General features: G+C 64.6%; 53 protein-coding genes and 2 pseudogenes (2 of these 55 only partly in view). 9 read left to right on the top strand and 46 right to left on the bottom strand.

Annotated elements, in window-relative coordinates; genetic code table 11:
- The 3 genes from ALC15_RS15190 to ALC15_RS15180 form a co-directional block, all read left to right on the top strand.
- On the top strand, window positions 1-1,139 hold the 3' portion of the coding sequence (locus tag ALC15_RS15190; protein WP_050627924.1) for a Tm-1-like ATP-binding domain-containing protein. Its footprint begins 124 nt before the window's first position; only the last 1,139 of its 1,263 coding nucleotides appear in the window; its start codon lies off the left edge, out of view; its stop codon occupies window positions 1,137-1,139.
- Window positions 1,136-1,801, top strand: a complete 666-nt coding sequence (locus ALC15_RS15185; protein ID WP_050627923.1) for an HAD family hydrolase — start codon at window positions 1,136-1,138, stop codon at window positions 1,799-1,801. Before ALC15_RS15190 ends, ALC15_RS15185 begins: the two co-directional genes overlap by 4 nt.
- Window positions 1,802-1,915: 114 nt before the next feature.
- Window positions 1,916-3,268, top strand: coding sequence for an aminotransferase class III-fold pyridoxal phosphate-dependent enzyme (locus ALC15_RS15180; RefSeq protein ID WP_050627922.1), 1,353 nt, complete (start codon window positions 1,916-1,918; stop codon window positions 3,266-3,268).
- Here the strand turns inward: ALC15_RS15180 and ALC15_RS15175 are convergent.
- The gene (locus ALC15_RS15175; protein WP_095733973.1) at window positions 3,254-3,580 is read right to left on the bottom strand and encodes a hypothetical protein; all 327 of its coding nucleotides are present in this window, start codon (window positions 3,578-3,580) and stop codon (window positions 3,254-3,256) included. The two genes, ALC15_RS15180 and ALC15_RS15175, sit on opposite strands and share 15 nt — an antisense overlap.
- Before the next feature lie 444 nt (window positions 3,581-4,024).
- Here ALC15_RS15175 and ALC15_RS15170 point away from each other — a divergent pair, with 444 nt between their 5' ends.
- The gene (locus ALC15_RS15170; RefSeq protein ID WP_210168591.1) at window positions 4,025-5,437 is read left to right on the top strand and encodes a glycoside hydrolase family 71/99 protein; all 1,413 of its coding nucleotides are present in this window, start codon (window positions 4,025-4,027) and stop codon (window positions 5,435-5,437) included.
- 33 nt (window positions 5,438-5,470) lie between these two features.
- Window positions 5,471-6,211, top strand: a complete 741-nt coding sequence (locus tag ALC15_RS15165; protein ID WP_050627919.1) for a class I SAM-dependent methyltransferase — start codon at window positions 5,471-5,473, stop codon at window positions 6,209-6,211.
- Window positions 6,212-6,298: 87 nt separating this feature from the next.
- Here the strand turns inward: ALC15_RS15165 and ALC15_RS15160 are convergent, their stop codons facing one another.
- From ALC15_RS15160 to ALC15_RS15105, 12 genes are all read right to left on the bottom strand, one after another.
- A complete protein-coding gene (locus ALC15_RS15160; RefSeq protein ID WP_094193902.1) occupies window positions 6,299-8,305 on the bottom strand; it encodes a copper amine oxidase in 2,007 nt (668 codons plus the stop codon).
- Between the two features lie 65 nt (window positions 8,306-8,370).
- Window positions 8,371-9,390 (bottom strand): branched-chain amino acid ABC transporter permease, encoded by a 1,020-nt coding sequence (locus tag ALC15_RS15155; protein ID WP_244486094.1) that lies wholly within the window; start codon window positions 9,388-9,390, stop codon window positions 8,371-8,373.
- Window positions 9,391-9,395: 5 nt separating this feature from the next.
- Window positions 9,396-10,262, bottom strand: a complete 867-nt coding sequence (locus tag ALC15_RS15150; protein ID WP_050627916.1) for a branched-chain amino acid ABC transporter permease — start codon at window positions 10,260-10,262, stop codon at window positions 9,396-9,398.
- Window positions 10,263-10,280: 18 nt separating this feature from the next.
- On the bottom strand, window positions 10,281-10,979 hold the full coding sequence (locus ALC15_RS15145; protein WP_050627915.1) for an ABC transporter ATP-binding protein: 699 nt from the start codon (window positions 10,977-10,979) through the stop codon (window positions 10,281-10,283).
- A complete protein-coding gene (locus ALC15_RS15140; RefSeq protein WP_050627914.1) occupies window positions 10,966-11,697 on the bottom strand; it encodes an ABC transporter ATP-binding protein in 732 nt (243 codons plus the stop codon). The genes ALC15_RS15145 and ALC15_RS15140 overlap by 14 nt, the downstream gene beginning before the upstream one ends.
- 1 nt (window position 11,698) lies before the next feature.
- Window positions 11,699-13,012, bottom strand: coding sequence for an ABC transporter substrate-binding protein (locus tag ALC15_RS15135; RefSeq protein ID WP_050627913.1), 1,314 nt, complete (start codon window positions 13,010-13,012; stop codon window positions 11,699-11,701).
- A 41-nt stretch (window positions 13,013-13,053) separates the two neighbouring features.
- Window positions 13,054-14,142 carry a CobW family GTP-binding protein gene (locus tag ALC15_RS15130; RefSeq protein WP_050627912.1) on the bottom strand — a complete coding sequence of 363 codons (1,089 nt, stop codon included), beginning with the start codon at window positions 14,140-14,142 and terminating at the stop codon, window positions 13,054-13,056.
- Window positions 14,139-15,809 (bottom strand): amidohydrolase, encoded by a 1,671-nt coding sequence (locus ALC15_RS15125; RefSeq protein ID WP_050627911.1) that lies wholly within the window; start codon window positions 15,807-15,809, stop codon window positions 14,139-14,141. Before ALC15_RS15125 ends, ALC15_RS15130 begins: the two co-directional genes overlap by 4 nt.
- A gap of 415 nt (window positions 15,810-16,224) precedes the next feature.
- The gene (locus ALC15_RS15120) at window positions 16,225-17,049 is read right to left on the bottom strand and encodes a SphA family protein (protein ID WP_094193901.1); all 825 of its coding nucleotides are present in this window, start codon (window positions 17,047-17,049) and stop codon (window positions 16,225-16,227) included.
- 148 nt (window positions 17,050-17,197) lie between these two features.
- Window positions 17,198-18,307, bottom strand: a complete 1,110-nt coding sequence (locus ALC15_RS15115) for a helix-turn-helix domain-containing protein (RefSeq protein ID WP_157860910.1) — start codon at window positions 18,305-18,307, stop codon at window positions 17,198-17,200.
- Window positions 18,285-19,862: a gamma-glutamyltransferase family protein gene (locus ALC15_RS15110; protein WP_050627908.1), complete on the bottom strand. Its 1,578-nt coding sequence runs from the start codon at window positions 19,860-19,862 to the stop codon at window positions 18,285-18,287. The genes ALC15_RS15115 and ALC15_RS15110 overlap by 23 nt, the downstream gene beginning before the upstream one ends.
- 338 nt (window positions 19,863-20,200) lie before the next feature.
- Window positions 20,201-20,875 (bottom strand): helix-turn-helix transcriptional regulator, encoded by a 675-nt coding sequence (locus ALC15_RS15105; RefSeq protein ID WP_050627907.1) that lies wholly within the window; start codon window positions 20,873-20,875, stop codon window positions 20,201-20,203.
- A 136-nt stretch (window positions 20,876-21,011) separates the two neighbouring features.
- Between ALC15_RS15105 and ALC15_RS15100 the strand changes: the two genes are divergently transcribed.
- Entirely contained in the window at window positions 21,012-22,298 is a 1,287-nt protein-coding gene (locus ALC15_RS15100; RefSeq protein ID WP_094193899.1) for a serine hydrolase domain-containing protein, read from the top strand.
- 13 nt (window positions 22,299-22,311) lie between these two features.
- Here the strand turns inward: ALC15_RS15100 and ALC15_RS15095 are convergent, their stop codons facing one another.
- The 9 genes and pseudogenes from ALC15_RS15095 to ALC15_RS15055 all read right to left on the bottom strand — a co-directional run bounded on the left by ALC15_RS15095 (window position 22,312) and on the right by ALC15_RS15055 (window position 31,782).
- Complete coding sequence (locus tag ALC15_RS15095) at window positions 22,312-23,715, bottom strand: amidase (RefSeq protein WP_050627906.1); 1,404 nt, start codon at window positions 23,713-23,715, stop codon at window positions 22,312-22,314.
- 81 nt (window positions 23,716-23,796) lie between these two features.
- Entirely contained in the window at window positions 23,797-24,558 is a 762-nt protein-coding gene (locus tag ALC15_RS15090) for an SDR family NAD(P)-dependent oxidoreductase (RefSeq protein ID WP_050627905.1), read from the bottom strand.
- Window positions 24,559-24,621: 63 nt separating this feature from the next.
- Window positions 24,622-25,332, bottom strand: coding sequence for an ABC transporter ATP-binding protein (locus ALC15_RS15085; RefSeq protein WP_094193898.1), 711 nt, complete (start codon window positions 25,330-25,332; stop codon window positions 24,622-24,624).
- Window positions 25,322-26,041, bottom strand: a complete 720-nt coding sequence (locus ALC15_RS15080; protein WP_050627904.1) for an ABC transporter ATP-binding protein — start codon at window positions 26,039-26,041, stop codon at window positions 25,322-25,324. The genes ALC15_RS15085 and ALC15_RS15080 overlap by 11 nt, the downstream gene beginning before the upstream one ends.
- 3 nt (window positions 26,042-26,044) lie before the next feature.
- On the bottom strand, window positions 26,045-27,118 hold the full coding sequence (locus ALC15_RS15075) for a branched-chain amino acid ABC transporter permease (protein ID WP_050627903.1): 1,074 nt from the start codon (window positions 27,116-27,118) through the stop codon (window positions 26,045-26,047).
- Window positions 27,119-27,131: 13 nt separating this feature from the next.
- Window positions 27,132-27,998: an ABC transporter permease subunit gene (locus ALC15_RS15070; RefSeq protein ID WP_050627902.1), complete on the bottom strand. Its 867-nt coding sequence runs from the start codon at window positions 27,996-27,998 to the stop codon at window positions 27,132-27,134.
- A 95-nt stretch (window positions 27,999-28,093) separates the two neighbouring features.
- A complete protein-coding gene (locus ALC15_RS15065) occupies window positions 28,094-29,308 on the bottom strand; it encodes an urea ABC transporter substrate-binding protein (RefSeq protein ID WP_050627901.1) in 1,215 nt (404 codons plus the stop codon).
- A gap of 60 nt (window positions 29,309-29,368) precedes the next feature.
- Window positions 29,369-30,364 carry an acetamidase/formamidase family protein gene (locus tag ALC15_RS15060; RefSeq protein WP_050627900.1) on the bottom strand — a complete coding sequence of 332 codons (996 nt, stop codon included), beginning with the start codon at window positions 30,362-30,364 and terminating at the stop codon, window positions 29,369-29,371.
- 18 nt (window positions 30,365-30,382) lie between these two features.
- Window positions 30,383-31,782: pseudogene (locus ALC15_RS15055) on the bottom strand (amidase).
- Between the two features lie 431 nt (window positions 31,783-32,213).
- Here ALC15_RS15055 and ALC15_RS15050 point away from each other — a divergent pair.
- Together ALC15_RS15050 and ALC15_RS15045 are read left to right on the top strand one after the other, a co-directional pair.
- Complete coding sequence (locus ALC15_RS15050) at window positions 32,214-33,377, top strand: transporter substrate-binding domain-containing protein (protein ID WP_050627899.1); 1,164 nt, start codon at window positions 32,214-32,216, stop codon at window positions 33,375-33,377.
- Window positions 33,374-33,961: an ANTAR domain-containing response regulator gene (locus tag ALC15_RS15045; RefSeq protein ID WP_050627898.1), complete on the top strand. Its 588-nt coding sequence runs from the start codon at window positions 33,374-33,376 to the stop codon at window positions 33,959-33,961. The genes ALC15_RS15050 and ALC15_RS15045 overlap by 4 nt, the downstream gene beginning before the upstream one ends.
- 280 nt (window positions 33,962-34,241) lie before the next feature.
- On the opposite strand, the gene ALC15_RS15040 is transcribed toward ALC15_RS15045, so the two are convergent.
- The 22 genes and pseudogenes from ALC15_RS15040 to ALC15_RS14935 all read right to left on the bottom strand — a co-directional run bounded on the left by ALC15_RS15040 (window position 34,242) and on the right by ALC15_RS14935 (window position 55,175).
- On the bottom strand, window positions 34,242-34,487 hold the full coding sequence (locus ALC15_RS15040; RefSeq protein WP_050627897.1) for a hypothetical protein: 246 nt from the start codon (window positions 34,485-34,487) through the stop codon (window positions 34,242-34,244).
- 89 nt (window positions 34,488-34,576) lie between these two features.
- Window positions 34,577-35,563 (bottom strand): nitric oxide reductase activation protein NorD, encoded by a 987-nt coding sequence (locus tag ALC15_RS15035; protein ID WP_050627896.1) that lies wholly within the window; start codon window positions 35,561-35,563, stop codon window positions 34,577-34,579.
- A complete protein-coding gene (locus tag ALC15_RS44150; protein WP_050627895.1) occupies window positions 35,476-36,864 on the bottom strand; it encodes a hypothetical protein in 1,389 nt (462 codons plus the stop codon). The genes ALC15_RS15035 and ALC15_RS44150 overlap by 88 nt, the downstream gene beginning before the upstream one ends.
- A 14-nt stretch (window positions 36,865-36,878) precedes the next feature.
- Window positions 36,879-37,691: a CbbQ/NirQ/NorQ/GpvN family protein gene (locus tag ALC15_RS15025; protein ID WP_283806270.1), complete on the bottom strand. Its 813-nt coding sequence runs from the start codon at window positions 37,689-37,691 to the stop codon at window positions 36,879-36,881.
- 49 nt (window positions 37,692-37,740) lie between these two features.
- Window positions 37,741-38,760 carry an alpha/beta fold hydrolase gene (locus ALC15_RS15020; RefSeq protein WP_050627893.1) on the bottom strand — a complete coding sequence of 340 codons (1,020 nt, stop codon included), beginning with the start codon at window positions 38,758-38,760 and terminating at the stop codon, window positions 37,741-37,743.
- Between the two features lie 34 nt (window positions 38,761-38,794).
- A complete protein-coding gene (locus ALC15_RS15015; protein WP_050627892.1) occupies window positions 38,795-40,129 on the bottom strand; it encodes a purine-cytosine permease family protein in 1,335 nt (444 codons plus the stop codon).
- Window positions 40,130-40,208: 79 nt separating this feature from the next.
- A complete protein-coding gene (locus tag ALC15_RS15010; RefSeq protein WP_016845713.1) occupies window positions 40,209-41,246 on the bottom strand; it encodes an aliphatic amidase in 1,038 nt (345 codons plus the stop codon).
- Window positions 41,247-41,279: 33 nt separating this feature from the next.
- Window positions 41,280-41,971, bottom strand: a pseudogene (urtE, locus tag ALC15_RS15005) (urea ABC transporter ATP-binding subunit UrtE).
- Window positions 41,964-42,716: an urea ABC transporter ATP-binding protein UrtD gene (gene urtD, locus ALC15_RS15000; protein ID WP_050627891.1), complete on the bottom strand. Its 753-nt coding sequence runs from the start codon at window positions 42,714-42,716 to the stop codon at window positions 41,964-41,966. The pseudogene urtE and the gene urtD overlap by 8 nt, the downstream one beginning before the upstream one ends.
- Window positions 42,713-42,916: a hypothetical protein gene (locus tag ALC15_RS46220; protein WP_050627890.1), complete on the bottom strand. Its 204-nt coding sequence runs from the start codon at window positions 42,914-42,916 to the stop codon at window positions 42,713-42,715. Before ALC15_RS46220 ends, urtD begins: the two co-directional genes overlap by 4 nt.
- A complete protein-coding gene (locus ALC15_RS14990; RefSeq protein WP_050627889.1) occupies window positions 42,862-43,851 on the bottom strand; it encodes an ABC transporter permease subunit in 990 nt (329 codons plus the stop codon). Before ALC15_RS14990 ends, ALC15_RS46220 begins: the two co-directional genes overlap by 55 nt.
- 16 nt (window positions 43,852-43,867) lie before the next feature.
- Window positions 43,868-44,737: an urea ABC transporter permease subunit UrtB gene (gene urtB / locus ALC15_RS14985; RefSeq protein ID WP_050627888.1), complete on the bottom strand. Its 870-nt coding sequence runs from the start codon at window positions 44,735-44,737 to the stop codon at window positions 43,868-43,870.
- Between the two features lie 125 nt (window positions 44,738-44,862).
- Window positions 44,863-46,113, bottom strand: a complete 1,251-nt coding sequence (locus ALC15_RS14980; RefSeq protein WP_050627887.1) for a transporter substrate-binding domain-containing protein — start codon at window positions 46,111-46,113, stop codon at window positions 44,863-44,865.
- 128 nt (window positions 46,114-46,241) lie between these two features.
- Window positions 46,242-46,883, bottom strand: a complete 642-nt coding sequence (locus ALC15_RS14975; protein ID WP_050627886.1) for an ANTAR domain-containing response regulator — start codon at window positions 46,881-46,883, stop codon at window positions 46,242-46,244.
- Window positions 46,880-48,034, bottom strand: coding sequence for a transporter substrate-binding domain-containing protein (locus ALC15_RS14970; RefSeq protein WP_050627943.1), 1,155 nt, complete (start codon window positions 48,032-48,034; stop codon window positions 46,880-46,882). The genes ALC15_RS14975 and ALC15_RS14970 overlap by 4 nt, the downstream gene beginning before the upstream one ends.
- Before the next feature lie 272 nt (window positions 48,035-48,306).
- Entirely contained in the window at window positions 48,307-48,756 is a 450-nt protein-coding gene (locus ALC15_RS14965) for a Zn-ribbon domain-containing OB-fold protein (RefSeq protein WP_050627885.1), read from the bottom strand.
- Window positions 48,753-49,949: a thiolase C-terminal domain-containing protein gene (locus ALC15_RS14960; RefSeq protein ID WP_050627884.1), complete on the bottom strand. Its 1,197-nt coding sequence runs from the start codon at window positions 49,947-49,949 to the stop codon at window positions 48,753-48,755. The genes ALC15_RS14965 and ALC15_RS14960 overlap by 4 nt, the downstream gene beginning before the upstream one ends.
- Window positions 49,946-51,241: a CaiB/BaiF CoA transferase family protein gene (locus ALC15_RS14955; protein WP_050627883.1), complete on the bottom strand. Its 1,296-nt coding sequence runs from the start codon at window positions 51,239-51,241 to the stop codon at window positions 49,946-49,948. The genes ALC15_RS14960 and ALC15_RS14955 overlap by 4 nt, the downstream gene beginning before the upstream one ends.
- Window positions 51,242-51,295: 54 nt before the next feature.
- The gene (locus tag ALC15_RS14950) at window positions 51,296-52,519 is read right to left on the bottom strand and encodes an ABC transporter substrate-binding protein (RefSeq protein WP_050627882.1); all 1,224 of its coding nucleotides are present in this window, start codon (window positions 52,517-52,519) and stop codon (window positions 51,296-51,298) included.
- A 29-nt stretch (window positions 52,520-52,548) separates the two neighbouring features.
- Window positions 52,549-53,520, bottom strand: coding sequence for a PDR/VanB family oxidoreductase (locus ALC15_RS14945; RefSeq protein WP_244486093.1), 972 nt, complete (start codon window positions 53,518-53,520; stop codon window positions 52,549-52,551).
- Window positions 53,517-54,836, bottom strand: coding sequence for a Rieske 2Fe-2S domain-containing protein (locus ALC15_RS14940; protein WP_050627880.1), 1,320 nt, complete (start codon window positions 54,834-54,836; stop codon window positions 53,517-53,519). The genes ALC15_RS14945 and ALC15_RS14940 overlap by 4 nt, the downstream gene beginning before the upstream one ends.
- Window positions 54,837-54,848: 12 nt before the next feature.
- A complete protein-coding gene (locus ALC15_RS14935) occupies window positions 54,849-55,175 on the bottom strand; it encodes a hypothetical protein (protein ID WP_050627879.1) in 327 nt (108 codons plus the stop codon).
- 166 nt (window positions 55,176-55,341) lie between these two features.
- Between ALC15_RS14935 and ALC15_RS14930 the strand changes: the two genes are divergently transcribed.
- Window positions 55,342-55,860 (top strand): MarR family winged helix-turn-helix transcriptional regulator, encoded by a 519-nt coding sequence (locus ALC15_RS14930; protein WP_244486092.1) that lies wholly within the window; start codon window positions 55,342-55,344, stop codon window positions 55,858-55,860.
- Between the two features lie 8 nt (window positions 55,861-55,868).
- On the opposite strand, the gene ALC15_RS14925 is transcribed toward ALC15_RS14930, so the two are convergent.
- Complete coding sequence (locus ALC15_RS14925; RefSeq protein WP_050627877.1) at window positions 55,869-57,062, bottom strand: CaiB/BaiF CoA transferase family protein; 1,194 nt, start codon at window positions 57,060-57,062, stop codon at window positions 55,869-55,871.
- A 10-nt stretch (window positions 57,063-57,072) separates the two neighbouring features.
- A protein-coding gene (locus ALC15_RS14920; RefSeq protein WP_050627876.1) for an acyl-CoA dehydrogenase family protein crosses the window boundary here: on the bottom strand, window positions 57,073-57,515 show its 3' portion. Its footprint extends 1,792 nt past the window's final position; only the last 443 of its 2,235 coding nucleotides appear in the window; its start codon lies beyond the right edge, outside the window; the stop codon is at window positions 57,073-57,075.

Here is a 57,515-nt window from a genome sequence, read left to right as displayed (position 1 = left end):
GCGTGCTCGGCGATCCGCCGTACCAGCCCGCACATGACAAGCACGCGGTGGCTGCTGCCGCGCAGACCACCATCGACGCCATCGCATCGAGCGGCGACGAAAACTCCGCGATGTCGCTGATGGCGGTTGGCGCCGCCAATCTTGCGCGCGAGCTCGCGGCGCGCGAGGCCATCGACGGCGTAATCGCGATCGGCGGCACGATGGGCACCGACCTCGCGCTCGACGTCGCACAGGCGCTGCCGCTCGGCCTGCCGAAGTTGATCGTCTCGACGGTTGCGTTCTCGCATCTGATCCCGCCCGAGCGCGTCGCCGCCAACCTGATGATGATCCTGTGGGCCGGTGGCCTCTATGGCCTCAACGGCACCTGCACCGCGGTGCTGTCGCAGGCCTGCGGCGCGATCGTCGGCGCGGCCAGGAGTGCGATCAAGCCGCGCAAGGACCGGCCGGTGGTTGCGATCACCTCGCTCGGCAAGAGCTGCCTGCGCTACATGGTCGAGCTCAAGCCGCAGCTCGAGCGGCGCGGCTACGAGGTGGTCGTCTTCCACACCACCGGCATGGGTGGCCGCGCGATGGAGTCGATCGCGGCCCAAGGCGGTTTCGCCGCCGTGCTGGACCTCAGCCTGCAGGAAGTCGCCAACCAGCTTACCGGCTCGGTGGTCAATTCCGGCGCCGATAGGCTGGAGAACGCGGGCAGAGCCGGCATTCCGCAGATCGTCGCCCCCGGCGCGATCGACATGGTGGATTTCCCGGCGTGGCTGCCGGTTCCGGACGAATTGTCGGATCGTCCGTTCCACGCGCATAACCGGCTGCTTGCCTCGGCGACGTCGCGACCGGTCGAGCGCCGCAGGATCGCGAAGGGGATTGCGGAGAAACTGTCCCACGCCAACGCACCGGTCGCCTTCGTGCTGCCCGCCGGCGGCATCCAGCAATGGGACCGCGAAGGCGAGGCCCTGCACGACCCTGACGCCCTCGCCGCCTTTGTCGACGCCATGCGGTCGGCGATCCAGCCACCGGTCGAACTGCACGAGATCAAGGACCACATCAACAGCACGGCATTCAATGAAACCGTGCTCGGCATCTTCGACCGCTGGGTTGCCGCCGGCATTGTCCGCCCCGGCCACTCGACGGCTGCCGCATGATGCGGCCGCACGCCCAGGCGCTGGTGCTCGATTTCGGCGGCGTGATCTCGAAGACCCTGTTCGAGACCCACGATTTGACCGAGCGCACGCTCGGTCTCGCACCCTGCACGCTGAAATGGCTTGGACCGTTCGCCCCCGACAGCGATCCGCTGTGGACGTCGATGCAGCGCGGCGAGATTTCCGAACGCGACTACTGGCTGACCCGCAGCCGCGAGGTCGGCCGGATGCTCGGCGAGGACTGGCGCGACATGGAGACCTTCGTGAAGCGCGCACGCGGCGCCGACCCTGATACCGTGATCCGGCCCGAGGCGACGCGCGCGATCAATCTCGCCGCTGACGCCGGGGTCCGGCTCGCGATCCTCTCGAACGAGCTCGACCTGTTCTACGGTGCCGATTTCCGCACCCGGCTTTCGATCCTGAAGCGCTTCGATACCATCGCCGACGCGACCCATACCGGGATCCTGAAACCCGACCCGCTCGCGTATCAAAGCGTGCTGGACGAACTGGCGCTGGAGGCAGACAATTGCGTCTTCGTCGACGACCAGCGCCGCAACATCGCGGGCGCCGTTACGTGCAACATGCGCACGGTGCTGTTTGATGTGCGCAACCCGGCCGCGTCTTACAGCGAGGCGCTGCGGCACTTCGGGCTGCAGTTCGAGTAAAGCGTTTTCGAGCGAAGTGGGTACCGGTTCGCGTGAAGAAAACGCGTCAAAATGAGAATCTGGAGCCTCCGTTCCATCGGGACGGAAAGGCCCCTAGCCGGACAGAGAGCAATCATGCGCGACAGAAACTTCCTGGTTGAGAACAACGCCAAGCCGATCTGGCACCCGATGGCCCACCCCGCCGAGATGCGGGCGCAGCCGCCGCGGATCGTGATGAAGGGCGAAGGCGTTCATGTCACCGACATCGACGGCAAGACCGTGATCGACGCGGTCGGCGGGTTGTGGAACGTCAACCTCGGCTACAGCTGCGATCCGATCAAGCAGGCGATCACGGAGCAGCTCAGCGCGCTGCCGTACTACTCGGGCTTCCGCGGCACCTCATCCGGTCCCTCGATCGAGCTGGCCTACGAGCTTACCGAATGGTTCAAGCCGGAAGGCATGGTGCGCGCCTTCTTCACCTCAGGCGGATCGGACTCGGTCGAGACCGCGCTGCGGCTCGCGCGACAATACTGGAAAATCAAGGGCCAGGCCGACCGCACCAAATTCCTGGCCCTGAAGAAGGGCTATCACGGCACCCATTTCGGCGGCGCGTCCGTCAACGGCAACGCCAATTTCCGCCGCAACTATGAGCCGATGCTGCCCGGCGTATTCCACATCCCGGCGCCGTCGACCTATCGCAACCCCTTCAACGAGACCGATCCCGCAAAACTCGCGCAGCTCTGCGCGGCAGCGATGGAGGAGGAGATCGTATTTCAGGGCGCCGACACCATCGCTGCCTTCATCATGGAACCGGTGCTGGGAGCCGGCGGCGTGATCGTACCGCCGGACAGTTTCATGAAGCTCGTGCGCGAGATCTGCGACCGTCACGGTATCCTGATGATCGCGGACGAGGTCGTCACCGGGTTCGGCCGCACCGGCGCATGGTCGGGCTCGCGGCTGTGGGGCGTGAAGCCCGACATGATGACGATGGCGAAGGCGATCACCTCGGGCTATTTCCCGCTCGGCGCGACGCTGATCGGCGAAGCCGTTGCGGAAGCCTTCGAGTCTGATGCGACGACGTTCGGTTCGATCGGCCATGGCTATACCTATTCGGGCCATCCGGTCGGCTGCGCTGCAGGTATCGCGGCGCTCACCGAGACCCGCCGCCTCAAGCTCGACGAGAATGCCGCCGCGCGCGGCAACGACCTTGCGCAGGCGTTGGCCGCGCTCAAGGCGAAGCATGCGCTGGTCGGCGACGTCAGGGGCAAGGGCCTGATGGCCGCGCTTGAGCTGGTCGCCGATCGCGACAGCAAGAAGCCCGCGGACAAGAAGACCATGGCGAAGGTTGCGGATGCCGCCTATGAGGCCGGCGTGATGCTGCGCGTCTCCGGCAACAACCTGATCCTGTCCCCGCCCCTCATCCTCACCTCGCTGGACGTCAAGGCGATCGCCGAAGGAATCGACGCCGGCCTCTCAGCGGCCGGCTGATGACAATGTGCTGACGCAGGCCATGGCGCGCTCGAACGGCGCGCCATCGGCTTTGTCGCGGTCGAGGCAGTCGGCCAGCGAGGCCGCCGACATCCTCTGATCAGTGCAGAAGATCCGCATGAAGTCGGCCGCGAGCGCAACCTTGCCCGGAGAGGACTGCCGCTCCCAGTCGTCGCTGCTTAGATAGAGCAAGGACGCAGTGTCCGTACCGCCTTCAGCCGAAGCTGGCACACCGCGCGCTGCCTGCCCGATCGCCAACGACAGCAGCAGCACGCGGGCCGTTGTACCGATGCAATGCACGCGACCGCGCATTTGATGCCCTGGCATTCGCCGTCGAGGTTGACCGCGCTGCAACGCTGAAGCTTCCGCGTAACCGTGTCAACTGGCGATCAAGCTCGACCTGGCATCGACGCCCAATTCTGTCCCACTTTGCGTAAGTCTTATCTTGACGGCAGCGGAGAGATTCAGCGAACGGCGCGCGAGGCGCGTCAAGTTCCACTGATCGCGCTCCGGCGGCTGTCGCATGCCCTGATCATTGACAACGGGAGTTCCATTTCAAGGTGAGATGTATCGCTTGCATGATACTTGCAAGCAAGAATCCGGCCCGACGGAACATAACCTTAGGTTGCAATGTCACGCCGAAGTCACGCCACATGCAGAACATGACGATTGCAACCTGCCGCCACATAAGCGCCCTCAGTTGCTCCTTGAATGGATGCGAACCGCATGATTGTGGCTTGGGACTAAGGGACAGCGATGATGCCGATAGCCGTACAACGGTTGACACGACTATTTATTGTGCTTGCGACGGCGCTCTTCTCGTTCCCTGTCACGGCTCAGGTGAGCAAAGGCAATCCGTCCACCGCAGTGTCAGCGTCATCAGCCAAGGTCACGCTGGGTGCTATCAGGTGGGACAACTGGAGTCTCGACAGTCCCTATGGACAGGTCCTGGCCGACCCCGGATTGCGGGAGCGCGCGCCATATTACACGGAGCGTCTGCCGAACGGGCAATTGGGCTTTCCCGGAAACACCGAACGGGCGCTCAATGCGGACGTCCATTATGCGAAGTCCGCAGGCCTGGATTACTTCATCTTCGGCTACTACCTGGAGAGTTACGCCTGGGGACGCGATCCAAAGCGTGCCGTGGCGCTCAATCGCGCCATGGAGAATTTCGTTCGCCTGCCCAACAAGCTCGGCGTCAAATACGCGCTGAATTTCAACCTGTCATTTCCTTCCCGCGACGTGCCGATGGTCAGCGATGCGATCAGCAAGGCCGTGCGCGGGCCCGACTACATGCGGACGAACGACGGCTCGGCGCCGGTGTTCTTCCTGGTGAATTCCATGACTCCATGGCTGAAGGGCCTCGGTGGCGAGGACAGCGCAAAGGCAGCCCTCAAAGACATCAAGGATCGCGTCAAGGCCGCGACGGGCCAAAATCTCTATCTGGTCGCCTTGCTCTTCAACTTGCCAGAAACAGGACCCGTCGCTCACAGGATCGGATTTGATGCGACCAGCACATATGCCACCGCCCTTGGGTCGAATGGAAAGTCCCTGCCCTATGCGAGTTGCGCCGCCCTCGCGCAGAGCGCATGGCGCGCGGAAACCAAGGGTGGCATGGGAGGCTTCCTGCCAACCGTTACGCTCGGGTGGGATTACCGTCCGGCGTTGCGCGATCCGCAGGAAATGAAAACGCGCAAGCCGAATCCTGATTGGTGTCAGCCTGCCACCGATGAGGAATGGACGCGGCAGATCCGCGGTGCGATCAGCGAGGCGTCCAGCAATCCGCGCAACGGTCGCTTCCAGAGCGTCGTGATTTATGCCTGGAACGAAAGTTCGGAAGGTGGCTGGATTCAGCCGACGTTGTCAGAAGGCGTACGACGGCTCAAGGTGATAGCCAGTGCGACGGGGCGGCATCCGGCAATTCCGCCCTTCAAGCTCGCATGGCCGACCCGGATTGACCCGAAGGCCTGCGCCGTTGGTTCGTCATCCATCTCAACTACAACGGCAAGCGCCGGATGCAAATCGGCCGATGACTCGATGACGACTGCGTGGCCATGTCCGCCGGGCATGCAGGTTGCCAGCGAAGAATTGCGCGAAGGGCCTTCAGAAGAAGGCGAGAAAACGCCGCTCATCTGGCGAGAGAGGCTCTGCTCACCGCAGGGCAAATGACAACGACGATCCTAATAGCGACAGGGGGTTCCAATGGATGAAGTCTGGAGTGATGAGAACAACTTCGTGATCAACAACATGAAGTTCAATCTAATTAGACAGAACTTCAACGATGCCAGGACGACGAAAGATACCGTAGCGATCATCAAGAACCGCGGGATGATCGATCGGTACAAGAGCCTCATTCGCGAGAACGGCGTAACCAACATCCTGGAATTTGGCATCTTCGAAGGCGGCTCGGCTTTGCTGCTTGCCGCAATCGAGGAACGCATCAAGTTCGTCGGCATCGACATCAGACCTGCGAGCCCGGCGGTCCTCGGCCTGATACGAGACCACGGTCTGACGGACCGCGTAAAGCTTTACTACAATACGTCGCAAGGCGACGCCGCCCGTGTCCAGGAGATCATCAGGAAGGAATTCCCCGGACAACGGATCGATATGATCATCGACGACGCCTCTCATCAATACGAGCTCTCCCGGGCGAGCTTTGAGGCGTCATTCCACTATCTCAAGAGCGAGGGTCTCTATCTGATCGAGGATTGGGCCTGGGCTCATTGGGAGGAGCCGTATCAGACGCAGCTATGGACTGACATGCCGGCACTCACCAACCTGATTTTCGAGCTCGTCATGCTCTGCGGCAGCCGGCCGGACATCATATCGGAGATGAGCGTTCAAAAGGCGATCGCGATTTTTCGCAAAGGCAGCCAGGAAGTCGGCAACTTCAGCCTGTCAAAGCTCTACCGTCATCGCAACAGATGGACCCCCGCGCTTTAGAGATCGCGTCTCGCACGCATCTCACGTGCACCCGACCTTGGTGATCCTTCAAAGGGATCGCCAAGGCGGGCAACGCGCGGGCTCTCGTCATTTCGTTTCCCTGGCCGTGGTGACAGGCGGCACGTCGAGCGCCGGATTGCGGTCGAAGAAATTGAACGGACGCAGCCGGAAGCCATGCCACAGGCCGGGCATCACGGGCCAATCCTCGGCGCGCGGCACGTGGCGGAAGCCGACGGTGTACCACAGCACAAGGTCGCGATCCTCGATCGGCCGCTTCGCTGCGGTCCATTTCGGCAGGCCATCGACGTCAGGGTTTTCGTTCGGATACGTGCCGGCGGCGTAGCGCTCGTCCTTGGCGTAGGCCGAGGTCCACAGCGTGTAGGCGCTGAAGCCGGCGCGCAACTGGATCGGATCGTCCTTGGCGAGCAGCGAGACGTCGGAATGGCCGGGCATCAGCTGATAGCTGGTGCGGTAGCCCTGTTTGTTGGTCTTGCCCGTGCTCTCGATCCGAAACTGCGCCGCGCCCAGCGGCGTCGTCACCGGGCCCTCGGTCGCGACCGGCTTGGTGTCGACCTGCCACAAGCTCTTGCGCTGGCCCTGCTCCAGCCGCCGGACGCTGAAGCGATCCTCGACCAGCCGGTTCGCGGTGCCGTCGACGTCCATGTCGATTCGGAATGTCATGTAGTGATCGTGATTGACCGCCAGCAGCCGCTCGTCGACCAGCGTTCCATAAGCGGTATCCTGCGCGGCGGTGGGGTCGCTCAAATTCCGGCTTGCCACCCCTTTGGTCGCATCGATGCCGTAGGCGCCGAGCCGCACATCGATGTTGCCGGCGCGGTCGAACACATAGTCGACCAGATAGTCGTAATTGCCGACCACCGGCGCCATCCGCACCACGAGCTCGTTGTTCGGCCTCACCTCGGCAGTGTTGTTGATCAGCTCGCTGTGCCGCCAGATCGGATCGCCGGTCGGCCGCTCGAAGATGCAGACCGCGCCCTTGGAGACGACCGGATTGCCCTTGGTGTCCGAGATGGTCAGATCGAGATAATGCGCACCTTCGGGACAATCGATGCCGCGCTGCAATTCGCTGGAGAGCACGCCGAAGCCATACTCGCCGATATCCATGTAGGCGCGGAACGACCAGGTCGGCGCCGGATCCATATAGGGCACGAACATCTCGCTCGCCGACATCTGGTAGGCGATGTCGCGGAACGTGCCGTGGTCATCGTAGCGGATCAGCGACAGCACCGCGCCGACACGCGGCTCGAGGCGGACGTGGAACGACCAATTGTCCCAGCGGACCTGGCCGCCCTCCACCTTCACATTGCTGCCCTCAGGCGCGGTGATTTCGATCGGCTTCGGCGGCTTGCGGTATTTTCCGGAGTCGGCATAGGCGTGCGACGGCGACTGCGCCGGGGGCGGCACCACACCGAGATCGGTCACCGACAGCACCGTCCGGCTCTTGAGATCGACCTGGGCCACCAAATTCTCGATCGGCTTGCCCCAGAGATTGTTGCCAGCGCCCGTGGTGTCGACGCAGGGAACGTTGAGCAGGCGGCGGCCTTTCAGCGCCGGGTCGCTCACCGGCCCGACGGTCAGCGGCAGGCACAGCACGTTCTTGAAGTCGGTGATGCCGCGCTTGGCCATCGCGGCGATCCAGCGCGGGTCCTGCTTCGGCAGATCGCCGGCGGACATCAATTCGTCGATGGTCAGCGCGGCCTCGTGATCGCTGACCTCGTCCCAGCCGACGAGACTGCGCGCGGCGAGGTCGACATGCGCCTCGTAGAGATGCCCGCCGCTCAGCAGGGTCGCGTGCGCCCGGCGTACGAAGGGCTGTCCGGGCTTCCACGCCCGCACCTCGTCCTTGGGGTCCTCCTCGACCGTCATCGAGACGACGCGCGCCGCATCGTCGAGCTTGCCGGCGCTGCGGAGGATTTCGGAGACCGAACGGATCTCATCCGTCGTCAGCCCATCCATCGGGTGCGTCGCGGCCGCCTGCGGCCACATCCTCCGCTCGGCCTGTGCCGGCGTCGCCAGTGTCGCTGCGACCAGGCCTGCCAATGCCCATCCGCCATGCCGCGATATCAGAGCCATCACGCCCTCCACTCAAAACCAGAACGGTCAGAATACAAGCTATGGTGACGGCGTGAAGCCCTGCCTCATCCGGTAACCCGTTCCGACACACCCGGCGGGATGGTCGCGGTGGCCGGGCGCGGCGCGGCGCGATGGACATCGAGCAGCCGCACGCCGAGCCGATCTCGCAAGGCCGGCCAGATGCCGCGCGGCGCCACGATCATCACGACCACGGCGAGGATGCCGAGCCCAACCAGATACCAGCCGCCGGACAGGCCGAGCGGGCCGGTCATCAATTCGCGCAGGCCGAAGAAGATGATGACGCCCAGAATCGGACCTTCGAGCGTGCCGATGCCGCCGATGATCACGATGAACATCATGTAGACCGACCAGTTGACGTCGAACGCCGCCAGCGGCGCGATGAACAGGTTGCCCATGAAGCTGAGCGCACCGGCCAGCCCGCATCCCGCCGCCGACAGCACAAAGGCGATGAAGCGGTTGTGGCGGACGTCGACGCCGACGCTCATCGCGGCAAGATCGTTGTCGCGGACACTCATCAGCCCGAGCCCGAAGCTCGAGGTCATCATCTTGTACAACGCGGCGATGGTGACAAGCGTCAGGCCGCCCGCGAGCCAGAACATCGTCGGCTCGAACCAATCGAAATCGATCAGCTTGCTGGTCGCGAGCGGCACGCCCGAGGTGCCGCCGACCGCCTGCGATTTCATCGTGAAGGCGCCGATGATCTCGGCAAACACCCACATCGCGATCGAAAAATAGGCATCGCGCAACCTGAACAGCGGAAACGCGATGATCGCGGCGACGGCCGCGGCCACCAGCGGCGCCACCGGCAGCACCCAGATCGGGGTCACCTCGAGCCAGCCCGAGGTCAGAAACAGCGCGTAGGCGCCGAAGGCGATGAACACCTGGTGGCCGAGCGAGACCAGCCCGGCATAGCCGGCCAGCAGATTCCACATCTGTGCCATCGTCAGCAGCAGCAGGCACTCGGTCGCGAGCCGCAGGAAGCCTTCGTTCAGCACGAAGGGCGCACCGGCGATCACAGCGATGAGCACGATGCAGCAGGCCAGGAGAAGTGTCCGTGTCGGCATCGGCTTCACACCCTGCTCGACACAAGACCCGACGGGCGGATCAACAGCATGATGAAGAACAACAGATGCGCATAGAGCAGCCCGGCATTCGGATCGATCTTCAGCCCGATCAACTGCGCCATGCCGAGCGCGATGCCGCCGAGCAGCGCGCCCCAGAACGAGCCGAGCCCGCCGAGCACCACGACCTCGAAGGCGATCAGGAGCCGCTCGGCGCCCGAGAACGGCGTGAAGCTCGAGCGCACCGCGAGCAGGACGCCGCCGATCGCGCCGAGTGCGAGCGACAGGCCCATGACATAGTTATAGACCCGGTCCGGCTTGACCCCGGACAGCCGGACGATGTCGCGGCGGTCGGCGGTGGCGCGCACGATGCGGCCGAATTCGGTGTGGCGCAGCACGAGTTGCAGCGCCATGAACAGAAGTGCCGCGAGCACAAGCGTCAGCAACGGCATGATTCCGATGTTGAGGCCGGCAATCTCGAGGCTGGCGCGCGAGAGCTCGCCGACCTGCAGGCTGCGCACGTCGGCGCCGAACACCTCGACCATCACGTTGCGCAGGATCACCGAGACGCCGAAGGTCAGCAGCAATGGCGACAGCGGATCGGGCGACGTCACCACCCGGTTGACGATGACAGCCTGGTACAGCCATCCGACCGCAAAGGACAGCGCGATCACCGGGATCAGCATCAGCAATGGCGGCACCTGCGGAAACAGGCTGGAGAGCAGCACGGCGCAGAACGCGCTCAGCACCATGAATTCGCCATGCGCGATGTTGACGACTCGCATTACGCCGAACACCAGCGCGAGCCCGATGCCGAGCAGTGCATACAGCCCGCCCAGCAAGGCTCCGTTGATCAATGTCTCAACCCAGATCATGTTCGTTGCCAACCCTGGCTAGTTTCCGAAATAGGCGTGCGTCAGCTGCTCCGGCTGCAACCCCTGCGCCGGGCCGGTCAGCGACACCCGCCCCTTCAACAGGCAATAGATCCGCTCGGAGGTCGCAAGCGCGCGCTTGACGTCCTGCTCGACCAGCACCACCGCGGTGCCCTCGCGGCGGATGTCGGCAAACGAGCGATAGATCTGCTCGACCACGACGGGCGCGAGCCCGAGCGAAATCTCGTCGCACAGCAGGAGGCGCGGGTTCGACATCAGTGCGCGGCCGATCGCTGCCATCTGCTGCTGGCCGCCGGAGAGCTGACCGGGAAATATCCGCCGCCGCTCTTCCAGGATCGGGAACAGGTCGAACACCCGCCGCAGGGTCCAGCTGCCCTTGCGCCGGTTCACCGTGCCCATCAAGAGGTTCTCCTCGATGGTCAGCGAGTCGAACAGCAGGCGTCCCTCGGGCACCATGATCAGCCCGAGCCGCGACACCTGCTCGGCCGGCATCTGCGAGATGTCGATGCCGTCGAAAAGTACCGCCCCGCGCCGCTCCTCGTTGAGCCCGACGAGCGCCTTCAGAAAGGTGGACTTGCCTGCACCGTTGGCGCCGACCAGCGCCACCGCCTCGCCGTCCGCCACGGTGAAGTTCATGTCGAACACGGCCTGGAGATCGCCGTAGAATATCTCGAGGCCGTTCACATCAAGCAACGCCATCGGCCTTCAATCCCATGTAGATCTCGCGCACCACGGCGCTGTCCATCACCTCGGCCGGCGGCCCTTCGAGCACCTTGCGGCCGAAATCGAGCACCAGGATGCGATCTGACACCGCACGCAGCGCATGCGGAATGTGCTCGATCCAGATCATGGCGTGATCGGCCTTGACCGACTTGATGATCGCGACCAGCCGCTCGACCTCGGGCTCAGTCAGCCCGGCGGCGATTTCGTCGAGCAGGATCAGCTTCGGCTTCGAGGCCAGCGCCTTGGCGAATTCCAGCCGCTTGCGGTCGATCAGCGGCAAGGCGCCGGCGAGCTTGTCGGCCTTGGCCTCGAGCCCGGTCCGCTGCAACACCTCCATCGTCCAGCTCGATGCCGCCTCGCCATAGAGGCCCGCGCCGTAGGACGCGGCGACCAGCGCGTTCTCGTAGACCGACAGATGCGGGAACGGCTGCGGGATCTGGAACGCGCGCCCGAGCCCCATTCGTGCCCGTTGGTGCGGCGGCAGCTCCGTTATGTCGTTGTCGTCGAGCATGATCGAACCGCCGTCGGCCGTGAGCAGGCCGACGATCAGGTTCAACAGCGAGCTCTTGCCGGCGCCGTTCGGGCCGATCACGCCGAGGCATTCGCCGCGCGCCAGCTCGAAGCTGACGGCGTCGGCGACCACGATCTCGCCGAAGCGTTTCGACAGCCCACTGACGCGCAGAAGCGGTACCATCTCAGGCGAGCTTCGATAGCAGCTGGAGATCGGCCTGCTTCGGGATGAACGGGGCGGTGCCGTTGTGCACGATCAAGAGCTCGTATTTCGACTTGCCGCCCTTGGACTTGCGCCACTGCCCGCCCGACAGCGAGGTCACCGCGACGTTCTTGATCGGGCTGTCCTTGAACTTGACCCGGCCGACCACGGTCTCCATGTCGAGCCCGGCAATCGCATCGCGCAGCGAGTTCTTGTCCTTGGGATCGCTGTTCTGCAATGCCGCGAGTCCGACCTCCCACAGCGCGTGGGCATAGCCGATCGGCTGGGTCCACTGCTTGCCGGTGGTCTTCTCCCACTCGGCAGCAAGTTCGGCAGCGCTCTGCCCGGTCAGCGACGACTTGAACGGATAGGCCGGCGTCCACCACACCTCGGTCGACATGCCGTCGCCCCGATCGCCGAGCGCGTTCACCGCGGCCGGGAACAGGAAGGCTGCCGCCACCGTGCAGATCTGCGGCTTGAAACCGGCCTGCGCCGCCTGGTTCCACAGCGTCACCCAGTGATTGCTGAAGGTGAAGCCGGAGACGATGTCGACGCCGTTGTTCTTGAACAGCGCGATCTGGTTGGTGAAGTCGTCGGTCGCGATCTGGAATTTGCCCGCCGAGAATTCCTGATAGCCGGCCGCCGAGATACCCGCCGGCAGCCCGAGCTTCGGATCGGAGAATGCCTGGCCCGGCGGATTGTCGATGTAGAGCGTGCCGACCTTCTTGTTGGTCTCGACCGACTGCCACATGCCGAGGAAGTTCCTGGCGACGTCGTCGGCGCCCCAGAAGAAGTGATAGCTGTAGGGAAAGCCCTTGTCCGGCGTCGACTTGCGCGGGAACATCCAGCCCTGCCACGGCACCTGGGTCGAGATCGTCGGAATGCCGCGGGCGTCGGCGAGCTCCTGCACCGGCGGCTGGGCGTCGCCGTCCTCGATCAGGATCAGGTCGCACTTTTCACGCAGCACCAGTTCACTCGCGATCACCGACGAGCGGTTCGGATCGGATTGATTATCCTTGAACACCAGCTCGACCTGATAGGTCTTGCCGCCGATCTTCAGGCCGTCTTTCAGCCGCGCCTTGATGCGCTCGTGAATCCAGGGATCGGGCTCGGCGAACTGCGCGCGGACGCCGGAGAGGCACCCGACCCAACCGATCTTGATGGTGTTGCCGGCGGCGCGCGCGACGTTCACCAGCGGCACGTTCATCGCCGACGCGAGTCCGGTGGCACCGGCCGCCTTCAGCAGCGTGCGCCGGTCGAGCCGGCCGGATGCTGTCGTCTTTGAATTCTCAGTCATGTCCCTCTCCCCTGAAACAATTGTCTGAACTACGCCTCGCCTCAAGCCGCAGATCGTTGAATCGCCACACGGCTCACCGCGGCAAACTTGCACAAGGTGTTTTCGATGATTTGGCGCGGGATGCCGCGCACGATGAAGACGAGCCGCGAGCGCCGGTCCGCCGACGGCCAGCCGGCAAGCGTGATCGGCGGATGGAACACATGCTGCACACCATGCACCACCATGGGCGCATCCGGCTGCTCGGCGACATGCACGATCGCTTTGAAGCGCAGCAGATCCTCGCCTTTCAGTGCCGCGACATAATCGAGCCAGCGCGCGAACGCCTCGCGCCGGATCGGCTCGTCGATGATCAGGCTGTAGGAAGACACGCCGGCATCATGCGTGTGATGGCTGTGATGACCGCAATCTGCTCCATCGCAATCGTGATCCGCGTGTTGATGCGGCGCATTCGCCGCCTGCGCTGCCACATCGAACCAGCGCACCACGTCGGCGGAACGGGCCGCCGGATCGAACAGCCCGGCATCGAGGACCTTCGCCGGCTCGACCATTCCATCACGGACCTGGTGGCGCACGGCGACCGGATTGATCGCCGCGAGTTGCGCGTCGAGCCGCGCCAGTGTGTCATCGGCGGCAAGATCCGTCTTGGTCACCAGCAGCCGGTCGGCGACCGCGATCTGCCTGACGGCCTCGCCATGCGTTGCAAGGGTGTGTACGCCGTTGACGGCGTCGACGGTCGCGACCACGCCGTCGATCCGGTAGCGGCCGACGACATCGGGCGCCGTCATCAGCGTGTGCAGCACCGGCACGGGATCGGCGAGCCCGGTGGTCTCGACCAGCACGCGGTGGAACGGCGGGATCGTGCCGGCGGCGCGGCGCGCGGCGAGATCGGCCAGCGTCTCGATCAGATCCTCGCGCACCGAGCAGCAGATGCAGCCATTGTCGAGCAGCGCCAGCCGGTCCTCGCTGCTCTCGACCAGGAGATGGTCCAGCGCCACCTCGCCGAACTCGTTGATGATGGCGACGACGCCATTGAGCTCCTTCTGGCGCAGCAGATGGTTCAGCACCGTGGTCTTGCCGCTGCCGAGGAAGCCGGTCAGCACCGTGACCGGGATCTGATCCACAGCACTCATCTTGCACTCCGCTCGTAGACCTTGCGGCCTTCGAAGAAGGTCATCTCGACCCGCGTGTCGGCCAGTTGGTCCGGCGGGATCTCGAAGATCATCTGGTCGAGCACGATCAGATCGGCCGACTTGCCGACCTCGATCGAGCCGATCGACTGGCCGAGGCCGGCCGCGCGCGCCGCGTCGATCGTGTAGATGTCGATCACGGTCGCAAGGTCGAGCGCCTGCTCTGCCCACAGCGACTTGCCGGGAAAGTCCCCGGTCGGATTCCGCCGTGTCACCATGCCCTCGATGCCCTGCCAGGGATCCGGGATCGGGATGACAGGCCAGTCCGAGCCGCCGGCCATCAGCGCGCCGGCCTCTTTGAGGTCCTTGTTCGGCCAGAAGCGCTGCGCGCGCTCCTCGCCCATCGCGGCCTTGTGCGCCTCGAGGAAGATGGTCGGATACCAGATGATCGGCGACAGGTCGGCCGCGACGCCGAGCTCGGCGAAGCGCTTGATGTCGTCGGGCGCGATGTAGCTCGCATGCGCGATCTGGTGCACCAGATGCGTCGGACCGTTGAAGCTGCGCACCACATCGATCGCGTCGAGCGCCTGCGTCACCGCGGCATCGCCGGCGCAATGGATCTTGGCGGCCAGGCCGAGCTTCTCGCAGCGCCCGAGCCAGCGGATCAGGTCCGGCACGGTCAGCATGGTGGCGCCGCGGAAGCAGCAGCCCCGCACGGGATCGGCGACATACGGCTCGTGGAACGCCGCGGTCTTGGCGCCCGGCACGCCGTCGAGGAACACCTTCACATAATCAGGCTTCACATGCGCGCCGCGATACTGCTCGCGCAGCGCAAACAGCTCCTCGCCGGCCTTGCCGAACATGAAGCCCGGCTCGACCACCGGCATCGCGCAGACCGCCCAGGCGGTGAGTTCGCCGCGGTCGTCGAGCCCCTTCAGCGCCGCCATGATCGGCTGCATGCTGGCGGCATCGATGAAGGCGGTGACGCCATAGGTGTTCAGGACCGAAATCGAGCGCGCCACCGCCGCACGGTCCATCTCGGCCGTATAGTGACCGGAGGCTGCAAGCGCCCGCTCCACCAGGCCCGAGGCGGCCTCGATCATGATCCCGGTCAGCGTTCCGGTCTTGAGGTCGCGGCCAATCTCGCCGTCGGTCGGATCAGGTGTGTCGGCCTGCACGCCGGCAAGCCGCAGTGCCGCCGAGCTGGCCCAGCGATTGTGATAGGTGTCGTCGCGCAGCACGACGGGATGACCGGAGCACGCCGCATCGAGCAGCGCGCAGGACTCCGCGGTGTTCATCTCGTTCAGCAGATTGTTGCCGAACTGCCCGCCGACGATCCAGGCGCCGGGCGCTGCCGCCGAGGCGGCTTTGTGCAGGGTCTCGGCGATCCTTGGAATGCTGTCGGCGTTGGAGAAGCGCAGCTCGTAGAGATCGGCCTGCCCGCCCATCATGATGTGGTTGTGGATGTCGACGATCCCCGGCATCGCCATCCGGCCGCCGAGATCGACGGTTGCCGTCCCGTCGCCGATGAGCGACGCGACGTCACGCTCCTCGCCGACCGCGATGAACCGGCCGGCCTTGACCGCCGCGCATGCCGCCCACGGCTGCGCCCGGTTCGACGTGTAGATCCGGCCGTTGCGGAAGACCGTGTCGGCGAAAGTCCTGTTCATGCGGATCAACTTCTCGATTGGGAAAGCCTGGAGCGCTCACTGTGCGGTGCACAGCGGCCGAACCGCGCACGACGCCAGCGTGACGCCAAACGTTCGGCATGTCGGCATTTGGAACAATCCACCGTCCGGTGGATGCTACGGCGGAGGCGGAGTCGGAAGGCCGAAACGGGCAGCCGTCGGGGAGCCGCACCATCGACGCGGCCCCCATTTTCTCCGTCGCGCGCTGTACGCCGGCGCCTGCGTTACTTGGTGAACATCGGGCGCTTGGGCGTCGCCGGCTCGTCCGGCGCCCACAGCCGGAAGCTCAGATTGGCGAACACCGAATAGCCCTTGGTAACTGACGCAGTATCGATTCCGGGCAGGCCGGCAGTGCCGCCGGAGGCGTTCGAGGAGAACTCGTGCGTCGCCCAGACCGTCAGCGCGGCCGGCCCGAAATTGTAGCCGACCAGGCGCCGCCGGCCCAGATGTTGTACCGGTCGACGTTGATCGCGCCGTTGTAGAACGCGCTCGACGTATCGCCGGTCACCTGTCCTGCGTAATAGGCGATCGGCCCGAAGGTCCAGTTGCCGATCGTCTTGGCGGCGGTGAATTCGGCGTGGAAGACGTCGCCGGAGCGATAGCCGGTGATCGAATTCCTGGTGTTGATCTCGTGGTACAGATTGGCCGTGAGATTCCAGCCGTCCTTCAGATAGGACACGACCAGCTCGGGCTGGAAGGTCCACCAGGGATTGCCGACATTGTTGAGGCCGGACGGACCGCTGATCGACCCGTTCGGCACGTATATGCCAAGGCCGGTCTTGACGAAGAAACCGCTGTCGCCGAGCTTCCAGCTCAACTCCCCCGGCACGATGAAGGTGTTGTGCATACCCGCCTGCTGGACGTTAATCGGGCCGCCGACATCGGCCATGATCCAGGGCTGCACGATGACCGCATCATACGTCGCGCCGAGGAAGGTCCAGCCCGGCACCCACAAGAGACCGGATGCTTCGACGGCGGCATGGACCGGCGTGGACGCACCACCGACGTTGGGCGCCCCGGGACCGACGATGTTCGCCTGATAGGTGAAGACCTGATTGAAGCTGTAAAGGCCGGGCGGCGGCGTGCCGGCCGTGCCTCCGCCCAACGTGATGCCCGGTTTCTGCGCCCAGCCGGGAGAACCAAACTCATACGCGTTGGCCGATGTTGTAGCCGCACCCGCCACGATCAGCGCAGCAGCAGCGATTGTCCGATATGTTGTCATGTACCCCCCTGTCCCCAACCGCGCTGCACTGCATTTCGATCGACGATCGATCGTGCGGGCTCCGCGCGGAGCGGGCGAAATCTAGAAAGGGGATTTCAAGCGGCGTTATCCGGAATCGGCAGAAGCAACTGCCGCGCAGTGAAAATTCCTAGCGTGAGGCGGATGTCACACGCTGCACGGTGTGCGAGGGCAGCTCGCCGAACAGTTGCCGGTAGTTTTCGGTGAAGCGGCTCCAGTGCCAGAAGCCCCACCGCGCCGCGACGTCGCCGATCGAGACCGGCTGGCCCGTCGCGGCAACGGCACGCAGCTCGCGGCGCACCGCGTTCAGCCGGAGCGTGCGCAGATACTGCAACGGCGTCAGACCGAGCGCGTCCTGAAAGCAACCTTGCAAGGTCCTGCGGCTGACGCCGACATGACGGCAGAGTTCGGCGATGCGCGGCGGATCCTCGACCCGCTCGAACACATATTCGCGGATGCGGTCGACCGTCTTCTTTTGTGCGGTGCAGCCGCGAACGTCGACCCAGTCGTTCTGCGACAGGATGTCGGCGAGCGCGCCGACAAGGGTGTCCTGAAGCGAACGGCGCACGTGCTCGAACCCGAGCGCCGGTCCCAGCCGCTCGCCCTGGTCGCAGAGCTGGCGAAGGCCATGCTGAAGGCCGGCCAGGCCGGGCCCGCTGAAGAAATGCTGCTGCCCGCGAAGGCCCGCGATGAAGTCGGCCGCGCGGGTCTCGCCGAGCGCCTCCAGGCACCGCGACAGCCGATTGCGCGCGACCACAACCGATACGACGTCGACCCGCGTCGAGGTCAGCAACGGCAGCAGATTGGCGCCATCGCTGAGCAACAGATGCGGAAACACCAGCGGACGGCCGTTGTAATATCCGGGGTTGGATACGGCGAGCGGCAGGCTGAAGACCAGCGCATCCGGCCAGGCAGATCCCTGCTTGAGCAAGGCCTGCGTCGTCGTCTCCCGGACGATCTCGAGACCGCGGAGGCGGATCATCACCAGCCGCCCGGTAAACCTTCCGGGCGACACCTGCTCCATTCGCATGTTCCAGCCGCTGATGCGACCGGCATGGTCGTTCGCATCGACCGACTCGACGATCGACACGCCGGCCATCTCGGCCGCGGCGCGCTTGTCGCTCATGATGCACTCCCCCAGCATCCAGCTTGGAGAGCGCGCGGCGCGGTAACAATCAACCGTTCGAACGATACCGTCGAGGTAACCTGGTTTGTGGCTAGAAACCGAGCGCCAGCCCATCCTTGCGATGATCGGAGGCGCCGAGCAGGACACCGCGCGCATGGTCGATGCGGATCGCCTGGCAGCCGCCGATCGGGTCCTCCGAGAATCGCGCATCGTGGCCGCGGGCGCGAAGGTCGTCACGGATATCCGGAGAGATCGTCGTCTCCAGCGACAGCGCGCCGTCGAACGCAAAGGAGCGCGGCGCCTCGGCCGCCGCCTGGATGTCCATCTTCAGATCGAAGATGTTCGACAGCAGATTGGCATGGCCCGTGGCCTGGTAGTGCCCGCCCATCACCCCGAACGACATCACGGTCTTGCCGTCCTTGCGCAGGAGGCCCGGGATGATCGTGTGCATCGGGCGCTTGCGCGGTCCGAGCGAGTTGAGATGTCCGGGCCTGGCACGAAAGCTCCAGCCGCGGTTGTGCAGCAGGATGCCCGATTTCGGCGCGTAGATGCCGCTGCCAAACGGATAGAACAGCGAGTTGATCAGCGAGACGGCGTTGAGATCGCGATCGACCACCGTGACATAGACGGTGTCGCGGTGCTCGATATCGTCCCACGTTGCGGGCACGGAAGCGCTGTCCATATCGATCTTGCTGCGGATCCTGCCGATATAGTCTTCGGCCAGGAATGCAGCCGGATCGACCTTGCTGGTCGCCGGATCGCAGAAGAAGGCGTCACGCGCGCGGTAGGCGGCCTTGGTCGCTTCGGCGAGCAGATGAATGCGATCGGCCTGCGCAAGGGCGCCGACATCGAAGCCGGCGAGCGTGCGCAGGATCATCAGCGCGGCGAGGCCCTGCCCGTTCGGCGGACACTCGACCACGTCATGGTCATGGTAGCGCGCCGAGATCGGCTGGACGTAATCGGAGGTCTGCGCGGCGAAATCCTCGCTGCTGTGCGCCCCGCCGAGGCCACGCAAGATGCCCGTCATTTCATCGGCGGCTTCGCCCGCATAGAAGGCGTCGCGCCCGTGCTGCGCGATCCGGCGCAGGGTGCGGCCGAGCGCAGGTTGGGCACGGATGTCGCCGACGTCAGGCACCTTGCTGCCGGGAAGGAACTGCGCCGCCGCGTTGGCGTCGATCTCGATCCGCGCCCGGAAGCGGCGCCAGTCTTCCGCGACGCGCGGCGTGACGCAGAAGCCCTGCTCGGCAGCCAGAATCGCCGGCCGGAAGATCTCCTCCAGCGACTTGCTGCCGTGATCGGCGACCAGCCGGCACCAGGCGTCGATCGCGCCGGGCACGGTCACCGCCTCCGGCGCGGTCGGCGGAATGTCGCGCGCCCCGCTTGCGGAGTATTTCTCGACGTCGGTGGCTGCCGGTGTGCGGCCGGAGCCGTTCAGTGCGATCGGCTCGCCGGCTTTTGGCGAATAGAGTGCAAAGCAGTCGCCGCCGATCCCGGTCATCTGCGGCTCGACCACACCCTGCACCGCGACCGCGGCCACCGCGGCATCGACGGCATTGCCGCCGGCCTTCAGCATCTCGACCGCGGCAAGCGTCGCCTGCGGGTGCGAGGTCGCGGCCATGCCGCGCTCCGCAACCGCCACCGAACGGCCGATGGCCATGAAATCACGCATGTCGCTATCCTCTGATGCTGCGAGCGGCAGCCGCTCGCCAACATTGTCGAAAACGACACCGGTCCTTGGGGAAATTTCGTCTCGTGCGTGCTGTAGCGGCAATCCACCTAACGGTGGATCAAGCAGGCAAGTCATTTCGCGAGAATATGGGACCTGTGACTTAGAGGCCGCGCCACTCACTCGGTGTCGTCCTGGCGAAAGCCAGGACCCATTACCCCAAATGGCAATTGCTGTGCGACGCTGAAGCCACACCCCCGCTCACAATCAACGGCGGTGGTTATGGGTCCTGGCTTACACCAGGACGACGCCTGAAAGGCAGCCGGAGCGCGACCCGCGCCCTAATGCGGCCGCGACATCATCGCCACCACGGCAGACCGGGTCTCGACGCCGAGCTTCTCGAAGATATGGATCAGATGCGTCTTCACCGTCGCGAGACCGATGTTGAGGCATTCGCCGATCTCGCGATTGGTCCGGCCGCAGCATAGCAGCTCGACCACTTCCATCTCGCGCGAGGTCAGTCCGTAACGCGCCGGCTCGTCGGGATTCGACGACAGGCGGCCGGTCAGGTTGAATTCGAGATAGTCGTGGATCTTCTCGGCAATGTGCATGCTGCCGTCGGGAATCGCGCAGCCCGGCGCCCAGAGCACGCTCATGCCGGCGACGATGCGGTCGTTGCGGCGGAAGAAGAACTCGATCATGTCGGCAACGCCGCATTGTCCGGCGAAGGCGCGGTAGGTCGCCGCCTCCTGGGACGCGCATTGGTCGAGGGCCGTGCTTAGCCGGGCAATCGGCCGGTTGCTCGCCGAGCGCGGATGCAGCGGATCGAGCCGGTTCATGCCGGCAAGATACTGGTCGTGGAAGCTCGGCGGAACGTTGCTGGAGAGCACAAAGCGGTTGAGAGTCAAATTGCCGTCGACTTCGTAGAACGCGGTCGCGGAACCCTCGAGAATTCCTCGCGCGAACTGAATGGCCTGCGTGGTTGCCGGATCCGGTCGGCCCAGAAGCGCGATCATGACCTACCTCCCGATGTTTCCCGATGGCGAACGTCTGCGCGTCGCATGCCCGGCACGCTGGGGCAGACGCAGGGCGTAGTCAAGCAATTTGCGGGCCAAGCGCACATCCTGGAAACGGTTACGCCGGAGTAACCTGATGCCCCTCTCCACCATCCGGTTGATTGCGGACGGCGCGACCCATGCGGAACCTTCGCACCTCCCCACGCATCATTGGATCAAGAATGAATTCGCGTCACATCATGGCCGATTTCCCGTCGCGCCCGACGAACAGGTCACGCTCGCCAACTGGCGCCAACATCCCTTCAACGAGTGGGCATTCCGCAATGTCCGCGAGCTGCTGCCCACCGCGAACATCGCGCGCGCATCGGCGCCCGCGCCGTTGTCCTTTGCGCCGCGCCATCTCGACGACGTCAGCTTCGCCGACCCGCGCGGCGAGACGGTGGGCGTCGGCCACGCGCTGCGCGCCAGCCACACCGACGGCATCGTGGTGTCGCACCGCGGACAAGTCGTGTTCGAATGGTACACCCACGGCCTGACACCGGACACGCCGCATTTGATCTTCTCCGTCAGCAAGTCGGTCGCCGGAACGCTGGGCGGCATCCTAGCCGATCACGGCAAGCTCGACCCCGACGCCCCGGTGACGCGCTACATCCCGGAGATGGAGGGATCGGTCTATGGCGGCAGCTGCACTGTGCGCCACCTGCTCGACATGAGCGTCGGCATCCGCTTCGAAGAAGACTACATGGCGCGCGACGGCGACATCATGAACTACCGCCGCTCGACCGGCTGGGAGCCGCCGGATCCCGCGATTCCGCCGAGCAACCTGCGCGACTATCTGCGCACGCTGCGGCCGAACGGCGCGCCGCACGGCCAGACCTTCCACTACGTCTCGACCAACACCGACGTGCTCGGCTGGGTCTATGAGCGCGCCTGCGGCATGTCCTATGCAAAGATCCTCTCGCAGTATCTGTGGCAGCCGATGGGCGCCGAGCACGACGGCTACATCACGGTCGATTCGCGCGGCGCGGCGCGGGTCGCCGGCGGCATCTGCGCGACGGTGCGCGACCTCGCCCGCTTCGGCGAGATGATGCGCAACCACGGCATCAGCAACGGACGGCAGGTGGTGCCGGGCTGGTGGCTCGACGACATCAGGCGGAACGGCAATGCAGAGGCCTGGTCGCGCGGCGACCTGACCAAGGTGTTTCCGAACGGCAATTACCGCAACAAATGGTACACGCTCGACCGGGGCGAAACGCCGTTTGCGGCCGTTGGCATCCACGGCCAGTGGATCTACATCGATCCGGTCAACGAGACCGTGATCGCGCGCGTGTCCTCGCAGCCGCTGCCGATGGATCTCGATCTTGACCACATGTGGATGCGCGGCTATCGCGCGATCGCGGCAAGGCTTGCCGGCACGGCGTGACCGACTGACAGCACTATTCGATCGGCGGCCGCCGCGTATGCCAGTCCGTTATCGACTGATACGCGGCGCCGGCGCGGACCAGCACGTCTTCGGACAGATGCGGGCCGACCAGTTGCATGCTCAGCGGCATCTGGTCGGACGCCATGCCCATCGGCAAGGTGATGGTCGGGCTGCCCGAGAAGTCGAACACCGCCGTGAAGCGCAGGATGCTCAGCAGCACGTTGGGGTCGGCGCCGTATTCACTCATCTTGGTGAGAGTCGGGATCGGCACCGGCATCGTGGGGATCAACAGGAGATCGATATCCTCGAACATCGCGGCAAGGCTGCCTGCGAACTTCAGCCGCTCGTGATGGATCGCAGCAATATCGACCCCGCTCATCGCCCTGCCCTGCTCGATCAACTGAGCGAGGTCGGGGCCGTATTCCGACTTCCGCGACGGATAAGTGTCCAGATGCGCCTCCGCCGTCTCCACCGAGCACATCGCAATCCACTGGCTGACGAGCTTCTGATAGGACGGGAAATGCACCTCGCGGATCTCGGCGCCGAGATCGGCCAGCGTACGCTCGGCTTGCACCAGGGCGCTCACGACCTGGCGATCAATACCCTCCTGGGTGTAGCGGCGATCGACGCCGATCCTCAAACCCCGGATGCTCTCGCCAACGCCGGCCAGATAGTTCGGCACCGGCGCCCCCAACGCGGTCGGATCGTTGGCGTCGGCACCGGCGATGACGCCGAGCATCGCCGCGGCATCCGCAGCACTCCGGCACATCGGTCCGACGTGATCGAGCGAGTCAGCCAACGGGAAGACGCCGTAGCGGCTGACGCGGCCCCAGGTCGGCTTGACGCCGGTCAGGCCGCAAGTCGCCGACGGAAACCTGATCGAGCCGCCGGTGTCGCTGCCGATCGAGCCGTAGCAGAGCCCCGCTGATGTCGCGACGCCCGAGCCGCTCGACGACGAGCCGACCCAATAGTTCACATTCCACGGATTGAGCGGAGCCTCGACGGCCGGATGGTGGCTGGTATAGGCGCCCTCCGTCATCTTGAGCTTGCCGAGCGTCACCGCGCCGGCGACTTCGAGCCGGTCCACGATCGTGGCGTTGAAGGACGGCACGAACTTCGCGTGGATCGTGGTGCCGCCCGCGGTCGGTGCAAACGACGTGTAGCAGAGGTCCTTTAGCCCGATCGGAACGCCATGCAGCGGGCCGCGCCAGATACCCCTGGCGATCTCGGCGTCGCGCTGCTTCGCCTGCGCCATGGCCCGCTCCGCAAGCACGAGCGCGTAGCCGTGAAACTGTCCATCCAGCTTCGCGATCCGGCCGAGGATCGCCTCCGTGATCTCCGAGGATTTTGTCTCGCCTCGGCGGATGAGCCCGGAGATCTCGGTGATCGACTTGTAGTGCAATGGATCCGCTGACATCTGACGCCCTGCTGTTTTCGGAGAATGCCTGTCCGGACCGCCACTCTGGGCGGCGGTCTCGTCACTGACGGCGTGCTGCGCCTAGAACTGGACGCCGCGCGTCAACGCTCCGTCCACCACGAGGTTGGTGCCGGTGATGAAGCTTGCCGCCTTGCTCGCCAGGAACACGGCGGCATTGGCCATCTCCTGCGGCGTGCCCATGCGGCCGGTCGGGTTGAGCGCCAGCGCGGATTTGTACAGTTCGGGATTGCCGTCCTTGATCATGTTCCAGACGCCGCCCTCGAAATAGGTGTTGCCCGGCGACACCGAGTTGGCGCGGATGCCCTTGGCGGCAAGCTGGTAGGCCAGGCCCTGCGTGTAGTGGATGATCGCGGCCTTGAACGTCCCGTAGGGACCGCTGGCAAAATCGACCTCGCGTCCGGAGACACTGGAGATGGTGACGATCGCGGCCGCCTTGCTCTTCTCCAGATGCGGCATCGCCGCGTTGACGAGCCGCACCGTCCCCATCATGTCGGTGGAGAATTCCTTCTCCCAGCTCTCCTCGTCCTGCCCGATCGAGAGCGCGCTGACATTGGCGACCACGACATCGATGCCGCCGAGCTTGGACGCCATGTCGGCGACCCAGGCTTTCAGTGCCGGTCCGTTCGAGACATCGACGGCTGAGCCAAACGCCGCAACGCCCTTGGCCTTGATCGCGGTGACCGCGGCATCGACGTCAGCCTGATTGCGTGCGCAGATGCCGACATTGGCGCCCTCGGCCGCGAATGTGTCAGCGATTGCCCTACCGATGCCCTTGGTGCTGCCGGTGACGAGAACCTTTGCTCCCTTGAGTCCCAGATCCATATCCATTCCCTCCGTTATTATCGATTATGGAACACGCACTTCCGAACCAGATTGCGCGGCGGATCAAAGCAGGAGCTGCGCGCGCACATTGTCTTCGTTGACATCGTCGCCAGCCAGCGATCGCGTGATCTTGCCCTTCTCCATGATGTAGCAGCGCTGCGCGACAGCAAGGATGGTGTCGAGATTCTGCTCGACGATGATGATCGTCGTCCCCAGTTCCTCCCGGAACGACTTCAGCGCCTCGCAGATATGCTGCACGATCGAGGGCTGGATGCCTTCGGACGGCTCGTCGAGGATCATCAGCAACGGATTGCCGATCAGCGCGCGGCCGATCGCAAGCTGCTGCTGCTCGCCGCCCGACATGGTGCCTGCGATCTGCCGCCGGCGCTCCTTCAGGCGCGGAAAATACGCATAGACCAGTTCGGGGAGCTTCTTTCCATCCGGCCCGCCGATCAACTCGCCGACCTGCAGATTCTCCTCGACGGTCATCTGCGGAAACACGTCGCGGCCCTGCGGGATGTAGCCGAAGCCGGCGCGCGCCCGCGCGTCGGCCTCGAGCTGCGTCACGTCCTGATCCATGAAGGTGATGGTGCCCCGCCAGCTCTGCAGCAGGCCGATCAGGCAGCGCATCAGCGTCGACTTGCCGACGCCGTTGCGGCCGATCACCCCGACGATCTCGCCGCGCGAAACCTGCATGCTGACGCCCTGCAGGATCGGCGTCGCGCCGTAGCCGGCCCAGAGTCCCGAGACGTCCAGAATGCGATCAGTGGGCATGGGTCTTACCCAGATAGATTTCGGCAACCTGCTCGTCTTCCAGGATAGCCTCGAGGCTGCCGCGCGCGAAGATCTTGCCGAGATGCAGAACGGTGACGCGCTGGGCGACCTGCCGCACGAACGCCATGTCGTGCTCGACGACGAGGACCGTCATGCCCTCGGCATTGAACGACTTGATCAGCTCGCCGGTCTTGTAAGTCTCCTCCGGCGACATGCCGGCGGTCGGCTCGTCCAGTAGCAGGAGCTGCGGCCGCAATGCCAGCGCCATTCCGATCTCGAGCCATTGCTGCTGGCCATGCGACAACGCGCCGGCCAGCTTGCCGCAGTCGTCAGCCAGATTGAGCAGCGACAGCAGCCGGTCCTCTTCGGCGTTGCGTTCGGCACCCGCAAGCCGCTCCTGGAGAGCGATCTGGATGTTCTGCCGCACCGGCAGCTCCTTGAACACGCTCGGCGCCTGCATCTTGATGCTCATGCCCCGTTGCACCCGTGCGTAGGGACGCTCAGTGGTGATATCGACCGAGTCGAAGAAGATGCTGCCCGCGGTCGGCGGATAGAGGCCGACGATCAGCTTGAACAGCGTGCTCTTCCCGGCACCATTGGGCCCGATCAGGCAGTGCACCTCGCCGGCATTGACCGTCAGGTCGACGTCGGAGACCGCCGTCAGACCGCCAAAACGCTTGGACACGCCTTTCACATCGACCAGTGCCATGGATCAGGTCTCATCCGATTGCAGACGGCCGGCATCGGCGAGCGCGGGGCTCTCGTTGCGCCGCCGTCGCCTGCTCCACCAATCGACAACGAGCTTGCCGATGCCCAACACGAAGCCCTGCGGCGCCAGCATCACGGTGGCGAGCAGCAGCACGCCCATCAGCACCAGCGCCGCCTGCTGGCTGTAGACGGTAATGGTCTGGAAGCCGAACAGCAGCAGGAACGAGCCGACCAAGGTCGCGGTCAGATCGTTGCGCCCGGAGAACGCGACCCACACGATCGGCATGGCGGCGGCCGGCAGTCCGATGCTGGACGGCGTGATGAACTGGCCCCAGGACGTGTACAGCGCACCGCTGAGCCCCGCGAGGCCGCTGCCGATCACGAAGGTCAGGAGCTGATACTTGCGGACGTCGTAACCAAGCATCTCGGCGCGCTGCGGGTTTTCCCGCGTCGCCACGATCACGTTGCCGACGCTCGAGTTCACCAGCATCCGCAGCGCGATGTAGACGATCACGATCAGCGCGATCATGACGTAGTAGAGCGCCGATCCTTCGATGTCGAAGCTGCCGACAGTGAGCGGGTCCATCCCCTTCATGCCGTTGAAGCCGTTCAGCCGCGCCGAACCGATATGCCATTCGGGCCCGGCGGTCTGCCCGAGGAAGAAAGCGAGCACCAGCGTCGCCGACAGAGTGACGATGCCGAAGAAGATTCCGCTGATGCCGCCCCAGATCATGAAATAGCCGAGGATTCCCGCCGCGATCATCGCGATGACAACCGACAGCACGAGCGCAGCGATCGTCGCCGTTCCACCGCCCATGTTGATGGCCAGCACGCCATAGCCGTAGCCGGCAATGCCGAAGAAGAAGGTCTGGCCGAACGATAGCATGCCGCCGTAGCCCCACATCAGGCAGAGCCCGAGCGCCATGAAGATCCAGATCAGGAAGTAGGCGAAATTGCCGACATCATAGGAATCGGCGAACAGCGGATAGATCAGCGCGCCCGCCAGCACGGCAAGAAAGCAGGACCAGAAGATCCTGCCGCGTCCGAGCGTCTGTGGACCGTCGAGCAGCTTGAGCATCGGAAATTCCCGTCTAGCGCCCACGACGCACCAGCACGCTGGATAGCCCTTCGGGCAGCACTCGAATGATCAGGATGACAGCAAACAGCATGCCGATCTGCCCGATGATCTGCCCGTAGCTCGCATTCAGCGCCATCCGGATCATCGCCAGGAACACCGCCGCCGGCGCAGTCCCGAGCAGCACGTTGGCGCCGCCGATCACCACGGTCACGAAGCTCTCGACTACGAAGGTCGCGCCCATGGTCGGGATCAGCGTCATGGTCGGCGCATAGAGCGCACCGCAGAGCCCCGCGAGCGCGGTACCGATCCCGAAGCTGATCGAGTAGATGCGCCCGGTGCGCGCACCGAGCGCCTTCGCCATCGCGGCGTTCTGCATCGTTGCCCGCGCGATCACACCAAAGCGCGTCTTCATGAAGATGATGTAGAGCCCGGCCAGCACCGCCACCGCGCAGAAGAACAGCACAAGGCGGTAGGTCGAGAAAGTATAGCCGCCGATCGCAAAGCTTCCCTCCGGGGTGCCGATGCCGCGGACGGCGGAGCCAACAATCAGCAACATCGACTGCGTCACGATCAGGCTGAGGCCCCAGGTCGCGAGCAGCGAGTCCAGTGGACGTTTGTAGAAGCGCCTCACGATCAGCAGCTCGACAATCATGCCGATGATCCCTGCGGTCAGCGCGGCGAGGATCTGGGCAATCGGGAGTGGGACGCCGAGGTTCACCAGCCCGACCGTCACATAGGCGCCGCACATGATGAACTCGCCATGCGCCATGTTGATGACGCCCATCATGCCGAACACGATGGCAAGGCCCGCCGCGGACAGGATCAGAAACGCGAAGACGTCGGCGAACTGATAGAATACCGAGAAGAGTTCAGCCGACATTCCGCTCTCCGTGGTCACGGCGCCGCAGCATTGCGGCGCCGGTTCGCTTGGAAGTCATGACGCAATAACACGAGCAAGATTCGTGCCCGCACGCGTCACGATTTGCTGGGAAGATGACTCGGCGTGTACTGATCCTTGTCGTTCTTCTTGGTGAGATCGCAACCGATCTCGCCGAGCCAGTACGGCTGGATCGTCCCGTAGTCCTTCTCGACGGTCACTTCATGCTTCGGCCCGACCGAGATCAGGCGCATGCGGTGCGAGGTATGCTGGCTCTTCGGATCGATGCAGACCTTGCCTTCGGGCGCGTCAATGCAGGCATCGCCGGTCGCGATCACCTTGCGCATGTCCTCGAGCTTGGTCGATTTCGCCTTCTCGACCAGCGCCTTGTACATGTAGAGCGCGTTGTAGGCGTTGTAGCCCATGTCATTGATGTAGAGCTCATCGGGGAACTTGGCGTGCCAGCGCTTTTTGAAGTCGTTGGCTTCAGGCGTGTCGATCTCCTCGAACCAGTTCGCGGTCGCATGCATGTTGTTGAGCGCCGGCGGCTTGAACCGCTTGTGCTCGAAGCCGAGCATGATCTTGATCGACGAGCCCATCGGCAGATTGAGATTGGCCGCGGCCGCCTGCTCGAAGAACGAGTCCTGCGCCGCGCCGACATTGATGGTCAGCAGCCAATCCGGCTTCGCCTTCTGGATGTTCTGGATCGTCTGCGCAAACTGCGAGACGCCGAGCGGGATGAACTCCTCTCCGACGACCTCGCCGCCGAGGTCCTTCATGATCTTCCGATTCCACTCCGCGGAGATCTGGCCGAAATTGTAGTCGGCGGCGATGACGTAGACCTTCTTGCCGAACTTCTGGACCATCCAGGGGATCAGCGTCGAGAACTGTTGCTCCGGCACAGCGCCCATGCTGATCATGCTGGCGTCGCAGACACCGCCTTCATACTGGTTCGTATAGAAGTACGGCGTGGTGGTGCGATCGACGATCGGACGCAATGCCTCGCGCGAAGCCGAGGTGATGCCGCCGATCAGCACGTCGACCTTGTCGCGATTGAGTAGGCGGCGGCCGAATTCCTGATAGCGGGCGTTGTCACCTTGGGGATCGAGGTGGATCAGTTCGATCTGGCGGCCGAGAATGCCGCCGCTCTTGTTGATCTCCTCGACCGCCAGCTGCGATCCGTGCAGCTTCGGCATGCCCATGAACGCGAGATCGCCGGAGACGTCCTCCAGCAAGCCGACCTTCAGCGGCGGTTCCGCCGCCTGCGTGCTACCTGTTGCCGCGATTCCAAGCATTGCGCCAAGCAAAGCCATTCCAACTATTCGCCCCGAATTCATCGCGATGTTCCTTGTCGTTGAATGATTGTTGGAAGTTCACGCCTTGAGGTAATTCTTCAGGATCGACGCCCCCATCGTGTATTTGGGATCGACCATGTTGCCGAGCCGCATCCGGCCGACCTGGCTGAGCAGCATGTAGGCGTCGATCTCGTCGAAGCCGTAATCGGCGCTCATCCACCGCACCAGCTCGCGATAGGCGATCCGCGCCGCGTCCTCGAGCGGGCGCGCGCTGCCGATCGTCATGATGAAGTCAGCCGTCTCGAGCCGCGGCCAGGCAAAGCTCCAGTTCTTGATCAGGTCGATCTGCAGCGTCACGGTCGCGCGCTGCTCGAGCGCAACGCCCGAAAGCTCGCCATCGCCTTGGGTCGCGTGGCAGTCACCGACATAGAGCAGCCCGCCTTCAGCATGCACCGGCAGATAGATGATCGCGCCGGGCGCGACGTCGGGCAGGTCCATGTTGCCGCCGTGATAGTCGGGCTGCAGCGAGGAGATCGCCTCGATCTCGGGCGACACGCCGATCGTGCCGATGAACGGCTCGTAGGGCAGCGTGATCTTGTCGTTCCAGCGCACGCCGTTGCGGTCGACATGCAGCTTCTTGACCCGCTCGGGCAGCGGCGGATTGAGCAGTGCGGTCGATGCGGTCCCGACCAGGCCGCCGAACTCCGGAATGATGCAGGTGGTGCCGGCCGGCTGCGCGCCGCGGGTCTCAACGTCGCGGATATAGACCGCGAGACAATCGCCCTTTTTGGCGCCCTTTACCGCGATCGGCCCGCATTGCGGATTGAGGTACGGGAAGTTCAGCTTGGCCGTCGGGCTGTCGCTTTCGCTGGTCAGCACTCCGCCGAAGGCGTCTTCGGTCTCGACAACGACCACGCCGCCGGGATCGATCGACAGCGTCGGCTTGGCATAGGGTCCATAGACGTAATGGAAGCCGCCCTGTTGCTCGATCGTCAAACTATGGGTCGTGCCGGTCGCGCCCTTGGCAACGGCCCGCCTGGCCATGATGGAACTCTTCAACCAGTCTTCGGTCATGCTGACAGCTCCTTGGGCTCAGATCGCGGGATGGCGCTTGTGCCAGTCGGTGACGCGCTGGAAGGCATCGCCCGCCCGCACGAGGCTCGCCTCGTCGAAATGACGGCCGACGAACTGGAAGGCGACCGGGCCGCCGTTCGGGGCGAAGCCGCCCGGAAGCGTCACGGTCGGGCTGCCGGTCATGTCGAACGGACAGGTGAAGCGCAGCAGCCCAGTGATCAGCGACGGGTCTTCACCGAGCGCCGCCATCTTGGCCAATGTCGGCGCAGCGAATGCCTGTGCCGGAACCGCGATGAGATCGACGGTCTCGAACAGCAGCCGCACCGCGCCGCGGAACGCTTCGCGCCGCAGCACGATCTTCTGATAGTCCAGGCCCGATTGCGCCTGGCCGAGATCGAGCAAGCCGGCAAGCGCCGGGCCGTATTCGTCCTTGCGTGCGGGATAGGTCTCTTCATGCGCAACGGCCACTTCGATGCCGCACAGCGGGAACCAATCCTCGATCACGGCCTTCGGATCGGGGAACGTGATGTCCTTGATCTTGGCACCGAGGTCGGCGGCCACCCGCAGACCTTCGCTGAGCACCTTGCCGGCCGCCTCGTCGGTGCCCTCGCTGGTCCAGCGCCGATCAACGCCGATCGACACGCCGCGCAGATCTCCGGTGAGACCCGCGAGATAATCCGGCACCGGCAACGGCACGGACGTGGTGTCCTTCGGATCCTGGCCAGCAATCACAGCGAGGATCGCGCCGCAATCAGCAGCACTGCGGGCCATCGGGCCGATGTGATCGAGCGTCGCCGCGAGTTCGAACGCGCCGTAACGGCTGACGCGCCCCCAGGTCGGCTTCAATCCGGTGATGCCGTTGGCGGCCGAGGGAAAGCGGATCGACCCGCCGGTATCGGTTCCAAGCGAACCGAAGCAAAGCCCAGCGGCGGTGGCGACGCCGGAACCGCTCGAGGACGCGCCGGACCACAGATCGGCGTTCCACGGGTTCTTCGGCGGATCGATCTTCGGATGATGGTCGGCATAGGCGCCCTCGGTCTGCTGCAGCTTGCCGAGAATGATCGCGCCGGCCTCCTTCAGCCGCGCCACGACCGTGGCGTCCTCGCTGGGACGAAAGTCGCGATGGATGGTCATGCCGTGCGCGGCGGGCGCGCCTTGGCCCAGCACAGATCCTTGACCGCGATCGGCACGCCGTGCAGCGGCCCCTTGATCTTGCCGGATGCGATGTCCTTCTCCGCTGCTGCGGCTTCGGCAAGCGCCGCCTCGCCCATCACATAGGCGTAGCTCTTGAGCTTGCCGTCGAGTTGCTCGATCCGCCCGAGCATCGCCTTGGTCACCTCGACCGGCGAGAGCTTCCTGGACTGGATTTGTTGTCCGATCTCGATCAGCCCGAGATAGTGAAGTTCCGACGTCGGCATCGTTTCCCTTCCCCGCACTTGGCACCGCATTTGGCACGATGCACGCGCAGGCACTGCCCATCGCCGCGCATGCGCCTCCGGCTTGACGACACGGGCGTGTCGCCAATTTGTTCGGCGGCAAAAGCAAAAAGCCACCCGCCCCTCCAAAACGAAGGTGACGAATGGCCCAAATGCCGCGGCTATGATCTATCGCAAGGGACCTGATCGAACGGAGCACTCTGCGCGGCGATCGGGACGTCATCGGCCAGATCGACGCGCGCAAGGTTCGACAGGAAGCCCTGTAGGAGAAAATTCTAAGGAGGTGTGCAGCGCGTTGTCAACGAGGCTGGCTGCACAAATTTCGCAAGGTGCATGCGCAGCAAATCAGCATGACCTCTTGCACCGACCTCTGCGAAGATGATTTCCTTCGCGCGTCGCACTGAAAGTCCTCAATGACCAAGCCGTCCATTCCCGTTGGCATTATCTGCTCGCAGCATGGGCCCTATCAGGCCATGGGACGCGAGATCCTGAAGAGCGCCATGATGGCGGTCGACGAGATCAACGAGCAGGACGAGTTCGACTTCGCGATATCAGCGCATGTCCGCGATCCCCGCGGAATCATTTCCGAGTACCATACGGTCTGCGACGACCTCATTCGCAATGTCGGGGTCGAGCACATCATCGGCTGCTACACCTCGGCGTCGCGCAAGCAGGTGCTGCCGATCGTCGAGCGCACCGACCGCCTGCTCTGGTATCCGGCGCGTTACGAGGGGTTCGAGTGCTCCGACAACGTCATCTATGTCGGCGCCTCGCCCAACCACAACGTGCTGCCGCTGGTGCGCTACGTGCTCGACAATCTGTCGCGCGAGATCTTCTGCGTCGGCTCCAACTATGTCTGGACCTGGGAAACCAACCGCGTCACCCGCGAGCTGGTGACGGCAGCGCGGGGAAAGATCCTCGCCGAACGCCTGCTCGAGCTCGGCGAAAGTGCGGTCACGCACATCGTCGACGAGATCGTGCGGCGCCGGCCGCCGGTCGTCTTCAACACGCTGGTCGGCAGCTCGAGCTATGACTTCATTCGCGCCTTCCATGCGGCGACCACCGCTGCGGGTCTCGACATCCCGATGCTGAGCTGCAGCCTGTGCGAGCCCGAGCTGAAGATCGCCGGCCCCGCATCGGCCGGGTGCATCACCTCGTCGGCCTATTTCGAAAGCATTCGCCTGCCCGAAAACCAGGCCTTCGTCGCACGCTGGAAGGCGCGTCACGGCGAGCACTCCAGCCCGTCGGTGGACGGGCAATCCGCCTATGTCGCGGTCTATCTGCTGGCCCGCGCGCTACAACGGGCCGGCACCTCCGATATCGGCGAGGTACGGCGTGCCGCGGCCGGCCATCGCTACAATTCGCCGCAAGGTCCGGTCTGGATCGACGGCAGCAACAACCACTGCGTCCTGACGCCGCGGCTGGCCGTCTCCAACGCCGCAGGACAGTTCGACATCTTCTGGGAAGCTGAAGCTCCAGTTAAGCCGGATCCCTATCTGACGCAGCTCGACATCGCCGCCAGCCCCGCCAGGGATGGAACGTTGCCGAATGCGCCGCATTTGCGGGTGGTGAAATGAGCAAGCCGTCGTCATTTTCGCTGCGCGGGCGCAAGGCACTCGTTGCCATCAGGGACGAGCGCGACGCCACCATCGTCAGGCGCCAGTTCGAGCGCCTCGGGATCGACATCGTGAGCTGGGAGCCCGGCGCCACGATCGACTGCCGGCCAGATGTGGCGCTGATCGACGACGAGTTCCTGCCGCTCACCTCACCGGCGCAGCGCGCCGCGCTCGGACGAAGCCCGGTGATCGCCCTGCTCGGCACCGAGACGCCGAGCCGCCTGAAGCTGGTGCTCGACCTCGATCCGGCCTCGTTCCTGGTCAAGCCGCTGCGCTCGGCCGGTATCTATGCCGCACTGGTGCTGGCGTTCGAACGAAGCGAGCGCACCAACGAGCTGAAGCAGCAGATCGTCAAGCTCGACCAGCGCCTTCGATCGCGGCGCGTCGTGCTCGCCGCGGTGCTTCAGGTCATGCACACGCATGCCCTGGCCGAGCCGGCCGCCTTCGCGCTGATCCGGCGAACCGCCATGGAACAGCGCAAGACCATCGAGGAGCTCTCGGCCGAGATCACGGCAAAGGGCTCCCTGCCCCGGGCGACCGGCTAGCCGGTGTCGCCGAAGCCCTGCGGCCGCAGGTGCACGCTGCCAAAATATCGAAAACAACCCCATGCAAAGGAGCCGGCGGCCGCGGGCGTTCGATGGAGCAACTTGACTCGTCGGGCAACTCAGGGATATTCTTCTAATATTCCGAAATTGTGCAAAGCGCCGCCCGCCCGCAAATGCGGGCGAGATGAAGCGGAACCTGCACGTCAGGCCATCGCGCGTTAGCTCTCTGTTTGAGCATGGTCTCTTCGGAAAACCGCTTCGCACGTTTCCGGATCATGCATTAGTTCACAACCTGGCGCCGCTCGTCCGGCGTCAGCTTCTTCATCTGCTCCGCCGTCAATTGGCCGTCGCCGATCACCTGAAAGGCGCTGTTCGGATCGTACTGGCTCTGCTTGTCGCTGCCGCGACGCTTCTGCTCATCACCACCACCGTCGCGGCCCCCGCCGTGTTCGAGGCTTCGCTCAGGGCGCGCCGCCGAGGCGTTCAGGCTCTCTTGTCCCATCGCGAGGTCGGCACCGGCGCTCAACAGGCAAAGACAGATCAAAAAGCACAATCGACAAGAACAGCGGTGCGTAGGCGCGCGGGAGGTCGCCGGCAGCTCGACGGCGGCACTCTCTATTTCTTCAGTTCCGCGTAGAGCTGCATCACCCGGTGCGGCAGCACCTCGATGCGCGGTACCCGGAGCGCATGGCGCTCGCCGAAAATGCGATCGAGCTGGGGAAATCGGTGTTCTCCGACACCGAAAGCAAAAATATCGGTGCCACGCCGCCGCAATTGCTGCGCGGCCCGGCGCGCGTCCTCCACGAGATATTGCGGATCCGGCACATCGACGTCGGACGGCTCGCCATCGGTGAGGACCAGCAGCACCTTGCGGAACGCGCGTCGTCCCTCAAGGTAGTCCCCGGCGTGGCGCAAGGCCGCACCAAGCCGGGTGGAATGGCTGCTGCCAAGCCCCGCGAGACGCGAGCGCACCACGGCATCCATCGGCTCCTCAAAGCCCTTGACGCGCAGATAGCGCACCCGCTCGCGGCCGTCGGAGCTGAAGCCATGCACCGCGATCGCATCATTGGCGGCCTCGACCGCCGCTGCCATGATCGCGGCCGCCTTGCGCTCGACCTCGAGAACCGTGCGGCCACGGCGGTCGCGGTCGGCGGTCGATTGCGACAGGTCGAGCAGCAGCAGAATGGCGAGATCACGCGGTCCCGGCGCATCGCGCTGGTAGACCCTTGGCTCGCTGATGCTGCCGGCGCGACGCTCGATGGTCAGCGCAATCGCCGCGTCGGTGTCGAGCGCCTCGCCGTCGCGCTGGGCCTTGTGCCTGATCCGGCGGCCGATCGACGCATCGCGGGTCAACCGCGTGATCCAGCGGGTCGTCTCAGTGTCCGTCGGCAGTTCGAACGGCCGCGCGGAGACGACGGCATCAGCCTCCAGGATCGTTGTCCAGTCGGCCCGCTCGGTCCGCGCGGCATAATCCCATTCCGGATAGGTCGCGACCGGAAATCCGTCGAGCAGCGTCACCGCGGCGGCCTTCGCACGCAGCGTCTCGTCGGGCCTTGCGTTGTCGTCGGTGGACTGTCCATCGGCGTCCTCGCGACGCTCCACGCGCACGGAATCGACCGCAAGTTCGATGGTCTCGGTCGGACTGTCCGGCTGATCGCCAAAATCCCACAGCGCCAGATTGTCGTCGCGGTACGCCGGTTCGAGACGTAGCTCTTGGCGTTGAACTGCAGCCGCATCTGCCCGATGTCGTTGCCGAGCAGTCCGCCGATCTCGCGGCTGATGGCGGGATCCGTGCAGCGGCCGGCGGCATCGGCAAACAACTGTCGTCCCTTGGTCACCCACGCATCCGGATCCTGATAGTTGGGATCGATCAGCGCCCGCGCCAATCGCATCATCAGTCCCGCCGCGGTTGCCTGACCGGAGGGCGTCGCGCTATGAAACGGCAGCCACAGCCGGCGCAGCCCGGGCATCTCGCGCAGCGCCAGCGTCTCGACCCTGGCATCCTCGATCAGCGAGACCAGCGCGATCTGCAACGCCTTCAGCCGTCCCACGGGAAAGCGCACATTGGAATGCACCAAGTGGGCTCCGGCATGCGCGACCGCCGCGAGATAGACCGTGTCCGCCGCCTCGCCCGCGAAGCCGGGAAAGGTCTCCGGGAGGCCGATGAAGCCGGCGGCGAGCGAAGTGCGCCGCGGCACCGGCGTCGGTGCCATGGCAAGCTTGCGGAAGCGCGGCCTTCTGTTCCACAGCGCAAGCGTCGTTGCAGCGAGACGCTTCTCGAGCCGGGCAAAATCATCGCCGGTGCGACCGACGGCGAACAGCCGTGCCGAAAGCGGATCGTCGAGCGCGAAATAAGCGCGCCGCCGCGATGCCCGGCCGCCGCTCGCGCGCAAGCCGGCAGACACCCAGGCGGCGAAATCCTCACCGCCGGCGTGCACGAGCAGCGGCTCCAGCCGGCCGATCGCAAGGCCCACCGATTCCGGGCCACCATTTGCGAGTTGGCCAAGCGCGGCGAGAACCGCGGTGAGTCCTCCGGCACCGACAAGCCGCGGCAGCACCTTGGACAATTCGATCAGCAACGCATGAGCGGCGCGGCTGCCGGCGCCGCGGCCGATATCGCCTGCGGCGCGCCCGATCGCGATCAGATCATCGGTCGACCGCTGCGCCGGCCATTGCTCCGACAGTTGCAGAAAGACCAAGACCACGGCGTGGCCAAGATTGCCGCCGAACAGGACGTGCACCACCTCATCCCAGGCCGCGAGGTGATCGATCGACCCTGCGCGTTGCAATGCGGCCCGCGCCGCCTGCACGGCCGAGCCGATCTCATCGTGGCCGCGCAGCAGCGCCGCGAGCCGGCGTCCGGACCGGAAGCTATCGAGCGAACTGATTTGCGCGACGGCCACCTGTGAGCGCCCGTTCACGCAGAGGCCGAGATCACGTCGCGCAACGTGTTCCTGGTATCCGCATCGTCGGTCAGCGGGACCACGATCGTGGTCTCGCAGGCCTTCTCGAGGCTGATGCCGCAGCCGATCAAGCGGCCGGCATTGACCAGCATCCGGGTCGACGCGCCCTCATCGAGCCCCTGACCTTTCAGATTGCGGCTATGCTGCGCGATCCTCACCAGGAGATCGGCAAGGTTCGGTTCGATGCCGGCCTCGCGCGACACCACCTCGGTCTCCGCCGAGCGGTCCGGATAGCCGAAATCCAGCGCCGCAAAGCGCTGCTTGGTCGACTCCTTGAGGTCCTTGATCGCACTCTGGTAGCCCGGATTGTAGGAAATCACGAGCTGGAAGTCGGAATGGGCGTGGATCAGCTCGCCACGCTTTTCCAGCGGCAGCACACGGCGGTCGTCGGTCAGAGGATGGATCACGACCGTGGTGTCCTGACGCGCCTCGACGATCTCGTCGAGATAGCAGATCGCGCCAAGACGAACGGCCGTGGTCAGCGGCCCGTCGCTCCACACCGTTCCCTCCGCATCGAGCAGCCAGCGCCCGACCAGGTCCGCCGCGGTCATGTCCTCGTGACAGGCGACCGTGATCAGCGGACGGCCGAGCCGCCAGGCCATGTACTCGATGAAGCGGGTCTTGCCGCAGCCGGTGGGGCCTTTCAGCATCACCGGCATGCGGCTCGCATAGGCCGCACCGAACAGTTCGACCTCATCCCTAAGCGGCCGGTAATACGGCTCCTGCCGGATGCGGTACTGGTCGAGCAGCAGAGCGGGATTGGACAAGCTCACGCCTCCCATGATCGCGCAGGCAGCCGTTCGCAATCGTTCGAGATCACGATGCGAGCAATTCCCTAAGCTTGCCATCGATGAAGGCGACATCGACCGGATTCGTCCCCGGCCCGCCCGCGAAGTGGCCCCAGATCGACGGCACCGGCACGAACTTGGCGTTCGGCATGTTCGCGACCTCGTTCTCGCTGTCTTCAGGCGGGAAGTAGAGATCGGTCTGCCCCGGCATGACATAGGTCTTGGCCTTGATCGCCCGCAGCGCAGCCTTGAAGTCGCCGTTGTAGATCTCGTTGGCGCTGATGTCGCCGTTCTGCCAGGTCCACAGCATGGTGAGCAAGTTGTTGGGATCCTTCGGCAGGAAGAAGCCCTCCCAGAACGCCACCAGGAAATCCTCCAGCGACGAATAGCCCATCGTCTTGATGTCGAGTTGCTCGCGATAGAACGCCTGCGAGAAGCCCCAGCCCGCATACACCCGCGCGGCGGCGCGCAGGCCGCGGGCCGGCTTGTCGGTGTACCAGCCCTCCTTCCACGCGGCGTCCGCCGTGAGCGCAGCCTTGACGCCTTCGAGGAACACATAATTGTGCCGCGAACATTTCGCCGAGCCGCAGAACGGCGCCAGCAGGTCCATCATGTCAGGGTAAAGCGCGCCCCAATGGAACGTCTGCAACGCGCCCATCGACCATCCGACCACCAAGCGGATGTGCTTGATGCCGAATTTCTCGGTCACCAGCCGGTGCTGAGCGCGAACATTGTCATAGGCCGTCACCTGCGGAAATCGCGGTCCGTTATAGGGCTCCGGCGTGTTGCTCGGCGACGACGACAGGCCGTTGCCCAGCATGTTCGGAATGATGATGAAGTACTTCGCCGGATCGAGCGCCATGCCCGGCCCGATCAGCCATTCATTGTCGTAGTGCTGACCGGAGTACCAGGTCGGATAGACGATCACATTGTCCTTGGCCGCGTTGAGCTGGCCAAACGTCTTGTAGGCAAGCTTGCAGTCGCGGAGGGTCGCGCCGCGCTGCAAAGTCAAATTGCCGAGATCATAGATCTGATAGTCGACGCTCATTGATGTACCCTTCTTGCTTGATTGAGCTGATCGCTTAGGCGGGACGCGCCACCTTTTCGGTCGAGGAGTCCATCCGCGCGATCGCCCCGTACACGATGCCGGCGACCAGCGCGGCTGAGATCGCAGTGGACAGCCCCGGCATCAGGTTTTCAACCGCAAAAGCGCACAGCGACCCGATGCCCCAGGCAATGAAGGGCTTCGCGCGCCAGTCGACATCCGCACGCGCCTCGGTGCGCAGCAGATATTGATCGACCAGGATGATGGCGCCGATCGGCGGCACCAGGATGCCGAGCAGCGACAGCCACTGGATGAAGAACGCCCAGACGTTGCCTGCCGCCACGACGATACCGATGGCGCCGAGGATCACGGCCATCAGCCGCATGTTGGTGCCGAGAATGCGCGACCAGCCGGTCGCCGCATTGTAAAGACAGTGTGAGCACACCGAGCCGAGATTGGTGTAGAGGAAGATGAAGGCGAGGATGCTGAGCCAGGTCAGCTGCTTGCCGTTCATGAAGCCGAACATGTTGTCGACACCGAATGGATTGGCGTTCGGCACGGCGAGCGCCGCCGTCATCACGCCGCCGACCAGCATCGCCACCAGGTTGGCGAACGGAAACGCGCTGAACGTGGCGAACAGCGACGCTCCCGGACTCGGTGCCCAGCGGTTGAAGTCCGCCGTCACCGTTCCGGCGTCGATGAACAGCGCCAGCACCACGGTGAGGCCGACGCCCATCGACATGCTGGCGACGCCATTGTTGCCGGCATAGCTGAAGATCGCAGCCGACGTCGTGGTCGACGCGGCATCAGCGGCAACCCAGAGGCCGAGCACGACGAACAGCGGCACCGACGCCAGCCCGATATAGTGCAGTCCCTTCACCCCGACGAAGGTGATCCCGATATAGAGCACGCCGGCGACGATGGTCATCGCCACATAGTTGAGGCCGTAGGTCGAGGAGATCAGTGCGCCGGTGATCCCGGTCTGCACCGCATACCAGCCGAGCAGCAGGGTCGACAGCAGGCCCGACGCCAGCACATACCCCTTCCTGCCGAATACGATGCTGGCGATCAGCGCGAAGTTCATGCCCTTCCGCGTGCCGATCAGGCCAAGCGCACCGACATAGGCGAACATGATCAAATTGCCGATGATCATCGCCACCAGCGCATTCTTGAACCCCATGCCCAGCACCAGCAGCGAACCGGTCATCGCGCCGGTGATGATCATCGGAAAGCCTAGCCACACCATGGTGACCGAGAAGGCGCTGCGCCGGGCGCTGATCGGCACCGGCTCGTGCTCGAATTCATGACCAAGAAGGTCGTCGATCTGTCCCTCGGTCTGGTGAACGATACCGCTATTCGCTTGGCTGCTCATGGTAACCCCCGCTTCCCCTTGCAACAGTTTTGAGAACGTGCCGGCGCATGATCGCGCCGGCACAGCCTGGCTTCTCAAATCAACGATGTGCGACTTTCTGGTTCGGGATGCCCTCGATCGGGCATTCATCCGTCCCGACGGTCGGACGGGTCATGGCCTCGACCATCTCCCGCGTCCCCTCCGGGTCCGTGATCCAGTTCTTGTAGAAGGTGTACGGGCAGACCGCGTGGCCGCGGTCGCCGTCGCCGGAGTTGATCAAGCCGGTGTAGCCGCGGTGCATCAGCTTGAAGAGATGGTTCTGCGACTGCATGTTGCGGCGGGCGTCGCGGATCAGCGACACCGAGAGCTGGGCGTACTGGATGCCGTTCTCCTCGGTGCCGCACTCGCCGAGCGTCCTTCCGTCGAAGCCGATCAGCGCCGAATGGCCGAAGTAGGAATAGACGCCGTCGAAGCCGGAGGCGTTGGCGACCGCGACGTAGCAGTTGTTGGCCCAGGCCATCGACTTCGAGATCTGGATCTGCTGTTCCTTGGCCGGATACATGTAGCCCTGGCAGCGGACGATCAACTCGGCGCCGCGCATCGCGCAGTCACGCCAGATCTCCGGGTAGTTGCCGTCGTCGCAGATGATCAGGCTGATCTTCAGGCCCTTCGGCCCCTCCGAGACGTAGGTGCAGTCGCCCGGATACCAGCCCTCGATCGGCACCCACGGCATGATCTTGCGATACTTCTGGACGATCTCGCCCTTGTCGTTCATCAGGATCAGGGTGTTGTACGGAGCCTTGTTGGGGTGCTCCTCGTGGCGCTCGCCGGTCAGCGAGAACACGCCCCAGACCTTGGCCTTGCGGCAGGCGTCGGCGAAGATGCGGGTTTCCTCGCCCGGCACCGACGACGCCGTCTCGTACATCTCCTTGGAGTCGTACATGATGCCGTGGGTCGAGTATTCCGGGAAGATCACGAGATCCATGCCCGGCAGGCCGAGCTTCATGCCCTCGACCATCTTGGCGATGTTGCGCGCGTTATCCAGCACCTCGGCCTTGGTGTGCAGACGCGGCATCTTGTAATTGACCACGGCAACGCCGACCGTGTCCTTGCTGCTCGATATATCTCCATGCAACATGTCTCGACTCCCTTTCTTGAACGATAATTCCCGCTACACGGCCATGTGCAGCTGGATGAGATCATCGGTGAGCTCACCGATCGCGCCCTTGGCGACGACGCGTCCCTTTTCGAGCAGCGCGAAGCGGTGAGACGCACGCCGCGCGAACGCGACATTCTGTTCGACCAGCACGACCGTGATGCCGCGTCGCGATTGAGGCGCGTGATCACGTCCTCGATCTGCTCGACGATGTTTGGCTGGATGCCCTCGGTCGGCTCGTCCAGCAGGATGACCTTGGGCTGGGCCAGCAGCGCACGCGCGATCGCGAGCTGCTGCTGCTGGCCGCCGGAGAGATTGCCGCCGTAGCGATTGAGGAAGTCCTTGAGCACCGGAAACAGCTCGAGCACCCATTCCTCGATGCCATTGGCTGATTTCGCTGCGAAGGTGCCGAGCGTCAGGTTCTCCCGCACGGTGAATTTCGGCAGGATGCCGCGGCCCTGCGGCACATAGGCGATGCCGGCCTTGGCGCGCTGATAGGTCCGCAGCGGCGAGATGTCGGCGCCGTCGAGCGAAAGACGTCCGGTGACCCGGTCCATCAGGCCGAGGATGCTGCGCATCAGCGTGGTCTTGCCGACGCCGTTGCGGCCGAGCACCGAGAGGAACTCGCCGTTGCCGACCATCAGGTTGATCCCCTGCAAGGCGCGGCTGTTGCCGTAGAACGCGTCGACGTCGGTCAGCTCAAGCATGGCTGATGCCTCCCGATCCCAAATAGGCGCGGCGCACTTCCGGATGTGCCTCCACTTCCGCCGCGGTGCCTTCAGCCAGCATCTGGCCCATATGCATCACCGAGATGATGTCGCCGATCGCTTTCACAAAACCCATGTCGTGCTCGACCACGATCAGCGTGTGCTTGCCCTTCAGCCGCGCGAACAATTCGGCGGTCTTGCGGGTCTCCTGCGCGGTCATGCCCGCGGTCGGCTCATCCATCAGGATCAGCTCGGCGTCCTGGGCGACCAGCATGCCGATCTCCAGCCACTGGGTCTGGCCGTGCGACAGATAGGCCGCCGGCCGGTCGAGCTGCTCGGTGAGCCCGACCAGTTCGGCCAGGCGTTCGATGTCTTCGCGCCCGGAATTGCCGGTGTTCCAGCGCAGATTGCCCAGCACCGAAGTGCGGCGCGCCCGCGCCACTTCGAGATTGTCGCTGACCGAGAGCTCGCGGAACACACTCGGCACCTGGAACTTGCGGCCGACGCCGGCGCGGGCGATCTCGTATTCCTCGAGATCCTGTAGCGCGGTGCCGTCAAAACTGACGGTGCCGCTGCTCGGCTTGACCTTGCCGCAGATGATGTCCAGCGCCGTGGTCTTGCCGGCGCCGTTCGGCCCGATCAGACAGCGCAGCTCGCCCTTGCGCACGCTCATGTTGAGCGCGTTGAGCGCCTTGAAACCGTTGAAGCTGACCGAGACGTCGCGGAGATCGAGATGCGAGCTCATGTGCTGCCCTCCGTCTGGCCGACGCCTTGCGCGACGCGGCCGCTGGCGGCCTGGCGGCGCTGCACGATCCAGCGCAGGATGACTTGCGCTAGGCCGGCGAGACCCTTCGGCAGGAACAGCACGACGAGCACGAACAGCGCGCCCATCACCAGCGTCCAGGTTTCGAGGAAGGCCGCGGATTCCGACAGCGCGCCCTGCATGCCCGCCACCAGCACGGCGCCGAGGAACGCCCCGACCAGGCTTTGCCGGCCGCCGACGGCGCACCAAACCACACTGACAGCGATAGCTGCACGCCGAGGAAGGTCGGCGAAGCGAACTCCATCACGACCGTGTAGAGCATACCGGCCAGGCCCGCGATCGCCGCCGACAGCGCGAACACGAAGATCTGGTAGAGCGCGACGTCGTAGCCGAAATAGCGCACCCGGCTCTCATGATCGCGGATCGCCTGCACGATCAGCCCGGCCTTGGACTTGGTGAAGGCAAAGGCGACCAGCAGGCTGAGCAGTACGCAACCGGCGACGAGATAATAGGTGGCGCGGCCATAGGCATCGAAGGCGACGCCGAAGATCTCGAGCTGGGCGAGATCGGTGATGCCGTTGAACCCGCCGGTGTAGCTCTGCTGGTCGATGATCACGAGATTGATCACTACCATGGTGGCGAGCGTGATGATCGAGACGTAGACGCCGGTCACACGCCCGCGAAACATGAACCAGCCGAGCGCCGCCGCGACCAGCGCCGGCACGATCAGGCCCGCGGCGATCGCAAAGGACAGCGAGCGGAACGGCTCCCAGAACCACGGCAGATGCGCAACATTGTTCCAGACCATGAAGTCCGGCAGGCCACTTGCTCCGGTATGCACAGGAACGGTCTTGAGCTTCAGCGCCATCGCCATCGCGTAGGAGCCGAGCCCGAAGCTCATCGCCTGGCCGAGATTGAGGATCCCGCCGAAGCCCCAGGACAGCCCGAGCGATATCGTGAGGATGCCGAGCACCAGATAGCGCGCGACCTTGTTGAGCAGGAAGTCGTTGTTGAGCAGCACCGGGAGCGCGAACACCACGGCGCAGACAATGAGCAGCGGTGCGAGCTGCGCGATCAGGCGCTGCAATCCGCTGGAGTTGGGAGCATTCGACGGCATAGATGAGCGATCTGTCTCAGGCCCGCACGCGTGCGGTGAAAAGCCCTTCGGGGCGGAAACGGATGAGGACGACGATGGCGAGCAGCACGATCGCCTTGGCGACCGTGTCGTTCTGCAGGAAGGCGATGCCGCCGGAGAGCTCGCCGAGGATGAAGGCGCTCGCCACGGTGCCGGCAAGGCTCTGCACGCCGCCGAGCACGACCACCATGAAGGCATCGACCACATAGCCGGTGCCCATGTCCGGCGACACGCTCTTGAGCGGCGACACCAGCGCACCGGCCAGCCCCGCAAGGCCCGCACCGTAGGCAAATGTCAGCGCATAGACCCGCTTGGCGTTGATGCCGAACGAGGCGGCGACCGAGCGGTCCTGGATGATGGCACGCAGCTTCATCCCGACCGGCGTCCGGTTCATCAGCAACCAGGTCGCCCCGAACAGCGCGATCGACACCACGAACAGGAACACCCGATACGACGAGACCGAGATGCCGAACACGTCCATGCTGTCGGACAGCGCCGGCGGCAGCTGCACGTAACGCAGCTCGCTACCGACCGACAGCCGCACCGCCTGCTGCAGCATGATGCCGACGCCCCAGGTCGCGAGGATCGTATCCAACGGCCGGTTGTTGAGCAGGCTCAGGACGTAGCGTTCGATGATCCAGCCGAACGCGGCAACCACGAGGAAGATCGGAACCAGGCTCGCCAGCAGGCCGAGCCCGAGATAGGTGTGGAACACCCAGGCCGCGTAAGCGCCGAGCATCACGAACTCGCCATGGGCGAGATTGATGATGCCCATCGAGCCGTAGATGATCGACAGGCCGAGCGCGACCAGCAGCAGGATCGACCCGATGCTGAGGCCCGTGACGATTTGTTCGATGAATTGGTCCACGTCGGGATCCGCTCTTCAGTGTTCGTTTGATGCGCCCTGCCGCTCGCACGCATCTGCGCGAGAGGCGGCGTCGCGGGGAGCCGGCCGCCGGCGCCGCACGCCGACGGCCTCGTCAGCCCCCGTCGTCAGCTCTTCTCGACCAGGCCCTTTTCGGTACAGGACTGCCCGGGATAGGCCGCGTAAGGCACCGGCTTCAGCCACTCCTTGGCCTCGACGAGAATCTCGAACTGGCCGTTCGATTTCGCCTGCGCGATCTTGGGCCACAGCCAGGTGTGCAGGTTCTCCGGCTCGATCTGGACCTTGCCCTGCGGCGCAATCATGCTCTGGCCCTTGACCGCGTCGCGGATGTTCGGCGGCGTCAGGTCGCTGGTCGCGAGCTTCTCGACCGCCTGCTTGAACAGATAGGTCTGGAAGTAGCAGGCCTCCGAGACGAAATGCGTCACCTTGTCGGCGCCCCAGCGCTTCTTGTAGGCCTCGACGAATTTCTCGTTCTCCGGCGACTTGTGCACCATGAAGTACGGCGCCGAGGTGAAGTGACCCGCGGCGGCCTCACCGCCCATCGCCGCAACCTCGTTCTCCGACGTCGTGAGACTGGCCATCGGCATCTTCTCGGGATCGAGCCCGGCGGCCTTGTACTGACGATGCAGCGCGACCACGGAATCGCCGACCACGGTGGAGAAGATCACGTTCGGCTGGGTCGAGCGGATCTTGTTGATGACGGAAGAGAATTCGGAATGGCCGAGCGGGACGTATTCCTCCGCCACGACCTCGCCGCCGAGCTTCTCGAGCAGCTTCTTGCAGTAGTTGTTCTCTTCCTTCGGATAGATGTAGTTGGATCCGATCAGATAGAACTTCTTGCCGAACTTCTTGACCAGCCACGGCACGAACTCGTCCTGCTGCTGGTTCGGCACCGCGCCGGTGTAGATCACGTTCTTCGAGCACTCGCGGCCTTCATAGAGCGTCGGATACCAATAGAGATTGTTCTGCCGCTCGAACACCGGGAGCACCGCCTTGCGGCTCGCCGAGGTGTAGGAGCCGAACACGCTGACGCATTTGTCGCCGACGACGAGCTTGCGCGCCTTCTCGGAGAAGGTCGCCGGATCGGAGGCCGGATCCTCGACGATCGGAACGATCTTGCTGCCCTTGATGCCGCCGGCTGCGTTGATTTCCTCGATCGCGAGCAGCGTCGCCTTGTTCAGCGATTCCTCGATGATCGCGGTCGTTCCCGTCAGCGAGAACAGCACGCCGACCTTGATCTCGCCGCCTGCGGCGTAAGCGAGGTCGGCGTTCTTGATCCAGATATGCGGCAGTCCGGCGCCGGCAAACGCGCCAAGCGCCGCGGTATTCCTCAGCAAAGTCCGCCGTGAAATGCTCATCCCTTAGCTCCCTTCAGGACCGAAAAAACAAAAAGCCCTCCCGATGCGCGCTTACGCGAGCATTGGGAGGGCTTTGTTGCCGGTTGTGTCGAAGGCGGCGCTGTCGCCGCCGGCCCCGCTATTGGGGCTTACTGTTGATGATCGTAGCCAAGCAGTTCGAACGAGTCAACAATCGCCGCGGCGACTGCGCTTGCCGACACGCGACGATCCATCGCCTGTCGCCTGATGAAGCCATAGGCTTCGGTTTCCGGCATCTGCCGCGTCGCCATCAGGATCGCCTTGGCGCGTTCCACCGTGCGCATCGAACGCAGATTGTCGTCGAGCTTCTCGATTTTGCTGCGCAGCCTCCGCTCGTAACCGAACTGACTGCGCGCCAGCACGAGACTCGACAGCACCGCATTCGGCGTGAACGGCCGCGGCAGCACGGCGTTCGGCGTCGCATGACACAACGCATCGGCGTGCACGCTCTCCGTCGCCGGCAGGATCACGACCAGCGCCGAACGCGCGTCGCCGGGAATCCACGGCAGGCGCCGCGCGAGGTCAGGAGAATATTCGCAATACACCACGTCGGCATCGGCCGGAACGCTTTCCGGCATCGGCCAGACCTGACGCACCCGCATCCGGAATCGCTGCAGTTCGCGCAGCAGCATGCCGACCTGATCGTCGACCGGTGCGACCACCACGGCCGAGAGATCGGCGAGTTCCTGAACCATGGTCTTGCGTCCGCCGACGTCTCGGCTCAGCTGCGGCTTACGCGACATTTCGTTCATTGGACGCTTCCTGTTTGCGTTGCACGACCATATCCGATCAGGAACGGATCGGCATGCACCGGCTCTTTTGACTGGCTGACGACATCGAACTGCCCCTGGCGGTTGGCGCGTCCGATCCGGGTCCACAGATCGGTATGCCCCGACATCGGGTTGACGGTAACCGCACCTTGCGGCGCATCGAAGCTGGTGCCGAATACCATGGAGCGGAGCACTTCGGTGTCGAGCGAATTGACCTGCTCGAGCGCCTTCGCGAACAGATGCAGCTGGAAATAGGATGCCTCGGCGCACATGTTGGTCGAGATGTCGGCGCCGAACCGCTTCTTGAAGCGCTGCACGAAGGCGTTGTTGGCGCGGCCCTCGACCCCCTGGAAATAGGACGCCGCCGTGACGTGCCCCTCGCCGACGTCGAAGCCCATGGCGGCGATTTCGGCTTCCGTCGTGGTCAGGCTGGCGATCGGGACCTGCTTCGGATCGAGCCCGACATTGGCATAGGCCTGATAGAGGAACACGGTGCCTTCGCCGACGACGGTCGAGAAGATCACATCGGGCCTGACGCGCTTGATGTCCTGGATGATCGGGACGAAGTCCTGCCAGCGCGCGTAGACATTGACGTAGCGCTCGCCGACGACCGAGCCGCCGTTGCTCTTCAGCAGCTCGCGCATCACCCGGTTGGACTCGCGCGGATAGATGTAGTCCGAACCCACGAAGTAGAATCGTGTTCCGAACGTATCCATCAGATAGCGGCACAGCGCGAGGCTGTTCTGATTCGGCGAGGCGCCGGTGTAGATGACGTTCGGCGACGCCTCGAACCCCTCATAGAGCGTCGGGTACCAAAGCAGGCCGTTCAGCCGTTCGACGACCGGCAGCACCGCCTTGCGGCTCGACGAGGTGTAGCAGCCGAATATAGTGCTGACCTGATCCTCCACCATCAACCGTTTGGCGTAGTGGCCATAGGCGGCCGAGTCCGAGCCGGGGTCGTAGGCGACGGGAACCAGTTCGCGGCCGCACACTCCGCCCGCCTCGTTCACCTCTTCGATCGCAAGCTGCGTGCCCTGATATTGGGTTTCCTCGATGACCGACATGAAGCCGGTTCGCGAAAACAGGACTCCTATCCGCCACGGGGCGGAGGTCGCTTGGGTAGGATTCGACATGATCAGGCCCTCGACAGAATTGGAGGGACGAGAGGGATTATTGTTCTTGTTGCTCTCGAACAGCATTGCCGGGAGCGGAAGATTGCATGTCATCTGCCGCGAGACAAGGACCCTCGCAGCTCATCCTGTCAGCGACGCTGACGCGAAAGCAGGCAAACCGGATGTCACCGGCGACAGATCACAGGTGCAGCGGTCCTTGGACCAGCTATCTCCGGTAGACGCGCGATCGATTGCCCGTATCGGGCGCAACAGGATAGTAACTCCGGGGAAACCTACAGCCGCCGCCATTGCAGCAAGGAGTAAGGCGGATCCTGCTCCGGGTGATGCTCGAACACACCTTCGACATCGGCGCCGATTGCAACCGTCTGATCGGGAGTGCCGAGCAGATTGCCGACCATGCGAACGCCGCCGGCATGCGGCAGTTCGACAAGCACCGCGATGTAGGGTCCATGGCCTCTGAGCGCCGCATGCGACGGATGCCACGCACGTTCCCAGCTGAAGATCTTGCCGCGCGGCTCGACTTCGATCCAGGCGGGATCGAAGGCGTGGCAGCGATGGCATAGCCACTCGGGTCCGAACTGCCATGTGTTGCAGCGGCCGCAGCGTTGCACCAACAGCTTGCCTTGACGCAATCCCTCCCAGTAAGGCGCAGACAGGCCGTCCGGTTCTGCAACCGGGATCGGCAGACCTGCCGGGAGATAGCGCGCGCTCGGGTTGCTCATAGGGTGGCCTCCGAACCCAGAATGAGATTGCTCGCGGGAGAGACCATCGGACCTCCGATGACCAACGCGACGTCGCTGCGCCGGGCCTGGCTGGTCGACGTGCCGCGCACCTGGCGAACCGCCTCGAGGACGAGCTCGAAGCCGTGCATGTAGCATTCGGCGAGGTTGCCGCCGCTGGTGTTGAGCGGCAGTTTCCCGGACGGCGCGATCAGGTTGTCGAAGGTCAGGAACTCGTTGGCCTCCTCCGGCTTGAAGAAGCCGTGCTCCGCCAGCGCCATCACGACGCCGCCGGTGAAATTCTCATACGCCTGCACCACGCCGACATCTGACGGCCCTACCCCGGCCATGCGATAAAGATCGGGCGCGACGGTCTCGAAGCTCGCGGTGGCGTAGAGCGGCGCATTGTGCGCCGTCGCCGCCGCGCGATGTCCGGACCCGGAGGCCGCGCCGAGCACATAGGCGCCCTTGTGCCGGAAGTCGCCGGCACGCTCCGCCGGAACCAGCAGCAAGGCTGCGGCGCCGTCGTTTTCCATGCAGCAATCGAACAGATGAAAAGGCTCCACGATCCAGCGCGAGGCGTCGTACTTCTCGGGCTCCAGCGGCTTGCCGTACATCACCGCGCGCGGATTGGCCTGGGCGTGGTGGTAGGAGGCGAGCGCAATCGCACGCAAGGCCTCCTGCCGAACGCCGTGCTCGTACATGTAGCGCTGCACCCGCATCGCAAACCGCTGCGGCGGTGCCAGCACGCCGTAAGGCATCAAATAGGATCGTTCGCCCGAAACGGTGTGGATGCCGGCCGCCTGCCCGAACCGCCCATACTGGCCCTGCGCCAGCGAGCGGAACACCACGACACAATCGGCAAGGCCCGCGACGATCGAGGCCGCCGCATTGGCAACCGCCGCACAGCACCCGCCGCCGCCGCCACCCCATTGCATCGTCGCCGTACGCAGTTGGCGCGTGCCCAGCGCCGCGGCCAGCCGCGACGCCTCGCTGCGATCGTCGCTGTAGGAGGAAAACCCGTCGATGTCGCGGGGATCGAGCCCGGCATCCGCGCACGCCGCCAGAATGGCTTTCAGCGCCAGCTTGAATTCCGGATCGGGAGACGCGCCATGACGACAATAGTCGGTCTCACCGATCCCGACGACCGCGACCCGGCCGCGCAGCGTCCGCTCGTCTCGCGCGCGCGCCGTCACGGTTTGGTATCCTCCTTGACCGCCTCTCGCGACGGCTGGCCACCGAAAGCTCCGCCTCCAGCGAGTTGCGCAATGCGCGCGTCGTCATAGCCGAGCAGTTCGCGCAGCACGCTCTCGGTATGCTGGCCGACGGCCGGCGCCGCGACGGGATCGACGATCGGCGTCCGCGAATAGCGGATCGGCAGGTTCACATTCGGCACCCAACCGATCGTCTCGTGCGGAATCCTCGTGACGATCCCGCGTTCCCGCGCCTCCGGCGAGCGGATCGCCTCGCCGACACTGCGCACCTGTCCGCAGGGTACGCCGGCTGCCCGCATCCGTGACTGCCAGTGCGACCACGGCTGCCGGGTAAACGCCTCACCGAGGATCGCGAACAGCTCCTCGCGGCGGCGGATCCGATCAGGACCCGTCGTGTAGATCTCGGCCGCCGCGAGATCCTCCCGCTCGAGCACCTGCGCCATCAAGCGCTGGAAGATCTTGTCGTTGCCGCAGTTGATGTAGAACGAGCAATCGCTGGCCAGGAACACGCCCGACGGGCAGGTGTCGGGACTGGTATTGCCGCTCCGCTTTGGATCGGCAGTGTTGAAAAGCGACTGCATGGTCGCATACCCGGTCATCAGGACGGCATTCTCGAACAATGATACTTCGATGGCCTGACCGAGGCCACTGCGCTCGCGCGCCAGCAGCGCGCCCAGGATCGCATTGCTCGCCATCATCGCGGTGCTGATATCCATCACCGGCGACAAGGCCCGCACGCCCTCGCGGTCGGCGTAGCCGTTCATCGAGACGAAGCCGCTCTCGACCTGCGCGATCGGATCGAAGCCGAGCCTGTCGGCAAACGCCCCGTCACGGCCGTAGGCCGACACCGAGCAATAGACAATCTCGGGCTTGATCTTGCGGCAGCTCTCGTAGTCGAGCCCGAGCCGCGCCATCACGCTTGCCGAAAAGTTCTCGACGACGACGTCGGCGGTCGCGATCAGCTCACGCGCGACCTGCAAGCCCTCAGCGGATTTGAGGTCGAGAGCGACGCTGCGCTTGTTGCGGTTGGTCCACAGGAACGGAGCACCGTGCCTGAGGTCCGGATGCACCGGAGGATACCGGCGCAGATCGTCGCCCCGGCCAGGCGCTTCGACCTTGATCACCTCGGCGCCCATGTCGGCCAGGATCATGGTCGCGAACGGACCCGCGATGAAGTGCGAGAAATCGACCACCCGGATTCCCTCGAGCGCCCTCGGCGCGCCGGCCGGACGAGGCGTGTGCTCGGGGAATTCGGCTTCAAGCTGGTCCAGCATGCGAGACATCCATAATTCTTGAGAAAGGTTGATCGGGGTTCACGACCATCGTCTTCAATTGCCGGCCGGAGGCGCGACAAGCGAGCAACCGCCCTGATCGAGCGGCCGGAACGCCTCCGGGCCCGTGAGCACGCCGACCTGCTCGAGCAGATCCCATTTGCTCTTCGACGCATTCGGGCTCTTCGCCTTGAAGATGTACATGTTGTGGATGGCGCGGCCGTCCGCGCGCACCGCGACCGGCCCGAACAAGGCGTCATCGATCGGGTTCTCCTTCAGCTTGCGGATCACCGCCTGCGCATCATTGGTTCCGGCGGCCTGCGCCGCATTCAGATAGGCCAGCACCGAGGAATAGACGCCGGCATGAAATGCCGTCGGCGACTGCCCGTGCTGCCGCTCGCTGAACCTGGCCGACCAGGCACGGCTGGCATCGTTGAGGTCCCAGTAGAACGGCTGGGTGATGATCAGCCCCTCGCCGACCGCGAGCCCGCTCGACTCGATGTCATTGGTGGTGGTCAGCAGCGCCGCGAAGGTCCGCCCGCTCTGCTTCAGCCCGAACTCTGCGGACTGCTTGATCAGGCTGACGGTGTCGCCGCCGGCGGTCGCGAAGGCAATCACGTCGGCGCCCGAGCCGTCGGCCTGCAGGATGAACGACGCATAGTCCGCGTTGTTGATCGGCACATTGACCGATCCGAGAACGGTGCCGCCGCCGGCGCCGATCACCGCCGTCCCGTCGCGCACCATCGATTTGCCGAGCGCATTGTCGGTGGCGATGAAATACCATTTCTTGCCGCCGTGCCGCACCAGATAGGCGCCGATCGTGTGCGACGCCGCCCAGGTATCGAAGGTCCACTGGATCGTGTTGGGCGAGCAGTATTTCCCGGTCAGATCCGAGGACGCCGCGCTCGATGCGATCAGCGCCGCCTTGGTGCCGCGCACGACCTCGTTGACGGCGAGCCCGACGGCCGAGTTCGGCACGTCGGCGACCGCATCGACCTTCTCCTGGTCGATCCAGCGCCGCGCGATTGCGGCGCCGACGTCCGCCTTGTTCTGGTGGTCGGCCGATACGATCTCGACCTTGAAATCGGGGTGCAGCCGCATGAAATCCTCGGCCGCCATCTTGGCCGCCGTCACCGAACCTTCGCCGGCATTGTCCGAATAAGGGCCGGACGCGTCGTTGAGCACGCCGATCTTCAGGGCGCGCGCGGCGTCCGCCGGTGCCGGCGAGCCGGCGCAAACAGCCAGCAACGACAGCGCGAGAATGCGAGATAGATACTTCACTTGTTTCCACCCATCTTGTGTTGTTGTTCTCAGAGATCGAGCACGAGCGTGCGGGACTTGGCGCCCGAGCAGCAGATCATCACGCTCCTGTTCGCCGCCTGCTCTTCCTCGCTCAGGAACTGATCGCGATGATCCGGTATGCCTTCGAGCACGCGCGTCTCGCAGGTGCCGCAGACCCCTTCGGTACAGGCGTAGTTCGCGGCGATGCCGGCATCCAGAAGCGCGTCGAGAATGGTTTTGCCGGCCTCGACCGCGATCGTGCGGTTGCTCCGCGCGAGCCTGACCTCGAAGCCACCCTCGGTGGCCGGCGCTTCCCGCGCCTTGAAGTACTCGACATGCACGCGATCGGCCGGACGATCGGCGGTCGCCGCCTCGAATGCCGCGAGCATCGGCACCGGCCCGCAACAATAGAGATGCGCATGTGCCGGTGCGGTTCCGACGATGGCCGCGAGATCGAACACCCGTCCGGCTCGCTCGTCGTCGAAATCGACGTGCAGGCGGGCATCGGATCGGAACGCGCCGAGCTCGTCGAGAAATGCGGCGGCGGCACGCGTCCGCGCGGCGTAGTGCAGGTCCCAGCGGCGGCCGAGCGCCTCCAGGCGCCGGATCATCGACAGCAATGGCGTGATGCCGATGCCCCCCGCGATCAGGATCGAATGTTCGGCCTGTTCGCAAAGCGCGAAGTTGTTGCGCGGCGGGGAAATCGTCATGATCTCCCCGACCCTGACGGTGTCGTGAACGAAGCTGGAGCCGCCACGGCTCTCGGCATCCCTGTTCACCGCGATGACATAGCGATGCCGCTCGCGCTGATCGTTGACCAGCGAGTAGCTGCGGATCATGCCGTTCGGCAGATGCAGGTCGATATGGCCGCCGGCCGTGAACGGGGCCAGTTCGCTGCCGGTCGGCGCGATCAGCTCATAGGAGTGGATCCGCTCGGCCTCGTAGCCGATGCGCTTGACCAGCACCTGCTGCGTGTCGGCCATATGGCCGGATGCGCTCACAGCTCGTACCCGAAATCGGCGCCGAGCTTCGCCCGCATGAACGGCGCGCCGACATCGACCCAGGAATCCTCCGGCGGCAACCGCAGCGACACCGCCCGCACCATGAACACGTCGGGGTCCGAGACCCCCTTGGGCTTGATCGCGTGCTCGCGATAGGCGCCGAGCGCCTCCAGAATGAAGCGCCGCGTCATCGCGATGCCGGTATCGCTCGAGCAGAGCGTCTCCTTGGTGCGGTCGAAGATCGGCGACACGCCACTCTGGCAGGCGCCGTCCTGCACCCAGAGACCCGGCAGGCCCGAGAACCAGGTGGTCCGCTGCGCCTCGTAGTCGAACTGGAAACCGTTCTGCGGATTGTATCTGGTCCAGTAGCCGGCATACGGCACCGTCACCGGGTGCTGCACCAGCGCATGGCGGCTGGCATGACCGCTCTCGCGGCCCTTGTGGCCCTCCGCGAACACCTGCCGGGTTTTCTCCAGCAGCGGTTCCGACGGATGATAGGAGAACATGATGCAGAGCGTGTTCTCGTCGTCGATCGGCACCCAGGCATGCCCGCTCAGATCCGGGAACGGCGAGAGCGGCGGCACCAGCGTGTAGAACGGCAGCAGGAACTGGTTGACGCGCCAGTACAGCGTGTTGGCGTCGTAATTGCGCCGCGCGGCAATGCTCATGCCGAAATCCCGCTTGATGCATTCGAAGGTCGGCCGCAGATCGCGCTTCTGAATCCAGGCGCTGGTCGTGCCCTGGGCGTCGAGCCGGCCATGCAGCAGCGGTGCGTGGGCGGAGTCGATCTCGCCCTCGACCGCCTGCAGCCAGTTGCACTCCTGGACGCGCACCGAGATGTGCACCTGCTCGGCCGGCACCAGATTCCATTCGAGGTTCGGCAACGGCGGAAGCTCGGCCTGGTCGGGACCCATATAGGTCCAGATCATCCCGTTGCGCTCCTTGCAGGGATAGGCCTTGATCCGTACCCGCTCCTTGAGGCGGCTTCGCACCGGCTCCGCCGGCATGTCCGTCACCGCGCCGGTGACGTCGAATTTCCAGCCGTGATAGACGCAACGCAGCCCGCAATCCTCGTTTCGTGCGAAGATCAGCGGCGCGCCGCGATGCGGGCAGGCCTGGTCGACCAACCCGACGCGGCCCTCGGTGTCGCGGAACGCGACCAGATCCTCGCCAAGCAAACGGATCCGCTTCGGTTGCCCGTCCTTGGCGAGATCAGCCGACGGCAGGAACGGAATCCAGTAAAGCCGAAACAGATCGCCGAGCGGGGTGCCCTTGCCGACCCTCACCAGGCGTTCATTGTCTTCACGCGAGAGCATGGTTTGCCTCCTTCAATTGCGGGTGGTCGGACCGGCCGCACTGCCCAGCAGCGCGGCGACGCGGTCGGAAAGCCCGAGGTCCTGTGCGGTCCAAAGCGGGTCGGATGCGGCGAGCGGCTTGCGTGGAATGGGAGGTTGCCTGCCCTCCTCCACCAGGCCGACGATCAGTTCGATGCGACGCCGCTCGAGCTCCCTGAGCGCGTCCTCGACGACGGCCGCCTCGGCCGTACATCCCGGCAGCTCCGGATAGGCGAGACGAACCCGCCAATGTCCCGGCTCGGTTTCGACCGCCTCGGCCTCAAGCAGATAGGGAATCGACAGCAGCTCGCGCAGCTCCAACGGCAACCTCCCTGAACGACGCCTTCATTTGATACGTATACGTACTACATGACCGGATGGCTGACAAGGGCCGAAAGCCATTGCATCGCGCTGCGAACCGGCCAGGGTGCGATTGACCGCAGGGTTGAGGACGTCAGGCCAAGCTGCTAACGGCTAACGCAAATTCGTGGAATCGGGATCGAACAACGGCATGGCAGCCGACAAGGCGAAGAAGACCAGCTCGGCTGCAGACGTTGCGCGCGACTGGCAACTGGAAGGCGGCGTCGGATTTCTGCTGCGGCTGCTGGAGGCCCGCTACGACGGGCTCTATCAAAGCATGACGCGCCAGAGCGACATCACGCCGCGGCAGTTCGGCGTGCTGATGGCGCTGTACCAGTTGGGTCCGCTCACCCCCTCCGTGCTGGCGGACCGGATCAGTTGCGATCGCAACACGCTCAGCGAAATGCTGAAACGGATGGTGGCACGCAAGCTGGTCGCGAAGAAGGACAATCCCGACGACCGCCGCTCGCTTCAGGTGCAGATCACCGCCAAGGGCGAGGAAGCGTTGCTGGCCGTGATCCCGGCGGCGGCCGAGTTGCAGGAGATCATGCTGGCTCCACTGCGCAAGGAAGATCGCGCACATTTCCTTAAATGTCTGCTGGCGATCGCAAAGGCTCCACCGCCGGACGCGTCGTCCGATCGTTGAGATCCCGCTTAGGCCGCAGGCTTCCCAAACGTCCCCGCTGCAGCAAGCGCCGCGATGGCGTCGGGCGACAGTCCCAGGATCCGCGACAGCACGTCATCGCGCTGCGCCCCGATGCCGGGCACGTGGCTGCCGATCGGCGTATCGGCCCCGGACATCTGCCATGGCGCGCTGACGCCGACGAAATCACCGGCACCATCCGTGACCGTCCCGAATACCCCCCGCTGACGCAGATGGGGATCGGTCAGCGCCGCGCCCGGCGCCCGGTATTCGGCGCAGGGGACGCCGGCGCGATCCAGCGCTGCAATGCATTCGGCGGCGGTGTGACGCTCCGTCCATTTCTCGATCACCTGCATCATGGCGGTCCAGTTGGCGCCGCGCGCCGGAATGGTCGCAAAACGCGGATCGTTTGCCAGCTCTTCCTGCCCGGTGACCTCACACAGCGCGGCAAAATTGCGCGGTGTGACCGGCGCGATCAGGATGTCGCCGTCGCGGGTGCGCACCGGCCCATAGGTCGGGCGCGGCGCGCGGATCGGGAATTGCGCTTCCTGGAGCTCGTAGACCAGCAGGTTCAGCATGCAATCCATCAGCGCGACGTCGACGCGCTGCCCCTCGCCCGTCCGCGTACGCTGGACCAGCGCAGTCTGGATCGCGGAATAGCCGAAGATGCCGCCGAGGATATCGGCGACAAAGATCGCTCCTGCCGCGGGACGCTCGCGGTCACCGGCATAGCGCATCAGCGAGGTATCGAATCCGCTCTCGGCATGCACGATCATGGCATAGGCCGCGCGTTCGGCGGCGGGGCCCGACTGTCCATAGCCCGAGATCGAGCAATAGATCAGCCGCGGATTGATGGCGCGAAGCGCCCCGTAGCCGAGGCCGAGCCGATCCATCACACCGGGGCGGAAATTCTCGACGAGGATGTCTGTCTCCGCGACCATGCGATGAACGAGCTTGATGGCGTCGGCGTTCTTCAGGTCCAGCGCCAGGCTGCGCTTGCCAGCATTGAGCTGGCCGAAATAGGTACTGTGGCCGTCGCGCAGCGGTGTGCGCAGCCGCATGTCGTCACCTTCCGGCGGCTCGATCTTGATGACCTCCGCCCCGACATCGGCGAGCAGCCGTGCGCAATAGGGGCCTGCCACCATGATGGAAAAATCGAGCACGCGTACACCCGCGAGCGGCGCCCTGTCGCCATCCTTCTGCATCCGATCTCTCCTATCTCGGCAGCCCGAGCGCGCGTTGCGCGATCAGGCTGCGCTGGATTTCGTTAGTCCCGATGCTGATGACCCACATCAGCGAATGCCGCAGGTTCTGCTCGAAGCGGCCATTGTCGATCGCGCCCGGCATCTGCTCGGACAGCGCGGCGCGCATCCCGAGGATGTCGAGCGCAGCCTCGCCGAAGCGTTCCATCAGCTCGCCGGAAAACACCTTGCTGATCGCGCCATATTCCGGCGGAGTCACGCCATCGGCGGCAAGCTCGGCGCAATGCATCATCAATTGCCGGCCGATCTCGATCTCGGAGGCCAGCGTCGCCATCCTGTCGCGGACGATCGGGTCGCCGGCCAGCGACCGATCGCCTTCCCCCGCCATCACATGCGCACGCAACTGCTCGAAGGCATGCGCGACCTTCAACACGATGCCGCCGCCGACCAGTCCGC

It is taken from the genome of Bradyrhizobium viridifuturi (assembly GCF_001238275.1).
GTDB lineage: Bacteria > Pseudomonadota > Alphaproteobacteria > Rhizobiales > Xanthobacteraceae > Bradyrhizobium > Bradyrhizobium viridifuturi.
The sequence above is the reverse complement of the archived record's forward strand: the minus strand, read 5'-3'. Positions and strand labels throughout refer to the sequence as shown.

Bases quoted from the DNA above. Each gene is read 5' to 3' on its own strand.
- ALC15_RS15100 (WP_094193899.1), top strand. From the start codon at position 21,012: ATGCCCCTCTCCACCATCCGGTTGATTGCGGACGGCGCGACCCATGCG.
- ALC15_RS15120 (WP_094193901.1), bottom strand. From the start codon at position 17,049: ATGACAACATATCGGACAATCGCTGCTGCTGCGCTGATCGTGGCGGGT.
- ALC15_RS15140 (WP_050627914.1), bottom strand. From the start codon at position 11,697: ATGGTACCGCTTCTGCGCGTCAGTGGGCTGTCGAAACGCTTCGGCGAG.
- ALC15_RS15150 (WP_050627916.1), bottom strand. From the start codon at position 10,262: ATGATCTGGGTTGAGACATTGATCAACGGAGCCTTGCTGGGCGGGCTG.
- ALC15_RS15010 (WP_016845713.1), bottom strand. From the start codon at position 41,246: ATGTTGCATGGAGATATATCGAGCAGCAAGGACACGGTCGGCGTTGCC.
- ALC15_RS15015 (WP_050627892.1), bottom strand. From the start codon at position 40,129: ATGAGCAGCCAAGCGAATAGCGGTATCGTTCACCAGACCGAGGGACAG.
- ALC15_RS15125 (WP_050627911.1), bottom strand. From the start codon at position 15,809: ATGAACAGGACTTTCGCCGACACGGTCTTCCGCAACGGCCGGATCTAC.
- ALC15_RS14925 (WP_050627877.1), bottom strand. From the start codon at position 57,062: ATGCAGAAGGATGGCGACAGGGCGCCGCTCGCGGGTGTACGCGTGCTC.
- ALC15_RS15180 (WP_050627922.1), top strand. From the start codon at position 1,916: ATGCGCGACAGAAACTTCCTGGTTGAGAACAACGCCAAGCCGATCTGG.
- ALC15_RS15085 (WP_094193898.1), bottom strand. From the start codon at position 25,332: ATGCCCACTGATCGCATTCTGGACGTCTCGGGACTCTGGGCCGGCTAC.
- ALC15_RS15060 (WP_050627900.1), bottom strand. From the start codon at position 30,364: ATGACCGAAGACTGGTTGAAGAGTTCCATCATGGCCAGGCGGGCCGTT.
- ALC15_RS15090 (WP_050627905.1), bottom strand. From the start codon at position 24,558: ATGGATCTGGGACTCAAGGGAGCAAAGGTTCTCGTCACCGGCAGCACC.
- ALC15_RS15020 (WP_050627893.1), bottom strand. From the start codon at position 38,760: ATGAGCGTCGACTATCAGATCTATGATCTCGGCAATTTGACTTTGCAG.
- ALC15_RS46220 (WP_050627890.1), bottom strand. From the start codon at position 42,916: ATGCAGGGCGCGCTGTCGGAATCCGCGGCCTTCCTCGAAACCTGGACG.
- urtD (WP_050627891.1), bottom strand. From the start codon at position 42,716: ATGAGCTCGCATCTCGATCTCCGCGACGTCTCGGTCAGCTTCAACGGT.
- ALC15_RS15110 (WP_050627908.1), bottom strand. From the start codon at position 19,862: ATGCGTGATTTCATGGCCATCGGCCGTTCGGTGGCGGTTGCGGAGCGC.
- ALC15_RS14940 (WP_050627880.1), bottom strand. From the start codon at position 54,836: ATGCTCTCGCGTGAAGACAATGAACGCCTGGTGAGGGTCGGCAAGGGC.
- ALC15_RS15095 (WP_050627906.1), bottom strand. From the start codon at position 23,715: ATGTCAGCGGATCCATTGCACTACAAGTCGATCACCGAGATCTCCGGG.
- ALC15_RS14970 (WP_050627943.1), bottom strand. From the start codon at position 48,034: ATGTCGAATCCTACCCAAGCGACCTCCGCCCCGTGGCGGATAGGAGTC.
- ALC15_RS14975 (WP_050627886.1), bottom strand. From the start codon at position 46,883: ATGAACGAAATGTCGCGTAAGCCGCAGCTGAGCCGAGACGTCGGCGGA.
- ALC15_RS15050 (WP_050627899.1), top strand. From the start codon at position 32,214: ATGACCAAGCCGTCCATTCCCGTTGGCATTATCTGCTCGCAGCATGGG.
- ALC15_RS15135 (WP_050627913.1), bottom strand. From the start codon at position 13,012: ATGACTGAGAATTCAAAGACGACAGCATCCGGCCGGCTCGACCGGCGC.
- ALC15_RS15170 (WP_210168591.1), top strand. From the start codon at position 4,025: ATGATGCCGATAGCCGTACAACGGTTGACACGACTATTTATTGTGCTT.
- ALC15_RS15070 (WP_050627902.1), bottom strand. From the start codon at position 27,998: ATGTCGGCTGAACTCTTCTCGGTATTCTATCAGTTCGCCGACGTCTTC.
- ALC15_RS15130 (WP_050627912.1), bottom strand. From the start codon at position 14,142: ATGAGTGCTGTGGATCAGATCCCGGTCACGGTGCTGACCGGCTTCCTC.
- ALC15_RS15105 (WP_050627907.1), bottom strand. From the start codon at position 20,875: ATGATCGCGCTTCTGGGCCGACCGGATCCGGCAACCACGCAGGCCATT.
- ALC15_RS15145 (WP_050627915.1), bottom strand. From the start codon at position 10,979: ATGGCGTTGCTTGATGTGAACGGCCTCGAGATATTCTACGGCGATCTC.
- ALC15_RS14980 (WP_050627887.1), bottom strand. From the start codon at position 46,113: ATGAGCATTTCACGGCGGACTTTGCTGAGGAATACCGCGGCGCTTGGC.
- ALC15_RS14965 (WP_050627885.1), bottom strand. From the start codon at position 48,756: ATGAGCAACCCGAGCGCGCGCTATCTCCCGGCAGGTCTGCCGATCCCG.
- ALC15_RS15080 (WP_050627904.1), bottom strand. From the start codon at position 26,041: ATGGCACTGGTCGATGTGAAAGGCGTGTCCAAGCGTTTTGGCGGTCTG.
- ALC15_RS15165 (WP_050627919.1), top strand. From the start codon at position 5,471: ATGGATGAAGTCTGGAGTGATGAGAACAACTTCGTGATCAACAACATG.
- ALC15_RS15175 (WP_095733973.1), bottom strand. From the start codon at position 3,580: ATGCGCGGTCGCGTGCATTGCATCGGTACAACGGCCCGCGTGCTGCTG.
- ALC15_RS15065 (WP_050627901.1), bottom strand. From the start codon at position 29,308: ATGGCTTTGCTTGGCGCAATGCTTGGAATCGCGGCAACAGGTAGCACG.
- ALC15_RS15115 (WP_157860910.1), bottom strand. From the start codon at position 18,307: ATGGGCTGGCGCTCGGTTTCTAGCCACAAACCAGGTTACCTCGACGGT.
- ALC15_RS15185 (WP_050627923.1), top strand. From the start codon at position 1,136: ATGATGCGGCCGCACGCCCAGGCGCTGGTGCTCGATTTCGGCGGCGTG.
- ALC15_RS14955 (WP_050627883.1), bottom strand. From the start codon at position 51,241: ATGCTGGACCAGCTTGAAGCCGAATTCCCCGAGCACACGCCTCGTCCG.
- ALC15_RS15155 (WP_244486094.1), bottom strand. From the start codon at position 9,390: ATGCCGACACGGACACTTCTCCTGGCCTGCTGCATCGTGCTCATCGCT.
- ALC15_RS15075 (WP_050627903.1), bottom strand. From the start codon at position 27,118: ATGCTCAAGCTGCTCGACGGTCCACAGACGCTCGGACGCGGCAGGATC.
- ALC15_RS15045 (WP_050627898.1), top strand. From the start codon at position 33,374: ATGAGCAAGCCGTCGTCATTTTCGCTGCGCGGGCGCAAGGCACTCGTT.
- ALC15_RS14990 (WP_050627889.1), bottom strand. From the start codon at position 43,851: ATGCCGTCGAATGCTCCCAACTCCAGCGGATTGCAGCGCCTGATCGCG.
- ALC15_RS15160 (WP_094193902.1), bottom strand. From the start codon at position 8,305: ATGGCTCTGATATCGCGGCATGGCGGATGGGCATTGGCAGGCCTGGTC.